The sequence below is a fragment of the Ensifer sp. 2TAB8 genome (assembly GCF_052115125.1).
Classification (GTDB): domain Bacteria; phylum Pseudomonadota; class Alphaproteobacteria; order Rhizobiales; family Rhizobiaceae; genus Ensifer.
This window is the reverse complement of sequence record NZ_JBFRGB010000036.1, coordinates 1-49,334: the sequence shown is the minus strand read 5'-3', so window position 1 is coordinate 49,334 and position 49,334 is coordinate 1. Positions and strand designations below refer to the sequence as shown.

Here is a 49,334-nt window from a genome sequence, read left to right as displayed (position 1 = left end):
AGCGAAACCACCAGCGATCTCGTGGCAAGCACCCACCACCGCAGCCTGCTTGCTGCAAGCCCGGTCGACATCGCCTCGTCCGATCGCCACACGGTAAAGCCTTGGCTCGACAACCGGATCGGTATTTCGCCGCCGGCGCCTGATCTGGCACGCCCGTTCCCGCCCATACCATGCATTCGAGCGCATGCCGGCGCGTCAGCACGAAGACAGCATCGGTCACTTGTTCGTCCTTGCGCATTTCCGTTCTACCTTTCGAACGTCCGTCGCCGGAGTAGGAGACCGAGGAAGCTGCGCGCTTATTCTGGGCAAGCGCTCACTTTATCGCGAGCCGTGGCGCGGAGACAAGTTTGGCCGCCGGGAAGTGTTCATGCGGCTGTCAACCGCCTGGCAAAAAGCTCGCCGGCAAACTTGCATGCTGCTCTATAGTTCGAACTGACTTCTGTCAGATGCGGTTCCGCAGCGGCACAGTCCTTCACCGCAAGGGGACACCGTGTCCTGAATAAGCAACCGTTCGTCGGGCTCGGTATCTCGCCCTTGATCAGGGTGGGCTTCTGTGGCGCTCCACTGCCGGATCAGCTTCGGGAACCGAGGCGACCGCGTCACGCGACGACATCATCGACATACTCCGGTCGCTAGCACGGCCGGGAAGGTGAGTGGCGGTAGGTTGCGTGATCGCGACGGAGCTGGATCATAGACAACTGAAACAGCAGCTCTTATATTTAGCGCTTGGTATTACCTCTAACTAAGGATGGTTGCGATGGCGTCCCCAACCTCGCTCAAGCTCGATGATGAACTGAAAGGTCGCGTTCAACACTTAGCTGAAATCCGCCGCCGATCGTCTCACTGGATCATGCGAGAAGCGATTGCGCAATACGTCGAGCGAGAAGAGAAGCGAGAAACATTGCGACAGGACACGCTGGACGCGTGGGAGGAATATCAATCGACGGGCCTCCATGCCACTGCGGCCGAGGTCGAGAAATGGCTATCCACGTGGGGAACTGACGACGAGAGCGCTGCGCCTGAATGCCACAAATAGTCTTCTCTCCAGCGGCTGTTCGTGACCTAGAGCGTCTCCGAAAATACTTGCAGCCCAAAAGCCCTTTGGTAGCCAAGCGAGCGGCTGAAGCCATCCTGAAGGGTGTGCAGGCCCTTGGCGCACATCCAAAAATGGGGCGCCTTATTGATGATCTGCCGGATCCGTATCGAGAGTGGCTCATTGATTTTGGAGATAGCGGATACATCACGCGTTACCGCATTGATGAGGACGTTTTGACAATCCTCGCCGTGCGGCACCAGAAAGAAAGCGGATTCTGAGAGTAAACCGACGGTTGGACTGCTCATCAGGGAATACCAACAGACTCAGTTGTTCACCTTATGGCGATCTCGGATCGCGTAATGTATCGACCGGAACGCCTATCAGGTCGCCGATGATTGAGGTCATTCCTTGATGCGGGTGAGTTGATCCAGTGCTTCGTAGTGATTGAAGCACAAGCAGCGCGAATGTTTAACGTGTGCTTTGCGGGTGCTGATTAATCTATTCGAGTTGCGCGGCAGCCCCGGACAAATATTTGGACCTGTGCTTCTGAACCACAGGGCGCTCTACCCCACCGTCACAGCGGCCGCCCTAAGCGTTCATGAACCTATCTACTCTTTTTCGGCTTCGACGGGAGCAGGCCTTCGCGTTGCATTTGTTTGCGAGCATTCTTGCGCTGGCGGCTCACCGCCTCGGATTTCTCGCGCGCCCTCTTAACCGAGGGCTTTTCAAAAGCTTCGCGCATCCGCATTTCACGAAAAATGCCCTCGCGCTGGAGCTTCTTTTTCAGGACGCGGAGCGCCTGATCGACATTATTATCGCGTACTAGAACCTGCATTGGCCGCTCGTAGTTGGAAAGGTCGCTCAACTTACAAGTTTTCGCGCTGATTCCAAGTTCACAGTTTGCAGAAACTCGAGCCTTCTAAAATGAAAAGCAAGGCGACGCTGAAACCGGGTCCTCGAACCATGCCTCGAGTGGAATTCATGCGACCACAATCGGGACTTTGCTCGGTGACGCCTTCACCCGGTTGTAAAGGTCGATGACGTCCTGGTTGATCATGCGCACGCATCCGGAAGATGCCTGGGTGCCAATGGTCCACCACTCCGGTGAGCCGTGTACGCGATAGCCAGTATCGTGGCCGTCCTTGTAGATATAGTGCGCTCGGGCGCCGAGCGGGTTGTCGAGTCCGCCCGGCTGACCGCCCGTCCATTTCACAAGCTCTGGCTTGCGCGCGATCATCTCTTTGGGCGGCGTCCAAGTCGGCCACTGCTTTGTGTACTGGATCTCGGCGCGACCGCTCCATTCAAAGCCGGTCTTGCCGATGCCTACGCCGTAACGGATCGCTTCACCGCCTTCCTGCACCCAATAGAGATGCCGCTCGCTGAGCCGCACCACGATGGTGCCCGGCGCCTCTCCGGTTGGATCGATAACGATTTGCCGCCGGAATTCCGGCTTGACCTTCTGGTATGGGATTGCCGGGATCACCAAACCATTGTCGATCGTCGAGGCATACATCGTGCCGTTGTCGGTGATGTTGCTGTCGACACTGATCGGTGGGATAGCCCCGGTCGACATGTTGTCAACGCCCGCAGGCGACAAACGAGCGGACGGCTCGAGCGGTTCCAGCGATGGGAGTTCAAGCGCCTGCGAGCAGCCGGAGGCACCAAGTAACGTCATGACACCGAGGCCTGAAAGCACGCTGCGACGGGAGACGATATAACCGGGCTCTAAAATGGTGTCGCCGGAGGACAGCTTCTGATCTTGCGGCTTACGCATGCACTCTTCACCCCAAAAGAACGGTCGGCATCATGCCCTCCGGCTGGGCGCATTTTCACAATTCATGGTTAAGAAGGCGTGAAACGGGCCTGCATGCTGCTTTCCACTTGCAAGTGTAGGGTGGCAGACGCGATGCCATGCATAAGCCAGTTCCTCGTCGGAAGGACTGCATTTCTGGTTCTGGGCAGCAATTATGCACTCCATTGAACCCAGGGCGAGCTGCTTGTCCGCGGTTCGAATCCCTTCAAGGCGAGGGAGTTAGACGCCTCATCGCTTCAAAAGGGCGGGCGTGGCGTTTGGATTTCCCTCGCGCCAGCGCCGGTAGCAATTGGTCGTCCTTGTGGACCATTGTCGTTCCGACGATCATTCGGCACGTTTGCGGCCTGTGATCATCGCGCGGACCAGATTTTCCTTGTGCTCGATGCTGGCGAGCACAACGCCAGCGACGTGCAAGCCAATAAGACCAAGGGTCAGGTTCGCCAACAGTTCATGCGTCTCCTCCACCCACGCGACACCCCAATAGGCGTTAGTCGTCATCATGTATCCGGTTGCGGCGATGCCGGAGATCGAGATGAGAAGAGCTATCACCATCGCGCCTCCGGCCGGGTTGTGGCCAATATAGCGTTTGGCTTTCAGTGCTATGCTGTCCAGAAGAAATCTAACGGTTGTGACCGGGCTGTATATGAAGTTCGAAAATCGCGCGTGGCGAGTACCGATAAAGCCCCAGATGACGCGAATGACCAGAAGCCCGATGATTACGTATCCCGCCAGGATATGGGCCTTTTTCCACTCGTCGCCTGTCAGGTAGGAGAAGGCAAACAGTCCGACGAGACCCCAGTGGAACACGCGCACGAGCGGGTCCCAGACATTGACCGTCGGCGGCGAGCCCGTGCTCGCCGCATCTAGATCCATCGTGCCCATGATCATTCGCTTTCGTTGCCGACCGCAGCGCCGGTCTCGGGGTTGAACACGGTCTCAACCTTGTTGCCCTTGGCGTCGATAGCGTAAACTTCGTAGCAGCTGCCCTCGACTTTCACCCGGCGCACATCGAGGCCCGTGGCTTTGGCTTTTTCCTTGATGCTGTTCTCGCTAAGCCACTTGTCCTTGGCCGCGCTTGTGCAATTCTGCCCTTCTTCGGCGCGGGCGACGCCTCCAGAGGCGGTGGCGAGCAGGAGGGTCGCGAGGATGATCATCTTCATTTGTCTTCTCCATCAGATACCCAGGAGCGGTTCTGCTCTTCTGGTCGACGTCGAACCTATGGCAGGCAACATGACGACGACCTGATGGAGATTGTCAGGTTCTTGTCATCTGCGATGGGCTATCGGTGTGCGATGTGTTCGTTTCGCATCCTCAGCGTCTTTGCGCTTCTCCTTCTCGGCCTGCCCCTGCTGCCGGGACCTGCCCGTGCTGACGATGACCGCTCACATGCTGCCGGAGACGACGACGTCCCGTCGCACGATGATCTCAGCGAGCTTGTCCGGGAGGGCAGAATTCACCCACTGGCCGTTCTGAAGGCGCAAGTCCTGACCAAACTGCCGGGCGAATTGATCGATGTCAGGGTGGAGCGCGACGACGGCGTTATCATCTATGAATTCCGGATCCTGAGGGAAAGTGGCCGGGTCACCGAAGTGGAGGTGGAAGCCGCCTCGGGCAGGATCGTCGAAATCGAGAACGAATGATGCGTCTGCTGCTTGCCGAAGACGATCCGCTTATCGCCCGTGACGTGGGTGCTCATCTTGCGAAGGCGGGCTTTAATGTCGTGCACGAGAAGAATGGAGAGGCGGTGTTGTTCGCGGGCGAACATGAGGACTTCGCGGCCGTCATACTCGACCTGGGTTTACCCACGATCGACGGCCTCACCATCCTGAAGAGGTGGCGTTCTGCTGGCCGAGGCATGCCCGTGATCATCCTGACGGCACGAGGCAACTGGGAGGAGCGCGTGGAGGGCATCAACGCAGGTGCTGATGACTATCTCGGCAAGCCCTTCCGTATCGCCGAATTGCTTGCCCGACTGCACGCCGTGCTGCGCAGATATTCCGGCCAAGCGAGCGCAGTCCTGTCCTCTGGGCCCGTTTCAATCGACACCCGCCATCGTACGGTTGCGATCGACGGGGTGCCCGTGGACGTAACACCCCTGGAATACAAATGTCTCACTGTCCTCATGCAGAACCGCAGTCGCGCCGTTTCGCAGATGGAGTTGACCGAACAGCTCTACACTCAGGACTTCGAACGGGAGAGCAATTCCGTTGAAGTCCTTATCGGACGATTGCGAAAGAAACTCGGGCGGGACGCAATCGTCACGCGCCGGGGCTTCGGCTATCAGATCGCGGCGGACGAGTGATGAGGTCGCTCCATGGCCGCTTCATTCTTACATCCGTGGTCGTCGTCTCGATCTGCCTCGCAGCGGCGTTTTTTGCTCTCGTTCAGATTTTTGCGGAAAGCTACAGTACGCGCCTCCAGAACGAATTGACCGGGCACATAAACCGACTGGCTGCCGTCATCCGCTTCTCTGCTGACGGGAAGGTCCAGGTGCCTGAGAATCCTCCGGACAATCGTTTCCTGCTGCCTTATGGCGGTCTGTATTGGCAGATCGACGATCCAGTCGGGAAAGTTGAGCTGCGGTCGGCCTCGCTATTCGACTACGCCCTGCCGCTGCCGCGGGAGGCGCACCCGGTCGGCGTCATGCACCAGTATCGCCTCGCTGGTCCGGAGGGAAAGGATGTCCTGGTCCAGGAGCGCGTTCTGTTGTTGGCCGCACCCGAAGGGAAAAGGCCTGTCCGGATTGCGGCTGCGGTGAATGCGGATGAGGTCGACAACGCACGCGCGGCCTTCGCTCTCGACATCCTGCCCTATGTGGGCGTGCTGGCCGTGCTGCTGGTCCTCATGTCGATCATCCAGCTCTGGATCGGCCTGAGACCCCTCGACCACATCGGCCGCGACCTCGAGGCGGTGCGTGACCGCAGCGTTAGGCGCTTGGCAGGTCCATACCCCCGTGAGGTCCAGCCGCTCGTCGATCGGTTGAACAGACTGCTGGAAACCCAGGCCACGGCCATGGACAACGCAAGGGGCCGGGCCAGCGACCTGGCGCATGGACTGAAGACGCCGCTGACTGTCCTCACCAACAATGCCTTGACCCTCCGCGAGAAGGGTGAGATCGAAATCGCTGGCGAACTCGACCATCTGGCCGATACCATGCTCTCCCATGTCGAGCACGAGCTGGCCCGTGCGCGGCTCACACCGAGCGCGGACCAGCGGAGCGGCGATGCCGACGTCGCCAGGATCGTCGGCGAGACGATCCGGATGCTTCAGCACACCGAGGCAGGCGAGCGCCTTTCATGGGAGGCCGGCTTGCAGGAGGGCCTGACGGCGCCGATTGACCCGCATGATTTTCGCGAATTGGTCGGCAACCTTCTCGAAAACGCATCGAAATGGGCCACGAGCCGTGTGGCTGTCACGGCCGTCCGGCGCGATGGTTTTATCCGGCTTGTGGTCGAGGACGACGGCCCGGGGGTGTCACCCGAGAGACTGCCGGACCTGCTGCGCCGGGGTGTGCGCCTGGATCGCCTGAAGCCCGGCTCGGGTCTTGGTCTGGCGATCGTATCGGAGATCGCCAATGTCTATAATCTGGCCCTAACCTTGGAGAATAGCGCCGAAGGCGGCTTGCGCGCGGAAGTCGCCGGTTCCGACCCGCGCCCTTCGCCGGAGACCTGATGTCGCGGAACATCAAAGCGAAGCTGAACTGAAACTTGGCCTTCTGCTTGTTGCGTCGGCGGATTGCTGCTTGGCTCGGCTCGCACTTCGCAGGCCGAACGGATGCCGCGCGATTTATATGGACAATCGCCATCGCTCCGGCTCTGGGGGGCCTACTTGTCGAGATAATCCGAAGCCTATGGCATCGGGAATGGGCCTGGACCTCGTCACTGCGCTGTCGATGTCGGCTGCACTCATCTTTGGAGAAGCCTTGGCGGCAACGGTTGTCGCGCTGATGTACACGGGCGGCACATTCCTCGAAAGCTTCGCGGAGGGGCGCGCGCCGCGAAAATGCGTGACTTACTCTCCCGCGTGCCGCGGACCGCGACGCGCATTGACGGCGGCCTGCGCGGGGTTCCTATCGACGACATCCGGTCTGGCGATCGGCTGCCGGTCCGACAGGGTGATGTCGTCCCTATGGACGGGAAGGTCGCGAGCGCCCGGGCCTTCCTCCGCACAGACGGCCCCGGCCGATGCAGATTATTTCACCGGGTTGCGCGATCGGGCTCGTGGTCGGCAGAGCAAGTGAAAACCAAGCCGGTTATTCCACGTAAGCTGGGCGCTGCTCGGCTCGACGTCGCATGACCAGCGATCCACTTCCGTCAGAACTGCCTTCCCGCCCTCACTTTGCCGCCGGCGGCTTTCTCGCCATCGCCTTCGATGTCGAAGAGCAGATCGGCTGAAAGCATCCAGAGGTCGGCCGTTTGAAGCGAGAAGCCGGCGGTGATCGACCCGAAAAGGCCGGATCCATCCTGGCCTGAATAGCCCGCGGTGACGCCGAGCTTGGGCGTGAGCGCCGATCCGTTGTCCAGCGTGAAGGAGCGGGCGATTTCAGCGCCGAGGCTGACGCGGAACTGCTGGGCGTCAAAGCCGTCGATCGCTATCTCGTCGCCTGCGTCGTTGCGCACCGAATAGTCATCCACCTTTTCGTTGAAGTAGACGGCCCTCAGCTTCGGCGTCAGCACCGTGGCGTCGTCGAGTTGCCACTCTCCCGTGATCGCGGTATCGATTATCCAGCGCGTCGTGTCGAAATCGCCGTTCCAGAACTCGGTATCGATATCGTTGGCCGAACCGCCGTAAAGAAGGCTGGTATCCCAGAAGACACCCTGGCCGATTTCGAGCGAGGCATAGGGACCGGCAAACCAGCCATTGCCCGTCAGTTCCGCATCCGCGTCACTCGGATCGGTCATGCGATCGAAGTGGAACGACAGGCCGACAAGCGCTCGCTCCGACAGCAGATAGTCGGCGCCAAGATTGAGCATCGCGAAGCTGCCCCACTTGCCGTCGTTCTGGTCCCGCTTGTGTGCGAGGAAGGTGCCATCGATCCAGATGTTGAAGGGCGGCAAGGCTGTTGCCTCGATGCCGTCCGCGGCGTCCCGCGCGGCATCCAACTGCGCAAGGCTGGTCGAGAAACTGGCTGTCATGCCCTCCTCGGACGGTGTCATGCGCGCGGTGACCGAATCTGTTGCGTGTTGCATCTGCCGACGCTCGAGAAGGCCGGGAACGTATATGCCGTTGGCGATCAGGCCCTGCCGCGTCTCGACAAAGCCGCTGACGAGCGCGTTGATATCCTCCGCCACGTCGGTCGCGGCATAGGCGAGATTATAGGTCACGGTGCCGATGTTCGAAGAGCCAAGCGAACTCGTCAGGCGGAAACCGACCCTGGCCGCGCCGGAAAATGCCGGATTGGGGGTAAACTGCAAGTACCAGCCGACCGGCCCGGTGACCGGACCTGCCTGGGCAAGCCGCCCCTGGATGATCGTGGCGGTGCCGGCGTTCGGAGGCTCCACGAAGGCCACGTCGGCGGACGTAAACGGTCCCCCGGTCGCGCCGCGATTGAGATAGATGTCAGGTGGGCTCGTGCCGGCGGGCACATTCACCACCTGGTCGGTGACGGTCGTTCCGCGTGAGTTGACCGTCATGCTGTAGGTCGCAGAACCGGACGCGCCGTTGTTGTCCTCGACCACCACGGTAAAGGTGTAGTTGCCTTGGCTTGCGGCATCGAGCGGGCCGGTCAGCTCGCCGGTCGAAACGTTGAGCACCATGCCGGCGGGCAAGGCGCCGGATCCGATCCGATAGAGGAGCGGTGCCGCCCCGCCGGTCGCCGTGATCTGCTGGCGATAGTCCTCGCCGGCCATCGCATCGCCGAGGGTTCCGGGCTGAGGCGTGAAGGTGAAGGCGGCGATCGGCGCCCTGACGGCAAGCGAATAGGTGGCCGAGCCCGTGGCGCCATAGGCGTCGGTGGCGGTAACGGTGAAGCCGAAGTTGCCCGTTGCCGTGGGCGTGCCGCCGACATGGCCGGTTGTGCCGTCGAGCGCAAGTCCGGCCGGAAGTGCACCTGCCGTCACGGTGTAGGCATAGGGCGCGGTGCCGCCGGAAACGGCAAGGGTCTGGGCGTAAACAGTTCCCTTGGTGCCGTCGGCAAGCGCGCCTGCGCCAGGCGAGAGTACCAGCGTCGGTGCCGTCACCGCGAGGGTAACCGTTGCGGCCGATGAGGTTCCGGCAGCATTGGTGGCAGTATAGGTGAAGCTGTCCGTCCCGGAATAGCCGGGCGCCGGTGTGTAGGTGATGGTCGTGCCAGACGCCGTCGCCGTGCCGTGGGCTGCAGGGTTTGCAACCGCAACGCTGTCGGCAGCACCCCCGGTGATCGCAAGTGTGATCCCGTTGGCCGTGGAGTTGGCCGCAACCGTGGCCGTGACGGCGTTGGCGACGGGCAGGACCTGGTCGACGACAAGGGCATAGCTTTGCGTGCCCGTGAAGGGGCCGGTACCGCTCGCCGCGTCGGTGGCGCTGATCGTGATGTTGAAGGTTCCAACCGCCGACGGCGTGCCCGAGAGGACGCCAGCGGCGCTGAGGTTGAGGCCGAGTGGAAGCGGGCCGGATGTGACAGAGTAGCTGTAGGGGGCAATGCCGCCGGATGCAGTCACCGTCTGGCTATAGGCCGCGCCGAAGGTCGCATTCGGCAGGGTGGACGGTGCAACCGCGATTGCTGGAGCTGCAATCGTCACGGAATAGCTCTGCGAGGCTGTGAAGGGTCCTGTCCCGGTTGAGCTGTCGGTCGTGCTGACCGTGAAGGTGAACGTGCCGCCCGCGGTCGGCGAGCCGGAAAGAACGCCGGCCGAACTCATGCTCAGGCCGGCCGGAAGCGTGCCCGTGACGGAGTAGGTATAGGGGCCGGTTCCGCCCGAGGCGCCAAAGGACTGGCTATAGGCAAGGCCGGTCGTGCCGCCGGGTAGAGCGCCCGCTGACGGCGACAGAACCATCGTCGGCGTGCCGACGGTCAACGCATAGGCACGCGCGCCCGTATAGGGTCCGGTCCCTGCGCTGTCGGTGGCGGTGACCGTGAAGTGGTAGGTTCCCCCACCGGTCGGCGTGCCTGAGATGGTGCCATCGGCGGCCAGCGCGAGGCCGTCCGGGAGTGCGCCTGCGGTGATCCCAAATGTAAACGGCGCAATGCCGCCCGTAGTGCTCACCGTCGCGCTGTACGAAATGCCGTTCGCCGCGTTCGGCAACGTCGCGGGATTGATGGTGATGCTCGGCGCGGCAATGCTGATGCTGGCTGCGGCCGTGCCGGTAAAGCTGCCATTCCCTCCCGAACTGTCGGTCGCGGTGACCACGACCGTGGCATTGCCTGCCGAAGTGGGCGTGCCGGAGATGACGCCTGCGCTGCTGATGGATAGGCCGGCCGGCAGTCCCGTTGCCGAGAAGTTGGAATAGGGAGCGTGGCCGCCGCTGACGCTGACGGCGATCCCGCCGCTGTTATAGGCATCGCCCACCGTGCCGGTGGAGGCCGGGAGCGTGACCGAGAAGACGGGATCGTTCACCGTCACGAAGACCTGGCCGACATTGGAGGTGCCGCCCGGGTTGGTCGCGACGTAGTTGAAGGTGTCGGTGCCACGGAAGCCGACTGGCGGCGTGTAGCTGACGAGGCCTGCGCTATCGATGCTGATCGTGGCTCCATAGGACGAAGCCCCAACCTGATAGCCGGTCGGGTTGTTGGTTGCATGTGGGGCAGCACTGAAGGTCGTGGCCGAGGCCGAGCCGGCGTTATAGGTCAAACCGGAGATGGCGAAGGACGAGACAATCGGCGCCGGCGGCAAGACGACCGTCAGCGTCGCCGTCGCATTGGTGTTGTAGGGACCTGCCCCCAACGAGCTGTCAGTGATGTTGACGCTCACCGTGAAGGTGCCGCTGGCCGTCGGCGTCCCGGTCACCACACCGCTGCCGCTATCGACCAGACCCGCGGGCAGCCCGCTGACGCTGTTGACCGTGTAGAGTGCTTTGCCGCCCGAGATCGTCACCGCTGTATTGCCGGTGTTGTAGGCCGTGCCGACGGTGGCCGCGGCCGACGGCAGCGTGACCGTAAGGGTCGGATTGCCGATCGTCACGGTGACGGTGGCGGGGCTCGATGTGCCGCCGATGTTGGTCGCCGTGAAGGTGAAGCTGTCATTGGCATTGCGGTAGCCCACAGGCGGGATGTAGGTCACCTGTCCGCTGCTGTCGACGCTGACCGACCCGCCTTGCGCAGTGGTTGAGGAGCCGACCGCGTAGCTCGTTGGATTGTTGCTCACGTGTGTGGACAGGTCGAGCGACTGGCTGAAACTGGAGCCGTCATTGTAGGGAACGATCGAACCGTAGGTGAAGCTGGTCGCTACGGGTGGCGCTACGTACGTATACTGGTCGGACGCGATGGTGGCGCTGGTGCCGCCGGGCGTGGTCACGGTGATGTCATACGTGCCTGCCGAACTGGCCGGCGCCGTCGCCGTGATCTGGGTGTTGCTGTTGATCGTATAGGTCGCCGTTGTCGCCCCGAACTTCACCGCGCCTGTCGGATTGGCTGCCGCAAACCCGGTGCCGGTGATGGTCACCGTCGTACCGCCGCTCGTCGGGCCTGCCGTTGGCGACGTCGAGGTCACGGTCGGTGCGGCAACATAGGTGTATTGGTCAGACGCGCTGGTGGCACTCGTGCCGCCGGGCGTGGTCACGGTGATGTCATAGGTGCCCGCCGAATTGGCTGGCGCCGTCGCGGTGATCTGCGTGGCGCTGTTGATCGTATAGACCGCCGTCGCCGCTCCGAACTTCACCGCGCCCGTCGGACTAGCCGCGTTGAACCCGCTGCCGGTGATGGTCACCGTCGTCCCACCGCCCGTCGGACCCGAGGTCGGTGACGTCGAGGTCACGGTCGGCGCCGCCACATAGGTGTACAGGTCGGACGCGCTGGTGGCGCTCGTGCCGCCGGGCGTGGTCACGGTGATGTCATAGGTGCCCGCCGAATTGGCCGGCGCCGTCGCCGTGATCTGCGTGTTGCTGTTGATCGTATAGGTCGCGTTCGCCGCCCCGAACTTCACCGCGCCCGTCGGATTGGCTGCCGCAAACCCGGTGCCGGTGATGGTCACCGTCATGCCGCCGCCCGTTGGGCCTGCCGTCGGCGACGTCGAGGTGACGGTTGGAGGCAGGACATAGGTGAACTGGTCGGACACGCTGGTGGCGCTTGTCCCGCCGGGCGTGGTGACACGGATGTCCACCGTGCCCGTGCCTGCCGGCGCGGTCGCGGTAATCTGGGTGCCGCTGTTGACGGTGTAGCTGGTCGCCGCCGTGCCACCGAATGTCACCGCCGTTGCACCAGTAAAGCCGGTGCCGGTGATGACCACGCTTGTTCCACCGCCTGTCGGGCCTGCTATCGGCGACGTCGAGGTTACGGTCGGAGCCGGGACATAGGTGTACTGGTCGGATACGCTGGTGGCGCTGGTCCCGCCGGTATTGGTGACGCGGATATCGACCGTGCCCGTGCCTGCCGGTGCGGTCGCGGTGATCTGCGTGTTGCTGTTCACGGTGAAACCGGTTGCCGCCGTCCCGCCGAATGTAACCGCCGTTGCGCCAGTAAGGCCGGTGCCCGTGATGGTCACTGTGGTTCCACCAGCCGTTGGACCTGAGGTCGGCGACCTCGAGGCAACTGTGGGTGCCGCGACATAGGTATACTGATCAGACGAGCTGGTGGCGCTGGTTCCGCCGGGGCTGGTGACTGTGATGTCCACCGTTCCCGCTGTGCCTGCCGGTGCGGTCGCGGTGATCTGGGTGTTGCTGTTGATGGTGTAGCCGGTGGCTGCCGTACCACCGAAGGCGACCGACGTGGCGTTGAGCAGGTTGTTGCCGGTGATGACCACCGTCGTTCCGCCGGCCGTCGGGCCCGACGTCGGCGAGACCGCGGTAACGGCGGGCTGGGGCAAATAGTTGATGTTGAGAGACGCGGGGGTGTTCGCGATCGGAGTTGGGTTGCCGTCGGGACCGTTGTACATGTACCCGGAATATACATCCGGGCCCGGTGGGGGCGCGCTCAGCAACTTTATTTGCAGTTGGGCGTTGGTGATATTGAACCGAAATTCATAGAGGCCACCATTGCTGCCGTTTGCGGTTTCTGCAAGTTCCGCTCCAGTATCGTCTTTTGCGCCAAGGCCGAAGACGTTCGTGATGTCCATCTGCGTGTTATAGAAACTGCTGAAGCTCCCCAGCCACGTCGTCTCGCACGTGTTGGTATAGATCGTTTGGGTCTGGCCAACCGCGGTAAATGTGAGGTTCCATGTGCATGCAGCCTCCGCCGCCAGAGCGCTTGCAAGCCAGAGGGATAGCGCGAGCGCGCTTGCGCGAACGACCCCGCAAAAGGCTGACAGCAAAACGCCCGACAACGTTTCGAAGGTCTCAAACCACGCCTTGCAAGCCTCTTGGCCGAGCCTCAACTTAAAGCCAAGGCCATTCCACGTTCCAACACCCCATGCCCGCACTTATGTAGTCCCCAACCACATCACCGAAGACGACAGCTCAGATCACACAAATCGGAAGCTGAAAATATCCAGTTTAAATTGCATTCATCGCACAAAACACGCAGCATCAACTTGTAACTGCAGCTTGAAGCCATAAATTGTTTCGGGTCGGGATGCTATGGGTTGCGTCGCATTTTTGCCCCAATTTCACAACCTAACGTTTGCGGCGGTGAGCCCCTTGGCACCGATGATCACTGCAGCTTTCAACGGCTCTTGGTGGATACTGAAAGCGTTGCAAATTAATCCGTGAATCGCGGGCCGTTCTGAAGACTGAAGCGCCTGTCTGTCATGCATATGGATTTTGCGGTTGGAGAGCATGTCGCCCGCGGCGCATTGGTCGGCATGCTCGGGCTTTGGTGTCCAGGTTGCGAAGGATTCGACGTCTTGCCGACACGGGACCAAATGGCCGCTAAAGTCCGGGCGAGGGCAGAGTGCGTGCTGCATCTGCAAGTCGAAAGTTTGGAAGCCTGTGTGAAATTGTGAGGGCGAGCCTCTTGTTAAGCCTCATCCATAGGAACCGGTCACCGAAAGCGAACATCCAGTTCTAGAACACCGACAATCCGGCATCACCATCCACCACTTCCCCAATTACGGCGGCGTCGGAGGCGTGCTTGTGGAATATCGCGAGTATGTCTGGCGCGGACGATCGGGAACAGGCGACGAGCAAGCCGCCACTCGTTTGCGGATCGCAAAGCAGCGCCTTGTCTATTGCACCCATCTCGCGTGCAAAGGCCACGTCCTGCCCATAGCTTGCCCAGTTCCTCCCGGAGGCGCCGGTGACAATACCGGCGGCCGCGAGATCGAAAGCGCCTTCCAGAAGGGGAACGGCGGACCAGTCGATCCGGACCTGGCAGTTCGACCCGCGCGCCATTTCGAGCGCGTGGCCGGCAAGGCCAAAGCCTGTCACGTCGGTCATGGCATGCACGCCGGAAAGCCGCGCGAGTTCGGGCCCGGCCGTGTTGAGGCGGGTGGTGCTTTCGACCATGCGGGCATAGCCGGCCTCATCGAGCGCGCCCTTTTTCAATGCCGCGGAAAAGATGCCGACGCCGAGCGGTTTGCCGAGGATGAGCACGTCGCCCGGAAGGGCGCCGCTGTTGCGCTTCAGATGCGCGGGATCGACGAGGCCGATGGCGACGAGACCGTAGATCGGCTCGACGGAATCGATCGTGTGACCGCCGGCGATCGGAATGCCGGCTGCCCGGCAGGCCGCCGCTCCGCCATCAAGGATGGCGCCGATGGTTTCGGTCGACAGCACGTTGACCGGCATGCCGACGAGCGCCAGCGCAAAGATCGGCGTGCCGCCCATGGCGTAGACGTCGCTGATGGCATTGGTCGCGGCGATCCGGCCGAAATCGCGGGGATCGTCGACAACAGGCATGAAGAAGTCTGTGGTGGCGACGACCGCCTGGTGATCGTTGAGGCGATAGACCGCCGCATCGTCGGACGTTTCGATGCCGACCAGCAGCTCCGGCGGCACAGGCAGTTGGACGCGTCCCCGCAAGATTTCCTGAAGCACGCCCGGCGCGATCTTGCAGCCGCAGCCGCCGCCATGGGCAAGTGAGGTCAGGCGAGGCTCGGAGGAGGCGGGCAGGCTGCTCACGATTAGAACTCCCTCGATGCAATGGTATCGATGGCGGGCTTGCCGGCCACGGACGCGATCATGACCCATCATTTCCGGCAAGGCCATGACTTTTCGTGACAAAAGCCGATCAAATCGGCCTTGACACGCCGGCTCCAAGGTTCGACCATTCGTCTCAAGACCGATACGCATGGAAGAGGACCTCCAATGAACATCGATCTTTCCCGCCGCAGTTTCCTGAAGCTTGCTGGCGCAGGAGCCGCGGCCACCACGATCGGGGCCATGGGCTTCGGAGCGGCCGAGGCCGCAACAGCCGCCCATGTGCGTGCCTTCAAACTCGCAAGCACCACCGAGACCCGCAACGTCTGCACCTACTGTTCGGTCGCCTGCGGCATCCTGTTGTATTCGAAGGGTGACCTTTCCGCCGGCGAGAAGGCGGAACTCATCCATATCGAGGGTGATGCCGATCATCCGACCAACCGCGGGACGCTCTGTCCCAAGGGTGCGGCGCTCAAGGACTTCGTGAAGTCCGAGACCCGCGCCACGAAGCCACGTCACCGCGCTCCGGGCGCCGACACCTGGCAGGATATCTCCTGGGAAGATGCCTTCGACAAGATCGCCCGGGCGATCAAGGACGACCGCGACAAGAACTTCATCGAGAAGAACGCGGCCGGCGTCACCGTCAACCGTTGGACGACGATGGGCTTTCTTGCCGCGTCGGGCGGCACCAACGAGACGGGATGGCTGACCTACAAGACCGTCCGGTCTATGGGAGTCGTCGGCTTCGACAACCAGGCACGCGTCTGACACGGCCCCACGGTAGCCAGTTTGGCTCCAACATTTGGCCGCGGCGCAATGACGAACGCCTGGACCGACATCAAGAACACCGACCTCGTCATCGTCATGGGTGGCAACGCGGCGGAAGCACATCCCTGCGGCTTCAAATGGGTGACGGAAGCCAAGCATCATCGCGGCGCCCGGCTGATCGTCGTCGATCCGCGCTTCAACCGCACGGCATCGGTTGCCGATGTCTACGCCCCGATCCGTCCCGGCTCCGATATCGCCTTCCTGATGGGCGCGATCCGCTACTGCATCGAAAACGACAAGGTCCAGTGGGACTATGTGAAGAACTACACCAACGCGACCTATCTGGTGAACGACGCCTTTGGCTGGTCTGATGGTCTCTTTACCGGCTACGACGAGGAAAAACGCGACTACGACCGCAGCGCCTGGGAATACCAGCTGAACGAGGACGGGACGGTGAAAACCGATCCGACGCTCACTGACCCGCGCTGCGTCTGGAATCTTTTAAAGCAGCATGTCGCGGCCTACACTCCGGAGTTCGTGGAAAACATCTGCGGAACGCCGAAAGATCGCTACCTGAAGATCTGCGAAATGATCGGCGCGACGTCGGCCCGCGACAAGGTGATGACCTCGCTCTACGCGCTCGGCTGGACGCAGCATTCGAAAGGCGCCCAGAACATTCGCGGCATGGCGATGCTTCAGCTGATCCTCGGCAATGTCGGCTTGCCCGGTGGCGGGGTCAACGCGCTTCGCGGCCATTCCAACATCCAGGGGCTGACCGACATCGGTCTGCTTTCCAACTCCCTGCCGGGTTACATGAACCTCGCGACGGAAAAGGAGACGGATTACACGACCTACATGTCGACGCGCGGCAACAAGCCGCTCGTACCTGGCCAGACGAGCTACTGGCAGAACACACCCAAATTCATGGTCAGCTTCCTGAAGGCCATGTGGGGCAGCGCCGCGACACGCGAAAACGACTGGGGCTTCGACTGGCTGCCGAAGCTTGATGTCCCCTACTACGACATCCTCAGGATGTTCGACATGATGAGCCGCGGCGAAGTGAACCTCTACTTCTGCCAGGGCTTCAACCCGCTTTTGTCCTTCCCGAACCGGGCAAAGCTGACCGAGGGTCTTTCGAAGCTGAAACTGCTCGTGACCATCGACCCGCTGCAGACCGAGACGGCGCATTTCTGGGAGAACCACGGTATCTACAACCAGGTGGATCCCGCCAAGATCATGACGGAGGTCTTGCAACTCCCGGCGACGTGCTTTGCCGAGGACGAGGGCGCCACCGTCAATTCGGGCCGGTGGCTGCAATGGCACTGGCCCGGCGCGACACCCCCCGGTGATGCCAAGCACGACACCTGGATCATGGCCAACATCTTCCTGCGCGTGCGTGAACTCTACCGCAAGGAAGGCGGGGTCTGTCCCGAGCCTATCCTGAACCTTGCCTGGGATTACAAGGACCCTTACGAGCCGGAACCGGCCGAGCTTGCCCAGGAGATGAACGGACGGGCGCTGCAGACGCTCTATGACCCGACCGATCCGACGAAGGTGCTGGTCGAGGCCGGCAAGCTCTTGCCCAACTTCGGCGTGATGCGTGACGACGGCTCCACCATGTCGGGCTGCTGGATCTATACCGGCTCCTGGACGGAGGACGGCAACATGATGGCCCGGCGCGACAATAGCGATCCGGGCGATGTCGGCACCTTCCTCAAATGGACCTTCGCCTGGCCGGCCAATCGACGCATCCTCTACAATCGTGCCTCCTGCGACCTTGAGGGCAAGCCCTGGGATCCGGCGCGCAAACTCATCGAATGGAACGGCGAACGTTGGGCGGGCTTCGATGTGCCCGACATCGCGGTGACGGCAAAGCCCGAGGCAGTGATGCCGTTCATCATGACGGCCGAGGGAACCGCCCGTCTCTTTGCCCGCAAGCTGATGCGGGACGGACCCTTCCCCACACACATGGAGCCATTCGAAAGCCCGGTCGAAAATCCGTTCAACGCCAAGCTTCGCGGCAATCCCGTCGCGCGCATCTTCCCCGGCGACCTGCAACAGCTGGGCACGAGCACCGACTTCCCCTTCGTTGCCACGTCCTATCGCCTCACCGAGCATTTCCACTTCTGGACCAAGCACAGCCGTGTCAACGCCGTGCTGCAGCCGGAATTCTTCGTGGAAATCAGCGAGGAACTGGCGGCCGAGCGAGGCATCACCAAGGGCGGGCGGGTACGCGTGTGGAGCGCGCGCGGCGAGGTCTGGGCAAAGGCAGTGGTAACGAAGCGTATTCGCCCGCTGATCTGCAACGGCAAACCGGTCCATGTGGTCGGCATTCCCTTGCACTGGGGCTTCATGGGAGCGGCCCGCAAGGGCTTCGGTCCCAACAGCCTCACGCCTTTCGTCGGCGACGCCAATATCGACACGCCGGAGTTCAAGGCCTTCCTGGTCAACATCGAACCGGCGGCGGAAGAAGGAGCTTCGGCATGAGCGAACGCGCACCGGAACCGGTAACGGCTGCCGCCAACCCGCCGCTGCAGCCGCTCGCTTCGAACCTTTTGCCGAGCGACGTCATCAAGGTGTCGGCAACGAGCGACGTGCCGACACCCGAACGACAGCTCACCCCAGTCGCCAAGCTGATCGACGTTTCGAAATGCATCGGCTGCAAGGCCTGCCAGTCCGCCTGCATCGAATGGAACGACACCCATCCGGACCTGGAGGAAAATGTCGGCGTCTACGAGAACCCGCACGACCTGACGGCTGATATGTTCACGCTGATGCGGTTCACCGAATACGAGAACCCCGTTACCAACGAGTTCGAATGGTTGATCCGCAAGGACGGCTGCATGCACTGCGCCGATCCCGGTTGTCTCAAGGCCTGCCCGGCGCCAGGCGCCATCGTGCAATATTCCAACGGCATCGTCGATTTCATCTCCGATAATTGCATCGGCTGCGGCTATTGCATCGCCGGTTGTCCCTTCAACATTCCGCGCATCTCCAAGACCGCGCATGTGTCGAAGAAATGCACCCTTTGCTCGGACCGCGTCGCTGTTGGCCAGGGGCCGGCCTGCGCCAAGGCCTGCCCGACCAAGGCGATCACTTTCGGGACGAAGGAAGACATGGTCACGCTTGCCAACGAGCGCGTCGAGGACCTGAAGTCGCGCGGCTACGACCATGCCGGCCTCTACGACCCGCAAGGCGTCGGCGGCACGCATGTGATGTATGTGCTGCACCATGCCGATCAGCCAACGCTCTATTCCGGGCTGCCGGAGGATCCGCAGATTTCGCCGGTGGTGCGCGGCTGGAAGGGTCCGGCCAAAACCGTCGGTCTCGCCGTTGCCGGGCTTGCCGCCGCCGGCGCCGTGCTGCACGGCATCTTCGCCCGGCCGAACGAGGTGACCGCCCATGAGGAAGGGGAGGCTGAGGAACTCGTCGAGGATCGCAACCGCCCGCAAGGCGGCAGGGAGGCGTGATGGCTGACAAACGCATCTATTCGGCCCCCGGCGACAGGATCGAGACCAAGCACCCGGTCACCGTCAATCGCTATCGCGGCTATACCCGTCTCAACCATTGGGTCACCGCCGCCTGCATGATCGTGCTTCTGACTTCGGGCCTTTCCTTCTTTCATCCCTCGCTGTTTTTCCTGACCGGCCTTTTCGGCGGCGGCCAGATGACGCGGTGGCTGCATCCGATCGTCGGGCTTATCCTAGTCGCAAGCTTCCTCCTCCTGTTTGCGCAGATGTGGAAGCTCAATCTGCCGCGGCGCGAGGACGTGGAATGGAGCCGCAAGTTCGGCGATCTCCTCCAGGGCAAGGAGGAGAGCCTGCCCGAACTCGGCAAGTACAATGCCGGGCAGAAGATGGTTTTCTGGGGCATGTCCGGTCTGATCGTCGTGCTCGTGACGACCGGTATCATGATCTGGGAGCAGTACTTCCCCGATCTCGTTTCCATTCCCGTTCGCCGCATCGCGGTCGCCGTGCATTCGCTCGCAGCACTTTTCACGATCCTGATCTTCATCGTCCATGTATATGCGGCGATCTGGACGCGCGGCACGATCCGGGCGATGACCCGCGGCACCGTCACTGGCGGCTGGGCGTTTCGCCATCATCGCAAATGGCTGCGCGAACTGGCTGGACGCCAGGGTTCGGACCCGTCAAAATGAACGTCTCCTACAGCGCCGCGCGTCCTGTCAGGCGCGCAACGGTCGCTGTAGCACCGTGAATGCTGCAAGATCCGGCGTCTCTGCCGGACTGCCGGAGATGCGATGGCTGAAGACGTACAACCCGATCCCTCCCTCATCGGCGGCGTGCCGACACCGCCGCTGGCTTTCCTGCCAGAGCCGGTCAAACTGTTCCAGACGCGCGCGCGCCGCTTCGCGTTTCTTGCCGAAAGCAATGCGCTTGCGCCTTATCTCACCTTCCTTGCGGCGCTCTCCAAACTCCAGGCGCGCTTGGCAGTAACCCTTCCGCCCGTGACAGCGCCGACATCGGCGCGCATTGCCGAGGCGGCACGCGTTGCGATGCCACCGATCGACCGGCTGGCGCTTGTCGATGACCCCGGCCTTTCGGCCACGCTTGTCGCGCTCCTCGAAGGCGCTGTCGAGATTTCCATGCCCGACCCTGCCCGGCTGGCGCTCGATGCGGTGCGAACTGCCGAAGACGGCGACCGACGCTGGCTGCTTGCCAACATCCTTTCCGATCAGGTTCCCGAAGACAGCGCCGCTCCCCATCTCTTCGTCGCAGCAGCGGTGCAGGTGCACATGGCGCGGCTCGCCGCGAAAATCGATGCGGAAGCGCTTGTCCCTGTGGCCCTTGGCGTCTGTCCCGCCTGCGGCGGCCGGCCGGCAACGTCGTCGGTCGTCGGCACGCAGGGCGCCGAGAACGTGCGCTATGCCGCCTGCGCCTGCTGCGCCACGCAATGGAACGAGGTGCGGGTAAAGTGCCTCTGTTGCGGTTCGACCAAAGGCATCAGCTATCGTTCGGTCGAGACGTCGGAAGCGACCGTGAAGGCCGAGACCTGCCGGGAATGCCATTCCTGGGTCAAGATCTTCTACCAGGTGAAAAACCCGAGCCTGGACCCGATCGCAGACGACGTCGGCAGCCTCGGCCTCGATATCCTGATGAAGGACACCGAGTTTCGCCGCGGCGGTTTCAACCCCTATCTTGCGGGGTATTGATGCCGGATTATCGCGTGCTTCCCTCGGTCGACCAGATGCTGACCTCGCCAGAGGGACTGGCGCTAACGGAAGAACATGGCCGCCTTGCCGTCGTCACCGCCGTCCGCGCCGGGCTTGAGATCGCACGGGAGAAAATCCGTGCTGGCGAGGATGGGGCAACGCTTGCAGCCGACCTGCCGCGCCGGATTGCCGAGGAGCTGGCGGCTGCCGCCCGCTCCGCCCTTCGCCCGCTCATCAACCTCACGGGCACCGTGCTGCACACCAATCTCGGCCGTGCCATCCTGGCCGAGGAAGCCGTGCGCGCCGCAAGCGCCGCGATGGCCAACCCGCTGGCGCTGGAGTTCGACCTTGACGGTGGTGGACGCGGTCAGCGCGATGATCATCTGCGTAGTCTGCTCTGGGAACTGACCGGCGCCGAGGACGCCACCATCGTCAACAACAACGCCGCTGCCGTGCTGATCGCGCTCAATACGCTCGCCGACGGCCGCGAGGCGATCGTCTCGCGCGGCGAACTGATCGAAATCGGCGGCGCCTTCCGCATGCCCGACATCATGGCCCGCGCCGGCGCCAGGCTGGTGGAGGTAGGGACCACCAACCGCACCCACCCGCGTGACTACGAAGGAGCCATCAGGCCCGAGACCGGCGTCATCCTAAAGGTCCACACATCCAATTATCGGATCGAGGGGTTTACCGCCGAGGTGCCGGCGCCAAGGCTGGCCGAGATTGCCGCTAAGGCCGGTGTGCCGCTCTTGAACGACCTCGGCTCGGGCTCGCTCGTCGATCTCTCCACTTTCGGATTGCGGCGCGAGCCGACCGTCGCCGAAGCGGTTGCCGAGGGCGCGGATCTCGTCACGTTTTCGGGCGACAAGTTGCTGGGCGGTCCCCAGGCGGGCCTCATCGTCGGCCGCCGTGATCTCATCGCCGCCATCAACCGCAATCCGCTGAAACGCGCCGTTCGCCTCGACAAGATCCGCATCGCCGCGCTTGAAGCGACGCTGAAGCTCTACCGCGATCCCGACCGGCTGAAGGAGCGGCTGCCGACGCTGCGCTTTCTTTCCCGGCCGCGGGCCGATATCGCCGCACAGGCGGAGCGTCTCGCTCCGGCAATCGATGCGCTGCTCAAGCCGCTCGGCTATTCGGCAGGCACCTGCACGTGCCAGAGCCAGGTCGGCTCCGGCGCCCTGCCGGTCGATACGATCCCGAGTGCTGGCCTGCGGCTGACAGGCAGCGGCGGCGACGCACCGCAACGGCTTTCCGCGCGACTTCGCGCCCTGCCGGTCCCGGTCGTTGGCCATATCCGCGATGGCGCGCTGGTCCTCGATTTGCGCTGTCTGGAAAGCGACGAGATACTCATCGCGGCCCTGGTGGCACTATGATCGTCGGAACGGCAGGGCATATCGACCACGGCAAGACGGCGCTGGTGAAGGCTCTGACCGGCACGGATGCCGACCGCCTTGCCGAGGAGAAAGCCCGCGGCATCACCATCGACCTTGGTTTTGCCTATGCCGATCTCGGCGGCGGTACGGTCACCGGCTTCGTCGACGTGCCGGGTCACGAACGGCTGATCCACACCATGCTTGCCGGCGCCGGCGGCATCGATTTCGCGTTGCTGGTGGTCGCCGCCGACGATGGAATGATGCCGCAGACGCGCGAACACCTCGCGATCCTCGACCTGCTCGATATTACCAGAGGTATCGTCGCGCTCACCAAGGCGGATCTCGCCGGGCCTGAGCGGCGCGCGGAAGTGACAGCCGAAATCCAAGCAACGCTCGCAGGCACTGGTCTGGCAAAGGCACCGATCCTTGCCGTCTCCGCCCTTACCGGCGAGGGTATCGAGGCCCTGCGCGCCGGCCTCGCGGCCGCCGAGGCAGAAACCGCCGCCCGCAACGATGCCGGCCTGTTGCGCTTTGCCGTCGATCGCAGTTTCACGCTTGCAGGCGCCGGCACGGTGGTGACCGGCATGGTGCTCGGCGGCCGTGCGAAGCTCGACGATACGATCATCGTCAGCCCGTCCGGGCTGACCGCCCGCATACGCGGCATCCATGCGCAGAACCGCAGGGCCGCAGAGGGGCTTGCCGGCCAACGCTGCGCTCTGAACCTTGCCGGCGAACGGGTGACGAAGGACGGGATCCGGCGCGGCGACGTGGTTCTCGCGCCGCCACTGCACGCCCCGACGGACCGGATCGACGCGGAGATTCGCGTGCTTGCCTCGGAGGCGAAGTCGATCGGCACCTGGTTTCCCGTTCGCTTGCACAGCCACGCGACAGAAGTCGGCGCGCGGATCGTACCCCTTGCCGGCCCGCTCGGTCCCGGAACGCAAGGCCTGGTGCAGCTGGTCCTCGACCGCCCCATCGCCGCGACCATCGCCGACCGCTTCGTCCTGCGCGACACCTCGGCCAGCCGGACGATCGGCGGCGGCCGCTTTCTCGACCTGCGCCCGCCGACGCGAAAGCGAGGCACCCCGGGGCGCCTGGCCTTTCTTGCCGCCTCTGGCAACGAAGACCCGGCGGTGGCGCTTTCCGCCCTGTCCGACCTCGCGCCGATCGATCTTGCGGTTTTCCTTCGCGACCGTGGCCTGGGCGAGGACGCACTTTCCGGTCTCCTGAGTGCCGCCGGGGCGAATACCATCGGCGACCATGCACTCTCGTGCGAAGCGGTGGACGGATTGCGGGCAAGCCTGACCGACACGCTCGCAGCCTTCCACGCAGAAAACCCGGAGCTTGCCGGCATCGGTCGCGAGCGGCTACGGCTCCTGCTCAAACCGCGCCTGCCGACGACAAGCTTCCTCGCATTCCTCAAAGACGAAGCGGCTGCAGGTCAAATCGTGCTCGACGGCGCCTTCCTGCGTCTGCCGGGCCACGAGGTCCGACTGTCGCCGGCGGACGAAGACCTGTGGCAGCGGATCCATCCGCATCTCCTCGACGACAGCCGCTTCCGGCCACCGCGCGTGCGCGATTTCACAGTCCTTCTCAATGCAGAGGAGCGCGACATAAGGCGCGTGATGAAACTCGCCCAGCGGCTCGGGCAGACCCACGAGATCGCGCACGACCATTTCTTCGCCCGCGCGGTCGTGGAGGAGATGGCAACCATCGTGCTCGAGGTGGCAGCGAAGGCGGACGACGGCTGGTTCACCGCGCCCGACTTTCGCGACCGGGTGCACAACGGCCGCAAGGTCGCCATCGAAATCCTCGATTTCTACGACCGGCTCGGCCTGACCTTGCGCAGGGGAGACATGCGTCGCATAAATCCCCATCGCAGCGACCTATTTGCGCGCTGAGGAAGGGAATCGTCTCCGGTGGGACGGCCGGACTTCAAATCCGGTTGGGGCAGCGAGCCTGTCCCGGGTGGGTTCGACCCCCACTCCCCTCCGCCATCGACTGGTGTGTGCGGAACGGTCCAAGCTAAGATCGGTTTCTTTCGAACTAGGCTAAATGTAAGCGCGTAGGTCACCCCATCGGCGGCCGAACGCGCATCTCGCATGAGTCATGCGCAGAAGCCTATGGGCGACAGTGTGAATCATCATCGAACATTCAAGTTGGTGACAGCGGAGCGAGGCAAGCCACGCCATCGTTCCTGATCTCCCTCTGACCACAATTTCGGCCACCGGCTCTTCACGTGTTAACGATCGTCGAGTTTCGGGGAGAGGGCTTCGATCCACATCGCGACGCTAATGCCGTGATCATTGGCGATCGTCCCGCGATGGTTGTGCGGGCCGAGCCAGAGCGGTTGTTGGCGATGGCGGCCGAGGCCGCCCGTTCCAGCGAGATTCGCGTTACAGTTGGCGTGGATAGCGAGGTCGGCCCGCCGTTCGAATTCCACCCAAGAACATCTTTCGCGCGCAAAACTCGACGTGAGGGGACGATGGGCGTTTAATCGCGATCGCTCCCCCATTCGAGCGGAGCGGCTTGCCGGGGGTAGTTCTCTAATTGCGGCGTCCCGGTCAACTGCTTTTCCGTTAGCTGTCTCGCAACATGTTTCTCTGAGTAGCCAAGGCGAGCATTTGCACTTCATGGCATCCAATACTGCGGCTCCCAATGTCGGTCGCGCGATCCCGTCTCAAACGGGTGGCAACTGGCCCCGCGGGATGACCACTGCTTCGGCCCGCAAAGGAAACGAACGTCGGTTTCCTGGAGCAGCCGAAGGCAACCCGCGCCCGCCAGGTAGTGCCGTAGGGTTGCCGGAGGCTCGAGTGGAACGTTCAACTGCTTGTCTCCGCCTGCTCTTGCCGGATTCACTGTTCTCTCCGTGGTCGAGACGGGTGCTCGCCACATCATGGCATCGGATGCTGCGGCTCCCAATGTCGGTCGCGCGGTCCCGTTTCCACAGGCTCGCAACTGCCCCCGCGGGATGACCACTGCTTCGTCCCGGCAAGGGACAGGGCTGCCGTCAGGCGACGGAACTGGTGATCGATCGAGGCGCCCCTATGCGGTGTCGATCGATGCGGTTGACGACCACCGGAAGGTTTCGCCCGTTGCCCACACACGGTGCATGATAACGGCCATCTTTCGGGCAACGGCGACGGCTGCTTTTTTCATGCCACTGCGTTTGGCGATCCGCAGACCCCAGGCCTTGAGCGCCGACCATCTCTCGACGCGCGTCAGCAAGGTGGTGGCGGCCTCGAACAGGTAGGCCCGGACGAGCGGATCACCGCATTTGGAGATCTTGCCGTTGTAGTCGGCTTCGCCCGACTGGTAGCGCCTTGGCGTCAGGCCCAGATAAGCACCGACGCTGCTTGACTTCGCGAACCGCACCGGATCATCGATCGCGGTGATGAAGGCGATCGCCGTCAACAGCCCAATTCCCGGAATGGTCATCAGCCGCCGGCAAATCACGCTTCCCCTGGCATAGCGCGCCAGCTCTCGGTCGAGGCAGAGAATTTGCTGTTTCAAGCCGCCGTAGACCGTCAGCAAGGCCCGGACGGTTTGGCCTACGCGACCAGCATCTGGCGCGCACGCCTCGTTGACCAGTGTTTCGAACGACAGTCCGTCGCGTCGCCTAAGGACAACGCCGAAGGTCTTCAGCATTCCTCTGATCTGGTTGCTCACTTCAACGCGCATGGCGACGAGTTGGGCCCGCGCTCCCAGCATCGATCGGACCGTATGACTGTCGAGGCTCTTGACGCCAACTTCGCGGTACCAGCCAGCCTTGACGATTTGTGCCAGGCCATGAGCATCGTTCTTGTCGGTCTTGTTCATTTGCATGTTCAAGGCCGCCTTGGCGTGGCGAGCGTCGAGACAGACGATCGGCAATCCTTCCGCTTTGAGCGCATGCCAATGCCAGGTCGATAGCGGTCCGCTCTCCAGTCCTATTCGGATCGCGCTCGGCGCCTTGGCTTTGACGGCACCCGAAATGCCCTCAGGGGTCGAAAGGCAGGTGCCCTGCCAAACGATCTTACCGTCGCTGCCGATGACGCACACGTGTGTGATGTCCTGCGAGACGTCCAGTCCGACGAACTGTTCCATGGCCTGCTCCCGGGTTGGGTTAAAACAGCGGCAGGATAGCACCGACCGCAATTATCCCATGTCGGTCCCGGTTCCCGATTAGTCGCCGGCGCTATGCTGAACCTCCTGCGGCGACACTTTTAACCGGCCAAGCCGCGCGCGAACGGGCGCTGGTCGCTTTTTGCGACCGTCGCCTGGTACGCTCATTTCTTGGCCGCTGCTCATGTTCAGGGCTCTTCATTGGAAGATCGGCACTGACCTCTGGTCGTTCGGTTGCGGCAAAGGAAATGTCGGCTGCCCGGCGGATTGAGGCGCTCGTCACGGGGCTGGCGGCTCACGGTGGAACGTGAGGTGGACAGTCCCGCTCTCGGCCGTTTCAGACTTGACTGTGTAGCCGGCTTCCAACCCGCGTAGGTCGTCCCAGAGGCGTATACCCCGCCCCAGCAGGATTGGGGTAATTGCGATATGCAGGCGATCCACAAGCCCAGCCTTCAGATAGGCGCGAACCGTCGTCGGCCCGCCACCTATCCGTACATCCTTGCCGTTCGCGGCAGTGACGGCCTGCTGCAGTACATCAACCGGGTCTGCAGCGAGGAAGTGGAACGTGGTACCTCCAGCCATCTCGATGGAAGGCCGCGGTGTGTGCGTCAGGACAAAGACCGGGCAGTGGAACGGCGGCTCGTCGCCCCACCAACCTTTCCAGCTCGGATCATCGGGAAAGTTGTGTAGCCCGAACATGCCGGCCCCGATGATTTCGGCGCCTATGTTCGCGAAGTAGTCCTCGGCATACGCATCATCCACGCCGGTGGTGCCTTGGCCACTGATGTCCTTGAGCACACGCTCCCGGAACGTTTTTGTGGCGACATAGGCACTGACAAGGCGCGACCAGTCGGAGCCGAAGGGGTTCTCCGGCGTCTGGTCCGTCGTTGTTGCGAAACCATCGAGCGAGAGGAGAAGATCAACGCGAACCGCCACTGGAGTGCTCCCAAAAACTAAGGTAGATACCTTCATAATTGCGGAGAAACACTAAGGCAAGTACCTTTTTATTCTTGACCGACACGCGCGGCCGCGTTACCGAGCTATATGCCCTACCACACCACACCACTTGACCTCGCCTTTTACGCCCTCAGCGATCCGACCCGCCGCGCAGTGGTGTCTCGGTTGGTCGAGGGCGAGCTGCCGGTGACGGCCCTGGCTGAGCCTTTCGACATGGCGCTGCCCTCCTTCGCCCAGCATCTCAAGGTGCTAGAGGAGTGCGGATTGATCGCCAGCGAGAAGCGCGGGCGCAGCCGTTGGTGCCGACTGGAGCGGGCGCGCTTCGCCGAGGCGGCAAACTGGATGGAAGCGGAACGCCGACGCTGGGGCGAGCGGCTTGATCGATTGGAAACGTATTTGGACAGGGCGGAAGAGAACGATGATGGAAAAGCTGTTTGAAACTTGGGCGCACGACCGAGAGATCGTGCTGGTCAAGGTGCTGAAGCACCCGCGGCACAAGGTCTTCGCCGCCTGGATGGACCCTGACGCGCTGGCACAGTGGTATGGCCCGGATGGCCTTAGCATTGAGAACCACGAGGTCGATATCCGCGAGGGCGGGAAATGGCGCTTCGACATGGTGGGCGTATTCGAAGGCAAGAAGCAGCGCTTCCCCAATCTCATGCGCTTCTTGAAGATCGTGCCGAACGAACTGATCGTGGTGGACCATGGTACCCCGGACCCCAATGACCCGGAGCGCTTCTATATGACGATCACCTTCGATGAACAGACCGACGGCAAGACCGTGCTGACCATGCGCCAGCTTCACCCAAGCCGCGAACGTCGCCAAGTGGTTGTCGGTTTTGGCGCGGTTGAGTATGGATTGCAGACGCTGGACGGCCTCGCCAGGTGGCTCGATGGCTGAACGCGAGACGACGCATCGGGATGCTCGGTAAACTTCCTGCGAAAACTCGCATCGTCGATTGTGATGTTGATCGCCGCATACAGTGATCCAAGCGCTTCTTCGACGACTTCCCGGGATTTGCCAAGCCGGGGAAGAATGGCGGCGCAGGGCTAGCATGCGCCGCAAGCTTATAGGGACGGGGCCGCAGCGATCTCTTGCCGCGAACATTTTCAAACCAGGAAATCGCCTGCGGTCAGGCCACGGACTGGCAGTCACGCTTCGAAAGCCCATTGAAATGGGATCAAGATGAATATCGCACGCTCTATCAAGAACTGGCGCAAGTATCGTCAGACGGTCGCCGAGTTGGGCTGCACGTCGAACCGGGAACTGCGTGACCTCGGCATCGAATGTGGTGATATCGACCGCGGCGCACGCACGGCCTCCGCTTGCTAAGGCGATGAAGTCATGGCTTTTGTTGGGGGGAGGGAACAGCGCGTACGTTCTGGGCGCACCATGAGCCCCCTAAAAAACCGTTCAAAAGAAAACCCCGCCGGGGAAGGCGAGGGCACGGCTCGCACCCAGTTAGCTGCCTGGGGCGCGGGGAAGAAACTCCGTCAGAAGACTGACATGCGCACGTAGCGAAGAATGTAGATACGGCGAGTGCTGTTTCCGGGGGGGAGTCATCGGATATCGGCAGGCACTCGCGACGAGATGTAATTGAGCCTTCAGTGCGACTTAGTTCCCATCAATAGGGGCAAATCGAGTCTCAGGCGCGGCCGACAAGAAGGTCCTTGCCGATGCCGCGCCGTCTCGTTCGGCTCGCTATTTCCCGAGCGATCGTGGGCTTCTCTGTTGCCGCAGAGCAATCCGGTTGTCATCAGGATCCAGGGCCGTCACCCGCACGCCATAGGCGTAGTCCTCGGGCTCAGGCTCGACGAACCTGATGCCGCGCGCCTTGAGCTCGGCAAAGTCTTTCCGAAGGTCGTCTGTTTCAACAAAGATCGCGCCCATCTTGTCCTCCTCGGAAGCGGCGCGGCCTCCCGTGCCGGGCCAAAGCAGGATCGGCCATCCCTGACCTTTGTAGCTCATCACCAGGAAACGGCCCTCCGGCCCGGCGTTATCCGCCACCTTCTCGAAGCCGAAGTTGCTCGTGTAGAAGTCGAGCGACCTTTCTTGATCTGTCACAAACAAGGCGGCGAACATGATTTTGCTGAACATAGTCATACCTCTCTGCTCCGTGCGAGCACCGGCGTTTGAATGAGACGACGCCACCGCCGGAAACGACCGCTGTCACATCCGCGAGGTTTCGTTCGTCATGCTCATGACGGAGCCGACGAAGGAAATGTGACCGATGGAAGCAAAAAAGATCTCACTCGAACAGTTCGAGACCAATCGCGCCCACCTGCGCGCGGTGGCCTGCCGTATGCTCGGTTCGTTGAACGAGGCGGAGGACGCGGTGCAAGAAACGTGGCTGCGCTTGTCCCAGACGGAAGCAGGGGACATCTCGAACCCGGGCGGTTGGCTAACCACGGTCACAGCTCGAATCTGCCTCGATATTCTGCGATCACGCAAGGCGCGGCGTGAGGAACCGCTCGACAAGATCGATGCCGATCCTAACGGCACACGCGACGCTCGCAGAAGTCCGGAGGATCACATATCCGCAGCGGATTCGGTTGGCCTCGCTCTGTTCGTGGTTCTCGAGAAGCTCACCCCGGCTGAGCGGGTGGCGTTTGTGCTGCACGATGTATTTGCCGTACCGTACGGTGAGATTGCTCCCATTGTCGGCCGTTCCACGGAGGCAACGCGCCAGCTCGCAAGCCGAGCCCGTCGCTGCGTACAGGGTTCACCCATAGCGTCCAACGCCAATCGCGCCAAGCAACGGCGTCTCGTCGAAGCCTTTCTCGCCGCCGCGCAAAACGGCGACTTCGATGCACTTGTTGCGGTGCTCGATCCGGACGTAGCTTTCCGGGCTGACACTGAAGCTATGCGCCAAGGTTCAGTTCCTGAGATCCGCGGCGCAATGGCGGTGGCAGAGGCTTTCAAAGGTCGCGCGCACAGTGCATTGCCGGTGTTTGTGGATAGAGGTTTTGGCCTCGTCATAGCTCCCAACGAACGCCAGCGCATCGTCCTCCGCCTCTCCTGCAAGAACGAAAGGATCACTGCGATTTGGGCGATCGCGGATCCGGAGAGCCTCGCACGGCTCGACCTGGCACTGCTGCCGGATTGAAGCGGCTGCACGCGTTCACGCCCTTCGTCCAGGGCAGGCCGCGCCATGCCGTGTGCTAGGCGCTGCTCCAAGGACCGCTATCGATGAACCAAGCGAGGCAGCTGTGATTTGCAGTGAGGATGCCGTCTCCCGGCGCAGGCATGGTGACCAGTTGGTTGAGGGGAATGATGAGGTGAGCTGAGATCGAAGTAAAGTGTGGGATCATCTGGAAGTACAGGCAGCAGCGCAGCGATTTGCGGATCCAGCCCAGTTTCCGAGATCGCGCCATCAGGCCGCAGTGTCAGATACTTGCGTGACATTTCCTCCATCTTTCATGCTGCGATTTATAGGTATTTTAGAAGGATCTGTAATTAAATCCACGCGCGGATTCATTATGCAATCCTGGCCGCACAGAAGCCAAGAAACCTCGGTGGCGGTCAGGTGAAAAGCCAGGCACCTTTCGCCGACGTTGCCAGCTTGACCATGGACCAGCTTTATGAGCACGAAACTGTGGTAGAGCGGCGGGCTTGAGGGGCTTTGTCCGCGCTGTCTCGGGGGTCGCTTGGTTGCCGTCGCTACCGAAGCATCCCGCCGGGAAAACTGCCGCTCGCTCAATGCGGCCAGCGTCCGCACCGCAAACAATGCCGCCATAAGGCGGAGCGCGCCGACTGACCGGAACGCCCGACGCGTATCCCGCAGCGGCGCTCTGTTGGGTCAGGTCTACGGCCTCAGCAGTCCCGCCAGAACCTCCAGTGATCGGGTCAGATCTTCAAACGGCAGGCCGCCGAGGCAAAGCCGAATGCCGCTCGTTCGATCTTCTGGGTGCACCATCATGGCTTCCGGTGGGGTCAGCTTGATGCGTATCGCCGCAGCGACGGATACGAAGCGATCTGCGGCATGGCGTTCCATCGGTAGCCAGACGTTGTATGCGTCGGGATGGGAGACAAGCTCGCCTGTGCCGAGGAGGGAAACGGCCAGATTGGAACGACGCCGAGCCTCATGGCGCAGGTTCTGCTGGATCGAAGAAATGACGCCGGTTGCCAGCCATTCCTCAACCACCGCGCACGACAGTGCCGACGGGGCCATCGGCAGATCATGCAGGAGGTCTTCCGCTGCGTCTTTTAGTCCGGTCGGCAGCGCGAGCATGCCGATCTGCAATCCGGGGCCAAGCGACTTGGAAAGCCCGTTCACATGGAACGAGATTTCAGGAACCAATGCCGCCAACGGAGGCAGGGTAGGGTCAGATGCCGCATAAACGCCATCTTCGATTATCCATGCGCCCGCCCGGCGGCAGATATCCGCAATGGCCTGCCTACGCTCCGCACCCATCGTGGCGGTTGTCGGATTGTGCAGCGTCGGCGTGAGATAGACAGCCTTGCTGGCGGTCGATGCAGTACTACCGAGCGCGCCCGCGAGCGCGTCGGGCACCATCCCCTCCGCATCGATCTCGACGCCTTGCATCTGGTACCCTTTGCGCCGGGCCAGTGCGATGGCACCGGAATATGTGATCCGCTCGCTCAGGATCAACCCTTTCCGGCCGCAGGCGAGATCGAAGGCCAATGATAGAGCCTGGCGCGCGCCGCTTGTCAGCACCAGATGTGTAGGATCGATCGTCAGACCTAGCGTTTCGAGCCAGCGGGCCAAAACACGTCGGTGCTCCAGATGGCCGGCGGGAGGGGCGTACAGGTTGAAATGATCCGCGTCGATCTTCCGCGCGATCCCCGTCAGTGTACGGGCCAGAATACGTGCGTTGAGCGAGGCTGGCGGCGCATTCGACGAAAGGTCAATCTGGCGGTCACTATGCGCCTGACGGATCGCCACGAATGTTCCCCGACCTTTGACGCTGCGGGTCAGGCCACGCCGTTCGAGAACGGCATAGGCTTTCGTCACTGTGCCGAGGCCTATTTTGAGTTTCCACGCGAGATCACGATGTGCAGGCAGGCGATCGCCTCCCGATAGCCGACCCTCGATGATGTCGTCGGCGAGAGCAAGCACCAGCCGATCGGCGGCATTTGCATCGATGTTTGCAAGGCGTGGAGCCCAGGGGGATTGCAGGAGCACGATTGTAATCTCGGTAAAAGTGTCACGTTACACTATTTCCATAAACAACAAGTGTAACACAAGGTATGACCACGCTAAATGAGTTGCAATAAGCGCCCGGCTATTGTTGCGGGGAGCATTGAGGGTCAAATGTTCAGCCATGTAACAGTCGGAACGCGTGATCTCGATCGGGCAGGACGCTTTTATGACGCCGTGCTTGCGCCCCTCGGCCTAAAGCGCCGGGCAATAACGCCTGATGGTGGGCCTGCGGCGCGTTGTTGGGTGGCGGCTCAATCCCCGCTGCCGCGCTTTTATGTCTACACCCCTTATGATGGTGAGCAGGCGACGGCGGGCAATGGCTGCATGGCTGCCTTTCTGTCGCCCTCGGAGGAAGCTGTGCGGGTGGCATACACGGCGGGTCTTGCGCATGGTGGGACGGACGAAGGTGCCCCGGGACCGCGTTCTCATTACGGCCACGGCTACTTCGGGGCCTATCTGCGTGACCCCGATGGGAACAAGGTCCATATCGTTCACCGCGGCGACCTCCAGCAATAACGCCGCGCAAGCCTTTTGCTTTACGGAGAAGTCCGAATGATCGCGAGCCAGATCGCCCTCGTCTACGGCACCTATCTCATCGCCACCGCCAGTCCGGGTCCGAGCAACATGGCAATCATGGCAACGGCAATGAGCGACGGTCGTCTGCCTGCCCTCGCTTTGGCGGCCGGCGTCATTACTGGCTCGCTCTTCTGGGCGATCCTTGCGGCGACCGGTCTGTCTGCAGTGCTTACCGCCTATGCGCAGGCACTTTTCATCATCAAAATCTTTGGCGGGGCGTACCTGCTGTATCTGGCTTTTCGTGCGGGAAGGTCTGCCTTGAAGGCAGGCTCTGACCTTGCAAGGGCCGATTCTGTGCGTTCGACGCCGCGCTATCGAGCGCTCTATCGGCAGGGCCTACTGATGCACATCGGAAACCCGAAGGCCATTATGGCCTGGATAGCGATCATGTCGCTGGGGTTTCGTGAAGACGCACCTGCCGGCATGCTGCCAGCGATCGTTGGCGGTTGCGCCTTCCTTGGGATCATCGTGTTCGGCGGTTATGCCGTGCTCTTCTCTACCGCCTCAATGATTGGGCTCTACACCAAATTGAGGCGCTGGATCGAATCCGTGCTCTCGGTGGTTTTTGCGGTTGCTGGACTGAAGCTGCTTGCCTCGCAGAGTTGAGCTATCGGCGCCCCACTTCCCCCGACAATTGACCCGAATTGAAAGGGTGATGCTATGACGTTTGCCATTCATATGATTGATGTTTTCGGCGCCGGGCCGCTTTTTGGCAATCCGCTGGCGGTCGTCATCAAGGGCGACGCCTTGACGACGGATGAAATGCAGCGACTAACTCGGTGGTTCAACCTTTCCGAGACAGCCTTCCTGCTGTCGCTCACGCATCGGGAGGCTGACTATCGGGTCAGGATATTCACGCTCGACAGGGAAATGCCTTTCGCCGGGCATCCCACACTCGGCAGTTGCCATGCCTGGCTGTCTGCCGGTGGCATTCCGAAAAAGGAAGGGGAAGTCATCCAGGAGTGTGGAGCAGGGCTGGTTCCGATCAGACGTGATCATGGACGGTTTTCCTTCGCCGCTCCGCCATTGCTGCGCTCCGGTGCGCCGACGCCGGATGAGCTGGACGCCGTGCGGCGACTACTGCGGATCAAAGCTCACGATGTTCTCGACGCTGCCTGGATCGATAACGGGCCCGGCTGGCTGGGTCTCAGACTGGCATCGGCAGAGAAGGTGCTCTCCCTCGATCCGATCCGCAACTGGCCCGGACGGATCGATGTCGGTGTGGTTGGCCCTCATGCGAGAGGGGCCGATGCCGCCTTCGAGGTACGCGCCTTCTTTAGCAACCACCTGGGCGCAATCGTCGAAGACCCCGTCACTGGGAGCCTCAAGCCTCGCTGGCGCAGTGGCTTTTTGCGACCGGCGCGGTTGAGGATGACTATATCGCGGCCCAGGGAACCCAGCTCGGACGTCAAGGACGGATCCATGTGAGCCGGGATAGTGCCGGACAAATATGGGTCGGTGGTGAAACGCGAACGCATGTCGAAGGCCGGTTCCAAGGCCTTTGAAAAGATAGATGAAAACGAGGTAACTTGATGGACAGTGTTTTCCGCCTGATCTCAGAACGTTTACTGGCAGATGATTGGGGACGGCTGACCAAGTATGAGTATGAACTTAGGCTTAGGGATGGAAGCTGGCAACGGCAGACCCGAGAGACCTATGATCGCGGCAATGGCGCGACATGCCTGTTGTACAATCCCGGAAGTGGCCGTGTTTTGCTGACCCGTCAATTCCGGTTGCCGGTTCTATTGAACGGAGGCGGGGCATCGCTGATCGAGGCACCGGCGGGGCTGCTTGAAGGCGCTGACCCGGCGACGCGAATGCGTTCGGAATTGATTGAGGAAACGGGTTATGAGGTTTCTGAACTCACACATCTCTTCGATGTCTATATGAGTCCCGGGTCGGTCACGGAATATCTGGCATTTTTCTATGGCGAGTATGCTGAGACTCACAAAGTGGGGCCCGGTGGCGGCTCATCTGTCGAGGGCGAGGACATAGAGGTACTGGAAATCGCCTTGCCTGAGGCGATGCAGATGGTCAACCGTGGCGACATTCGCGACGCCAAAACGATTATCCTGCTCCAGCATCTAGCCATTCGGCTTTTGCAGGAAAAGGACGCGAGAGGCTGATCCTGGCCTTTGGACATTGTCGATCCGGAATAGGTGACGTTCGCGCTCCAGTCGTCGGCGCGCAAAGCGGCTTGTCCGCCTTGTGCGAGAGCGCTGCATAATTCAAAATTTCAACTTAAAGTTTAAGACTCGGTGCACGCATACGGCACCCAGAAGGCAAACAAATAGGAGTGCCCTGTTCGTGCATGAAACCGAATATATTGAACGTTCTGACGCCGCCATCTGCGTTTGGACCAACATGCTGACACGCTTCGTACATCTCCCTCGTTGCGCGCCACATGGAACAACTCCAGCAGCATTGAGATGCGCCGGGCAGCTATCGACCTTGCAGACATTGCGCTAAGTGCGTGGCACGCGATGTCGCTCGATGAGCAACAAGTCTGCATCCCCTATGATTGGGGTTTCATCGCCACCTTTGTGCGTAGAGTGGAATGGAACCCAGAGGGCAACCCGGTTGCCACTATCCCTCACGCCACGCCACGTGCGCTCGCTGATGCAATCCTGTCGGATATGAGTAGAGACAAATCCCAGCTCGGCCAGGCCGCCCACAGCTTTGCGCGATTTGGTCAGTGGCTCGATGACTTAAGCAGCTCAAATTTGCCCCCTGAGATCGCTGCGCTTCTCCCTGACAAAAGGGAAGACTGAAGCGCGCTATTGCTGCCGCCGGCAAGCGTGCATTTGCTTGCCGGCAAATTGCGCCGTACCGATTTGGGTGCCAACGCTCACCGCAAGTGGCGCGTGGATCGCACCCTGAAGCAAAGGTTCACTGTATCGGAAGGTGCTTCCGCCGCCAGGGCGTACTTGATCAACAAACAAATGGCCCCGGAATGTGAGGGGCCAACTGCGGGCCTTGACCTTTCCATCGTTGGAAACCGCACCTTCGTCAAGAATCGATAGCCGCACCTCCTGCGGGCCGGGAGCGTGCGCAAATGAAGGTGAACGAGAATGAGTAAAAAAGCCGCCATCCTGTTTTTAACCGGTGTCGCCGTCACCGGGGGTACTCTTGGTTTTGTCCACAGCGACGAAGCGGGAACCTATGCCAATCGTCTGTTTGAGCTTGCCTCGTCGGCCAGTGTGCCCGAGGCAGTCGCGGCCGGAGCCGAGGGAGCGCCCACACCCCAGGTTCCGGTCGCCGAGGTTGTCACGCGCGAGGTCGCGCCTTCGGTGGAGTTCACGGGTCATCTCGAAGCGGCCAAGACCATTGACCTGCGCCCGCGCGTCGGCGGGGCCATCGACTTCGTCAGCGTTCCTGAAGGCGGTCTCGTGCGCTCAGGTCAGCTCCTGTTCCAGATCGACCCCAGGCCGTTTCAGGTCGCGCTGGATGCCGCCAAGGCCCAGCTGAAGCAGGCGACCGTCCTGCTCGACCACGCCGAGATCGCTTTTGGGCGAGCCGAATCTCTGGCTCCGAACGGTACCGTGTCGCGCAAGACCTATGACGATGCCGAGGCGACACGCCGTCAGCGTCAGGCACAGGTCGAAATCGCAAAGGCAGCAGTGGCCGCAGCCGAGCTTGATCTCTCCTTCACGCGCGTCACGGCGCCGATTGGCGGGCGGGTCGATCGAGTGCTTGTCACCGAGGGTAACCTGGTTGCCGGCGGCTACGAGGGAACGTCCACGCTTCTCACCACGATCGTCTCCACGGACCCGGTCTACGTCTATTTCGATATAGATGAGGCCACCTTTCTCGATTTCGTTGCGCGCGCCCGCCCGGACGAGAGTGACAATGCAACCGGGAAGCTGCCCGTGCAGGTCGGCCTCATGACCGATTCCGGCTTTCCCCATGCCGGCGTCCTCGATTTTATAGGCAATCGGGTCGACCGTGGTACCGGCACAGTCCGGGCCCGGGCCATCGTCCAGAACCCGGACGGCCGGCTCGCTCCTGGTCTCTTTGCACGGGTAAAACTGGTGACCTCGGCGCCGGCCAACACGGTGCTGATCGATGATCAGGCGATCGGGATTGATCAGGGCCGCCGCTACGTTTTGGCGCTTGGCGTAGAGAACAAGGCCGAGTATCGCCCGGTGGAACTCGGACCGACAATTGACGGCCTGCGCGTTGTTACGAGCGGCATCAAGCCGGGCGAAAGGATCATTATCAAGGGTCTTGTTCGGCCCGGCATGCAAGTGGATCCGCAGATGGTGTCGATGCTCCCCGGCCAATCCACCGAAGCCGACCGGGTGGCGGCTGAAGCACAGGAAGCGCATCGATGAACATTCCACGCTTTTTTGTCGACCGTCCCATCTTCGCGGTTGTTCTGTCGGTCTTGTTGCTGATCGGGGGCGGTCTGACACTCCTGAAGCTGCCGCTCAGCGAATACCCACAGGTGACCCCGCCAACGGTACAGGTCACCGCAAGCTATCCGGGCGCCAATCCCGAGGTGATCGCCGAAACGGTTGCCGCACCGCTTGAGCAGGTGATCAACGGCGTCGAGAACATGCTCTATATGAGCTCGCAGGCGGCGACCGACGGGCGCATGACGCTGACGGTGACTTTTCAGCAGGGCACCGATCCCGATATGGCGCAAATCCAGGTACAGAACCGCGTTTCCCGCGCGCTTCCGCGTCTACCGCAGGAAGTGCAGCGCATCGGCGTTGTGACGCAGAAGACCTCGCCCGACATCCTGATGGTCGTGCATCTCGTCTCGCCCGACGATCGCTACGATCCTCTATACCTGTCGAATTTCGCAACCTTGCAGGTGCGCGACCAGCTCGCGCGCCTGGCTGGTGTGGGAGACGTGCTCGTCTGGGGTGCTGGCGAATATTCGATGCGGATCTGGCTCGACCCCGCCAAGGTAGCGGCGCGCGGCCTGACTGCCTCCGACGTGGTGGCGGCCATCCAGGAGCAGAACGCTCAGGTGGCCGCCGGAGCGGTCGGCCAGCAGCCGGACGCCTCGGCCGCACTTCAGGTTACCGTCAACACCCTCGGCAGGCTTTCCTCCGAAGAGCAGTTCGGCGACATCGTCGTCAAGACAGGCACAGATGGTCAGATCACACGGCTTCGGGATGTTTCCCGCGTCGAACTTGGTGCAGATTCCTACGCCTTGCGCAGTCTTCTTGACGGCAAGCCGGCGCTGGCGCTGCAGATCGTCCAGAGCCCTGGCGCCAACGCGCTCGACGTAGCAAGTGCCATTCGCGGGACGATGGAAGAACTGCAGAAAGGTTTTCCAGAGGGCATAGAGTATCGCATCGCCTACGACCCCACTGTCTTTGTGAAGGCCTCTCTGGAGGCCGTGGTGGTGACGCTGCTCGAAGCGATCGCCCTGGTCGTGATCGTTGTCGTGCTCTTCCTTCAGACCTGGCGCGCTTCGATCATCCCGCTGGTTGCCGTGCCGGTATCGTTGGTCGGCACATTCGCCTTCATGTACATGTTCGGTTTCTCGCTGAACACGTTGTCTCTGTTCGGCCTTGTCCTATCGATCGGGATTGTGGTCGATGACGCCATCGTTGTCGTCGAGAACGTGGAGCGTCATATCGCACTTGGCGAAACGCCGAAGGAGGCCGCGCGCAAGGCCATGGACGAAGTGACCGGGCCGATCATTGCCATTACCTCGGTGCTGTCGGCCGTGTTTATTCCCTCCGCATTCCTCTCCGGGCTGCAAGGGGAATTCTACCGGCAGTTCGCGCTCACCATCGCAATCTCGACCATCCTGTCGGCCGTCAATTCCCTCACGCTTTCTCCGGCGCTCGCAGCCGTGCTCCTCAAGCCGCACCATGGCGATGTGAAGCGTGATCTCCTGACCCGTGCAATCGACCGCCTGTTCGGCTGGTTCTTCCAGCTGTTCAACCGCTTCTTTGACAGGGCCTCGAATGCCTATGTCTGGTCGGTCCGCCGCGCGGTTCGGTTCAGCGTGGTCGTCTTGTTCGTCTATGCCGGCCTGGTCGGCATGACATGGGTGGGGTTCCAGACCGTGCCCAACGGGTTCGTGCCGGCGCAGGACAAGTACTACCTGGTCGGCATCGCCCAACTGCCGACCGGAGCCTCGCTCGACCGGACCGAGGCGGTGGTCAAGACAATGTCGGAGATAGCGCTTGCTGAACCGGGCGTGGAAAGTGTTGTCGCTTTCCCGGGGCTTTCGGTCAACGGCATGGTCAATATTCCCAATGCCGCCGTGATCTTCACGATGCTGAAACCCTTCGATGAGCGCAAGGATCCTTCTTTGTCTGCTTTCGCGATCGCAGGTCGCCTCATGGGCAAGTTCAGCCAGATACCCGATGGGTTTGCCGGCATTTTCCCGCCACCGCCCGTTCCGGGCCTGGGTGCTACCGGCGGGTTCAAATTCCAGATCGAGGATCGAGCGGGGCTTGGCTTCGAGGCGTTGGCGCAAGCGCAGGGAGCGATCATGGGCAAGGCGATGCAAACGCCTGAGCTGGCCGGCATGCTCGCGAGCTTCCAAGTGAATGCCCCAAAGGTGCAGGTGGACATCGACCGGGTGAAGGCGAAGTCGCAGGGGGTGCCGCTCAACACGATCTTCGAGACGCTACAGGTCAACCTTGGCTCACTCTATGCTAACGATTTCAATCGCTTTGGCCGCACCTACCGCGTGATGGTCCAGGCGGACGCGCCATTCCGTATGCAGCCGGAGGACATCGGTCGACTGAAGGTGCGCAACGCGGCGGGCGAAATGATTCCGTTATCGGCCTTGCTGACTATCAAACACAGTTCGGGACCGGATCGCGTCATGCATTATAATAGCTTCCCGTCGGCCGATATCAGTGGCAGCCCGGCGTCCGGATACTCCTTCGGGCAAGCGACTGCAGCCATAGAACGGATCGCATCGGAAGCGTTGCCACCCGGTATGGCCTTTGAATGGACGGACCTCGCCTATCAGGAGAAACAAGCCGGGAACACGGCTATGTACGTCTTTCCACTGTCTGTTCTGCTGGCGTTTCTCATCCTCGCGGCGCAGTACAACAGTTGGTCGTTGCCCTTCGCTGTGTTGCTGATCGCGCCGATGGCGTTGCTGTCCGTGATCGCAGGCGTCTGGTTCACGGGCGGCGACAACAACATCTTCACGCAGATAGGCTTCGTCGTTCTGGTGGGTCTCGCTGCCAAAAATGCGATCCTGATCGTCGAGTTCGCCAGGGGGAAGGAAGATGAAGGCGTTGATCCGCTAAGCGCAGTTCTTGAGGCTGCCCGGCTTCGCCTGCGGCCGATCCTGATGACGTCGCTCGCCTTCATCGCCGGTGTCGTGCCGCTTGTGATCGCAACGGGGGCAGGGGCCGAGATGCGGCATGTCATGGGTATTGCGGTTTTCGCGGGCATGCTCGGCGTTACATTGTTCGGGCTTGTGCTGACACCGGTGTTTTATGTCATCGTCCGCCGCCTGGCGATCAGCCGCGAGCAACGAAGAAGGTCCGACAATGCCCTGGAAACGCCGGCCTAGGTTCGGTGAGCCGAGACCGCGAAGGAAGGGGCAGCGGCCGCCCCTTGCGACTCGACATGCTTGAGATGCGCTCGGTCTAAGCGAGCGCGAGGCGATAGAACGGAAGCCTTTGCGCCGGAATGGATGAAGGATCTGCCGAACCGCAGCTTCGAGCTCAGACCCGTGCGCGGCGTCGATCTCAAGATCGGGCTCAAGGGTTGCCTGGAACACCCGGCCGCTGGCGCGGCCGGGCCGGTGGATTGAGGTTCGTCAACCTGTGTTCTGCTGATGCGGCAGGCCGCCCGCAGGCGCGCATGGTCGTGCTCCGGCGTTTAACGGTCGCCTATTGCGAGCCGCCGAGCGTGACGACAACTGCAAAGAAGCGGTTCCGGAGCGATGAACAATGACCACGATTTCGACCATCGGTTCTTCACGTGTTGCAGGATGTTGTCGAACGTCGGTTCACTGTTCCGGCGGCGTTGATCCCCGGTAGAAGGGTCGAGTACCGAAGTACCGCGCCCAGAGCCAAGCTTCTCGGTCTATCATTCAGGTATCCAGCCCAACCAAGACCGCCGCTTCGCGGTATTGGCCGATGACCTCGGGCGTGAAGTGGAAGGCGTCGAGGAAATTGTCCGTTCGGTAGTCCGGGTTTTGAAGCCGGATCTTGGCTGCAAAGCTACGAGCCTCACTGATGCGCCCGGCGAGTGCGAGGCAATGGGCGGCGATCGCGAGGATGTGGACATGCGCGTTCGGGCGGGCTGCGGCCTTGACCGCCCAAGTTGCCGCCTCCTCAAAAGCGCCCAGCCGGATGAGGGCAATAGCCCGGGTTCCGAGCATACCAAAGAGTAGGGGATCGTAGGGGCTCAAGAGCCGCGAATGATCGGACGCAGCGATCGCCGCGTTGGGATCGCCGGACTGGGAGTGCACGAAGGCGAGCGCGTAGTGGCCGAGGGCGAAGTTGGGGCTGAGATGGACCGAATGCTCCAGTTCGCGCACCGCCTGGTCGTGGTCTCCGGTCAGCCAGAGGGCACGCCCCATCGACCAGTGCGCGGCGGGGTTCTGGTCGTCGACCAACAGGCTCTGCCCGGCGGCCTTGAGCGCGTGCCGGATCTCGCCGTCGCGGTCGCCCCAGCGCTGGAAGGCCCTTTGCCAGTGTGTGAAGGAGAGGCCCGCATGGGCGCGTGAGAAGGTCGGATCGAGGCGGGTCGACAGCCGAAAGAACTCGGCGGCGCGCTCGTTTTCCTCGGCGGTGAAGCGAAACATATGCCAGAGGCCGCGGTGATAGGCCTCCCAGGCATCAAGCGAATCCGGATGTTTCAGGATCGCGCGGTTGCGTTCTTCGTTCTCGATTTCAGCCGCGATCGACGACACGATGCTGTTGCTGATCTCGTCGACGAGGGCAAAGCGCTCGGCCGAGCGCGCCTCGAACTGCTCGGTCCACACGATACGGGCAGTGGCTGCCTCGGCGACCTCCACGGTCACTCCGATCCCGAGTTCGTGCTGTTCCAGGAAGCCGGTGGCGACATAGTCGACGCCGAGCCGACGGCCGATTTCCGGCAGTTCGAGCTTCGCGCCGGCAATGGCAAAGACGGAGCCTCGGGCAATCACGAAGAGGCTGCGCAAGCGTGCCAGCTTGCTGATGACGTCATGCGCGACCGCGCTTCCGAGATCGTGCCGGCCCGCCGGGCCCGCGACAAGTTCGCGGAACGGCATGACGGCGATCGAGGCGCGGCGCGAGACCGTCATGTGGGTGGGTTCGGGAGGTTTGCCAACACCGTCAGAAACGGTGACGACCGCCGGTTGCCGGGGCAGGGGCCGGAGGCGTTCCCATGCCTCTTGGATCGGTGCGAAGTCCTCGCCCTCATCGGCAAAGAGGCGTGCTGCCGCATCGAGATGCCGGGCGCAGGCGTCGCTCATCCGCCTGTGGGACAGTTCCGCCAGGAAGCGGATATTTGCGTCTGCGTCGAGCGGGGCGAGGTCGAGCCATTGCCGGGCTGCCGGCAAGCCGTCCTCACCCCCGATGGGTGTTCTTTTGCCGATTTCTGCTGCGATCTCCAGCGCGTACAGGCGAAATTCGCTCCTCACGGATGTCAGCCAATGCTCGAAGGCAGGGCTGTTGTCGATCTCGACGCCTTCGAGCAGATCGCCTCCGCATCGCCCCGCAATCGTTCGTAATACCTCCAGATCGAGGTTTCGGACACCGCGCCGCCTTGCTTCCAGGAGGTAGCGCACGTCGACGTCACAGCCTTCGAGATCAAGTGAAATCCGGTCGTCGGCGGTGATCACGCGCTTGCGGCCATCCGTCTCCATGAGCGAGCGGATCTTGCTGAGGCTCCAGCGCAATTCACCGCGCGGATCGCTCGGCACTTGCCAGAGCAGATCACAGAGCCGCTGACGGGGAACCGAACCGGGCGTTACGGCCAGATAGGCGAGCAGCGCGCGCACCTTGCGCGACGGCGGTAGTGGCACGGCCACCCCGCGGCGCACGAGTTTCAGCGGTCCGAGGAGCCGCAGTTCCAGCCCCTTTGCCGAAAAAACCACGTCCGGGCCATCCGTTCCCATGCGCACTCCCACGCTGGCTCCCACGCAGGCACTTTAGCATCCCTCGCCGAACCTAGCATCCGGAAGAGTGAGAGGACGCAATGGCTACCAATTCAGGACTGAGAACCACGAGCGGCCGCGGGCGGCTTTTCGACAGCGTGCTGGAGACGATCGGCGATACACCGGCGATCCGTGTCAACAATCTCGGCGTCGGCAACGCGACGATCTATGTCAAGGCGGAGTACTTCAATCCGGCCTCGTCGGTGAAGGACAGGCTCGCGGTTGCGATCATCGAGGAGGCCGAGCGCAGCGGCAAGCTGAAGCCCGGACAAACCGTGGTCGAGGCCACCAGCGGTAACACCGGCATCGGACTGGCGATGGTCTGTGCACAAAAAGGCTATCGGCTCGTCGTCACCATGGCCGATAGCTTCTCCGTCGAGCGCCGCCGGCTGATGCGCATGCTCGGCGCCAAGGTCGTGCTAACGCCGCGCGCCGAAAAGGGCCTGGGCATGTATCGCAAGGCGGTGGAGCTCGCCGAGAAGAACGGATGGTTCCTCGCCCGGCAGTTCGAGACCACAGCCAACGCTGCGATCCACGAGGCGACGACCGGACGGGAGATTGTCAACGACTTCGCCGGCTCCCGCTTGGATTACTTCGTCACAGGCTACGGTACCGGCGGCACGGTCGTCGGCGTATCCCGCGTGCTACGCCGCGAACGGCCCGAGACGAAGATCGTGCTTGCCGAGCCCGCCAACGCGCAATTGCTCGGCAGCGGCCATGTGCAGCAGCGGGGAGCAGGCGGTGCGCCGGCGGCCAGCCATCCAGCCTTCGAGCCGCATCCAATCCAGGGATGGACACCGGACTTCATACCCGACGTCCTGCAGGAGGCGGTCGACAACCGCTACTATGACGAACTTGTCCCGATTGCCGGTCCGAAAGCGATGGAATGGGCCAAGGCGCTTGCTCAGAAAGAGGGCATCTTCACGGGCGTTTCGGGCGGGGCAACCTTCGGCGTTGCGCGCCAGATCGCGGAGCATGCGCCGGCCGGCTCGGTGATCCTCTGCATGCTGCCCGACACTGGGGAGCGCTATCTGTCGACGCCGCTCTTCGAAACGATCCCGGCTGACATGGATGACGAGGAGATGGAGTTGTCGCGATCCACGCCCGGCTTCCAGCTGGCGGCAGAATAGAGGAAAAGGCGATGGAAGCGCAATTGTTTGATGCGAGTGAGGGGTCGCTTGAGCAGCCGGACGTTCTCGCAACTCCGGAAACTCTCGACCCCGCGGACTGGTCGTCCGTCGCGGCACTCGCCCACCGGATTGTCGACGATGCCGTCGACCATCTCGGCCGCGTGCGCGAGCGTCCGCTCTGGCGACCGCTGCCCGACGAGATCGAAGCGCTGTACCGGGCGCCGGTCCCGGATCGGCCGATGCCGCTCGAAGACGTCTACAGGCAGGTGAAGGACACGGTACTCGCCTATCCGATGGGCAACATCCATCCACGGTTCTGGTCCTGGTACATGGGTTCCGGCAACTTCACCGGAGCACTCGGTGATTTCGTGGCCGCGATCCAGGGTTCCAATCTCGGGGGCGGCCGCCATGCCGCCGCCCTCGTTGACCAGCAGGTCGTCGGCTGGCTCCGCGACATGATCGGCTTGCCCGAGACGGCGAGCGGTACCCTGGTGAGCGGCGGTTCTGTGGCCAATCTGGTTGGGCTGACGGTTGCCCGCAACGTCATGGCAGGGATTGACCTGCGCGAAGAGGGTGTCGCAGCCCTGAAGCAGCCAATGCGTTTCTACGCCTCGGACCAGGTTCATTCCTGCCATCGCAAGGCGGTCGAGACGCTCGGCCTCGGCAACAAGGCACTCAGACGGATCCCCACTGATTCCCATTACCGCATCGACCTTGAGGCGCTTCGCGCGGCAATCGCCGAGGATCGCGCGCTGGGCTTCAGGCCTGCCTGCGTCATTGGCACTGCCGGTACGGTCAATTCCGGCGCGGTCGACGATCTCGCCGCCTTGGCCGCGATCGCCGCAGAGGAGGAGCTCTGGTTTCATGTCGACGGGTGCATCGGTGCGCTCGTGGCAATCGCGCCTGGGAACGCCTGGCGCGTCAAGGGCATCGAGCGGGCGGATTCCGTCGCGCTCGACCCGCACAAGTGGCTGCATGCCCCGTTCGAAGTCGGTTGCGCGCTTGTGCGGGACCGGACGAAGCACCGGGAGACATTCGCCGTTTCGCCCGAATATCTCCAAGGCATGTCACGCGGCATCGCTTCCGGCCAATGGCTCTACGAATTCGGACTGCAGACCAGCCGCGGCTTTGCAGCGCTGAAGGTGTGGATGGCACTGATGGAGCATGGTGTTGCCAAGTTTGGCCGGCTGATTGACCAAAACATTGCGCAGGCTGCGTGGCTTTCAGGTCTCGTGCGCTCACACCCGCCCTTGGAACTTGTCACAGAGCCCGAGATCAACATCGTCTGCTTTCGCTATGCGCCCGATGGGCACAGTGAAGAGCGACTAAAGGAGATCAACCTGGAAGTGATGCTGCGCCTGCAGGAGGCAGGTATCGCGGCGCTTTCTGACACAACGATCCGGGGGAAGCACTGCTTGCGGGCAGCGATCTGCAATCACCGCACCTGCCCGGAAGATCTCGACCTGCTGGTTTGGGAGGTACTGCGGCTTGGGCGGGAAGTGGACCAATCATTGGCTTGATAGCGTTTTGATAAGAAACGATCGCCTGGTGCAGGGGCCATCCGATTTCGCCATGCGATGATGCCACATCGCCGGTTCGACCCCGGTCAAGGGGCAGGAGGCATCCGTGCTGCCGCTTCCGCTCGTCGGGTGATCTGAACGTTGAAGGAGCGTCTGGAGCGGATACCGGGCAAGCGCGGCCCGAGCGTCTCAATTGGGCAGGAAGGAGACTGGCCGCACCTGGAGAGTTGGCCAGGGATGCAGACTTGGCGCAGTTGCAGTTCGGGTCTTCCCCGGAATGCCGTTTCGCGAACAGAACTGGCCACTTCTGCCGAAAGCCCCGCTCGCCGCCCATTACCAGGCGTTCAAGAACCGTCCGCTTTGCAGCGGACACTCATTTCCGTGTCGTCCACTTCGACGCCGTCGGTCACAACGAAGGTTGACGGCTCGATGGAGGTGGAGGTCGCCGGGCATTACTTCTTGCCACTTGTGACTGACCCGCGGCTGAACAATAATTTGCGAACTCGGTCGTTAGGCTTGCCCTCACATGACGGATCAATCTCTTCAGCGTCGCCTTGCCGCCATCGTCGTTGTCGATGTGGTGGGATATTCGCGCCTGATGGAGGCTGATGAAGCCGCAACGCTGGCGGACCTCAGGGAACTCCGTTCTGGTGTTATCGAGCCGGCTGTGATGCGCAACAACGGTCGCCTCTTCAAGGTCATGGGCGACGGATTCTTAATCGAATTCGGTAGCGCGGTGGACGCGGTCGTAGCAGCGTTGGAAATGCAACGGGGCACCACTGCTGTTGAGGCTTCCGGAGACCGGCGCCTGCTTTTGCGTGTAGGCGTCAATCTGGGAGATGTCATTGACGACGGTTCAGACGTCCTCGGCGACGGCGTCAATGTCGCGGCGCGCCTCGAGACGCAGGCCGCACCGGGAGGTATCTGCATTTCGGCCAAGGTTCACGGCGAGATCGTTGGCAAGATTGGCGACCGGTTCTTTGATGCAGGCGAACGCCACCTGAAGAACCTGACTCGTCCGGTCCACGTGTGGCATTGGCCGGATGCGCTGCAGAGCATATTGCCGCTGCCCGAATATCCCTCGATCGCTGTATTGCCGTTCACGAATATGAGTGGGGATGAAGCGGACGCGCCTTTTGTCGACGGCTTGACCGAGGACCTGATCACCGACCTTTCCCGCAACGCCGGCCTGTTCGTGATCGCGCGCAATTCCGTCTACGGCTACAAGGGCAAGCCGGTCGACGTACGGCTGGTCGCCCAGGAACTCGGCGTCCGCTACGTCCTCGAGGGGAGCGCCAGACGCGCAAATGGCCGTATCCGCATCAATGCCCAATTGATCGACGCGCTTGCCGGCCAGCACTTGTGGGCTGACCGGTTTGACCGGACGGTGGAAGATGTTTTCGAATTGCAGGATGAAGTTAACGCCAAGATTGTTGAAGCCCTCGTCGGCCGGCTGACCATCCCGACGCAGCGCAATCGGCCGAAGAACTTTGAGGCCTACGATCTGTGTGTGCGCGCCCGCCTCCTGACGGAAGAGTCGCCGCAAACTGAGCGTGAGGCCTATATGCTTCTCCAGCGCGCGGTTGAGCTCGAGCCATCATACGCCGAGGCGCTCGGTCTGCTGGCGTATAACCGTTGGCTTGCCTGGACTCATTTCGGCGAGCCCGAAAATCCTAACCGTCGGATGGCGGCGACGTTCGCGCAGAAGGCGGTCGATCTGGATCCCAACGATGCCGGCTGCCGTTACGTTCTGGGGACCATTTTGGCCTATGAGTGGCGATGGGAGGAATCGGAGGCGGCCTTCGCCAAGGCTCTGGAGCTGGACCCCAACCACGCCGACACCTGGGCCGCCATGTCGGACATGTCCGTGCTGGACGGCAGGGTTGCCGACGGACTAGCGCAGATCGAAAAAGCGCTGCGGCTCAATCCCTATCCGACCTGCTGGTATCTTTGTCATCTTGGTCAGGCGCAATACGCCGCGCGCGACTATGTGGCGGCAGCCGCTACACTCCGCAGGAAGGACACGTATCGCACCAACTCACGCAAATTCCTGGCTGCTACGCTTGCGCAGTTGGGCCACCGTGAGGAGGCGCGGCGAGAAGCAGAATTGTTCCTGATCGCCCACCCACATTTCACGATCGGCCATTGGCTCAGCTCCCAGCCGCTACGCGATGCATCTGTTCGCGACCACTTTGTCGACGGCTTCCGAAAGGCTGGCCTGCCGGAAATGTGACAGCTGGTGGGGACCTCTTGGCCTCAGGCTTCGAAAGCTGATCGATCTGTCATTCGTCATTCACACAACATAGACGCTTTATTCGAGCATTCGCTGTCGTTTCTCGGGGGGCCAACGACCATCGTTTCCGGGCGACCATGCGGCAGGCACATCTTGGACGTGTCGCACAAAAATTCATCAAATGCCGCATCGACATTCGCCCGCTTTGCGTTCATGCAATATCGGGGTTTTATGGACGTCCGCGCGCTGTCGCCTATACGGCCGCCAAGGCAGGCGTGACCAATCTGTCGCGTTCGCTGGCGATACAGCTCGCCAAGCATCGTATCCGTATCAATTGCGTGGTGCCGAACAAGATCGGCTCACCGGTGGGCAAGGACGTGTTCGACCCGACCCGTCCTGTCGTCAACCTGCGCGACCGGCCAGGCGTTCCGGACGATCTCGCCCGCGCGATCCTGTTCCTAGTCTCCTCCGATTCAGATTTCATCGACGGAACCACGCTTTTCGTGGATGGTGGCGTCTCTGCGCTTATGCCCGGCAGCGAAGGTTAGCCATCGGTGCTTGACCGGCGCGAGAAGATGACGGAAGACCGCGGCGGTAACGATGGAGGCACGTAGTGAGCGAGAAACAAGCGACTGTCCTGATGATCATGGATGGCTGGGGCTGGCGTGAAGAGCCGCATGGCAATGCCGTGCTGCAGGCAAACACGCCGAATTTCGATCGTCTATGGTCGCAATGCCCGCATGCTCTGTTGACGACGCACGGTCCTGCCGTGGGTCTGCCCGAGGGGCAGATGGGCAATTCCGAGGTCGGTCACCTCAATATCGGCGCCGGCCGCATCGTCATGCAGGAGCTGCCGCGTATCGACGCGGCGGTCGCCGATGGCAGTCTGCGCCAACGTCTTGCCGAGAGCGGCTTGCCCGATGTGCTCGGCCGGACGGGCGGCGTTTGCCACCTTCTTGGTCTCGTATCGCCGGGTGGGGTGCATGCCCATCTGCTTCATATCGCAGCCCTTGCGCGGGCGCTTCGCGATCTTGGCATCCGCTCGGTCGTCCATGCCTTTACCGACGGACGCGACACGCCGCCCGGATTGGCCGGAGAGTATCTGAAGCAACTTGCCGACGGGCTTCCCGAGGACACGGCGGTCGTCACGGTCAGCGGCCGTTTCTATGCCATGGATCGCGACAATCGCTGGGATCGCGTTGCGGCAGCCTATGCCGCGATCGTCGAGGGCAAGGGTATCCCTGCCGCT

Annotated in this window: 37 protein-coding genes, 1 tRNA gene and 2 pseudogenes; 29 read left to right on the top strand and 11 right to left on the bottom strand. The window is 62.0% G+C overall.

The genetic code is table 11. From position 1 onward, the window contains the following. Positions 1–757 precede the first annotated feature (757 nt). Positions 758–1,036 carry a CopG family ribbon-helix-helix protein gene (locus tag AB4Z53_RS32710; RefSeq protein ID WP_291162456.1) on the top strand — a complete coding sequence of 93 codons (279 nt, stop codon included), beginning with the start codon at positions 758–760 and terminating at the stop codon, positions 1,034–1,036. Then, positions 1,024–1,314 carry a type II toxin-antitoxin system RelE/ParE family toxin gene (locus AB4Z53_RS32705; protein WP_291162459.1) on the top strand — a complete coding sequence of 97 codons (291 nt, stop codon included), beginning with the start codon at positions 1,024–1,026 and terminating at the stop codon, positions 1,312–1,314. The genes AB4Z53_RS32710 and AB4Z53_RS32705 overlap by 13 nt, the downstream gene beginning before the upstream one ends. A gap of 326 nt (positions 1,315–1,640) precedes the next feature. On the opposite strand, the gene rpsU is transcribed toward AB4Z53_RS32705, so the two are convergent. From rpsU to AB4Z53_RS32685, 4 genes are all read right to left on the bottom strand, one after another. After that, positions 1,641–1,871, bottom strand: a complete 231-nt coding sequence (gene rpsU, locus AB4Z53_RS32700) for a 30S ribosomal protein S21 (RefSeq protein WP_291162462.1) — start codon at positions 1,869–1,871, stop codon at positions 1,641–1,643. Between the two features lie 144 nt (positions 1,872–2,015). Next, positions 2,016–2,810, bottom strand: a complete 795-nt coding sequence (locus AB4Z53_RS32695; RefSeq protein ID WP_441599473.1) for a L,D-transpeptidase — start codon at positions 2,808–2,810, stop codon at positions 2,016–2,018. A 363-nt stretch (positions 2,811–3,173) separates the two neighbouring features. Beyond that, complete coding sequence (locus tag AB4Z53_RS32690) at positions 3,174–3,737, bottom strand: cytochrome b/b6 domain-containing protein (protein ID WP_441599472.1); 564 nt, start codon at positions 3,735–3,737, stop codon at positions 3,174–3,176. Next, complete coding sequence (locus tag AB4Z53_RS32685) at positions 3,734–4,009, bottom strand: PepSY domain-containing protein (RefSeq protein WP_291162471.1); 276 nt, start codon at positions 4,007–4,009, stop codon at positions 3,734–3,736. Before AB4Z53_RS32685 ends, AB4Z53_RS32690 begins: the two co-directional genes overlap by 4 nt. Between AB4Z53_RS32685 and AB4Z53_RS32680 the strand changes: the two genes are divergently transcribed. Genes AB4Z53_RS32680 through AB4Z53_RS32670 form a run of 3 tightly spaced genes read left to right on the top strand, consistent with a single transcriptional unit; the run spans position 4,010 to position 6,521 of the window. Next, the gene (locus tag AB4Z53_RS32680) at positions 4,010–4,489 is read left to right on the top strand and encodes a PepSY domain-containing protein (protein WP_441599470.1); all 480 of its coding nucleotides are present in this window, start codon (positions 4,010–4,012) and stop codon (positions 4,487–4,489) included. Next, the gene (locus AB4Z53_RS32675; RefSeq protein WP_223730969.1) at positions 4,486–5,151 is read left to right on the top strand and encodes a response regulator transcription factor; all 666 of its coding nucleotides are present in this window, start codon (positions 4,486–4,488) and stop codon (positions 5,149–5,151) included. Before AB4Z53_RS32680 ends, AB4Z53_RS32675 begins: the two co-directional genes overlap by 4 nt. A 35-nt stretch (positions 5,152–5,186) precedes the next feature. Beyond that, positions 5,187–6,521: a sensor histidine kinase gene (locus AB4Z53_RS32670; protein ID WP_291162479.1), complete on the top strand. Its 1,335-nt coding sequence runs from the start codon at positions 5,187–5,189 to the stop codon at positions 6,519–6,521. Positions 6,522–7,162: 641 nt separating this feature from the next. Here the strand turns inward: AB4Z53_RS32670 and AB4Z53_RS32665 are convergent. Further along, a complete protein-coding gene (locus AB4Z53_RS32665; RefSeq protein WP_441599467.1) occupies positions 7,163–12,856 on the bottom strand; it encodes an IPT/TIG domain-containing protein in 5,694 nt (1,897 codons plus the stop codon). A gap of 1,066 nt (positions 12,857–13,922) precedes the next feature. Then, positions 13,923–14,969, bottom strand: a complete 1,047-nt coding sequence (gene selD, locus AB4Z53_RS32660; protein ID WP_441599477.1) for a selenide, water dikinase SelD — start codon at positions 14,967–14,969, stop codon at positions 13,923–13,925. Between the two features lie 195 nt (positions 14,970–15,164). On the opposite strand from selD, the gene fdnG reads away from it, so the two are divergent. From fdnG to AB4Z53_RS32620, 8 genes are all read left to right on the top strand, one after another. After that, complete coding sequence (fdnG, locus tag AB4Z53_RS32655; protein ID WP_441599465.1) at positions 15,165–18,251, top strand: formate dehydrogenase-N subunit alpha; 3,087 nt, start codon at positions 15,165–15,167, stop codon at positions 18,249–18,251. Continuing rightward, entirely contained in the window at positions 18,248–19,234 is a 987-nt protein-coding gene (gene fdxH, locus AB4Z53_RS32650; RefSeq protein ID WP_441599463.1) for a formate dehydrogenase subunit beta, read from the top strand. The genes fdnG and fdxH overlap by 4 nt, the downstream gene beginning before the upstream one ends. Further along, entirely contained in the window at positions 19,234–19,923 is a 690-nt protein-coding gene (locus tag AB4Z53_RS32645; protein ID WP_441599461.1) for a formate dehydrogenase subunit gamma, read from the top strand. Before fdxH ends, AB4Z53_RS32645 begins: the two co-directional genes overlap by 1 nt. A gap of 102 nt (positions 19,924–20,025) precedes the next feature. Beyond that, positions 20,026–20,937 (top strand): formate dehydrogenase accessory protein FdhE, encoded by a 912-nt coding sequence (fdhE, locus tag AB4Z53_RS32640; RefSeq protein WP_441599459.1) that lies wholly within the window; start codon positions 20,026–20,028, stop codon positions 20,935–20,937. Continuing rightward, the gene (gene selA / locus AB4Z53_RS32635; RefSeq protein ID WP_441599458.1) at positions 20,937–22,313 is read left to right on the top strand and encodes an L-seryl-tRNA(Sec) selenium transferase; all 1,377 of its coding nucleotides are present in this window, start codon (positions 20,937–20,939) and stop codon (positions 22,311–22,313) included. Before fdhE ends, selA begins: the two co-directional genes overlap by 1 nt. Then, positions 22,310–24,214, top strand: a complete 1,905-nt coding sequence (selB, locus tag AB4Z53_RS32630; protein ID WP_441599456.1) for a selenocysteine-specific translation elongation factor — start codon at positions 22,310–22,312, stop codon at positions 24,212–24,214. Before selA ends, selB begins: the two co-directional genes overlap by 4 nt. Further along, positions 24,215–24,310: transfer RNA gene (locus AB4Z53_RS32625), tRNA-Sec, on the top strand. 242 nt (positions 24,311–24,552) lie between these two features. Next, on the top strand, positions 24,553–24,810 hold the full coding sequence (locus tag AB4Z53_RS32620) for a hypothetical protein (protein WP_441599454.1): 258 nt from the start codon (positions 24,553–24,555) through the stop codon (positions 24,808–24,810). A gap of 548 nt (positions 24,811–25,358) precedes the next feature. On the opposite strand, the gene AB4Z53_RS32615 is transcribed toward AB4Z53_RS32620, so the two are convergent. Both AB4Z53_RS32615 and AB4Z53_RS32610 read right to left on the bottom strand, forming a co-directional pair. After that, positions 25,359–26,399, bottom strand: a complete 1,041-nt coding sequence (locus AB4Z53_RS32615) for an IS110 family transposase (protein WP_441599452.1) — start codon at positions 26,397–26,399, stop codon at positions 25,359–25,361. A 297-nt stretch (positions 26,400–26,696) separates the two neighbouring features. Then, positions 26,697–27,353 (bottom strand): dihydrofolate reductase family protein, encoded by a 657-nt coding sequence (locus tag AB4Z53_RS32610; RefSeq protein ID WP_441599450.1) that lies wholly within the window; start codon positions 27,351–27,353, stop codon positions 26,697–26,699. Positions 27,354–27,461: 108 nt separating this feature from the next. Between AB4Z53_RS32610 and AB4Z53_RS32605 the strand changes: the two genes are divergently transcribed. The 3 genes from AB4Z53_RS32605 to AB4Z53_RS32595 all read left to right on the top strand — a co-directional run bounded on the left by AB4Z53_RS32605 (position 27,462) and on the right by AB4Z53_RS32595 (position 28,707). Next, positions 27,462–27,812, top strand: coding sequence for an ArsR/SmtB family transcription factor (locus tag AB4Z53_RS32605; RefSeq protein WP_441599448.1), 351 nt, complete (start codon positions 27,462–27,464; stop codon positions 27,810–27,812). Further along, positions 27,796–28,275, top strand: a complete 480-nt coding sequence (locus AB4Z53_RS32600) for an SRPBCC family protein (RefSeq protein WP_441599475.1) — start codon at positions 27,796–27,798, stop codon at positions 28,273–28,275. Before AB4Z53_RS32605 ends, AB4Z53_RS32600 begins: the two co-directional genes overlap by 17 nt. A 285-nt stretch (positions 28,276–28,560) precedes the next feature. Further along, positions 28,561–28,707 carry a DUF1127 domain-containing protein gene (locus AB4Z53_RS32595; protein ID WP_441599446.1) on the top strand — a complete coding sequence of 49 codons (147 nt, stop codon included), beginning with the start codon at positions 28,561–28,563 and terminating at the stop codon, positions 28,705–28,707. 369 nt (positions 28,708–29,076) lie between these two features. Here AB4Z53_RS32595 and AB4Z53_RS32590 read toward each other — a convergent pair whose 3' ends face one another. Further along, the gene (locus tag AB4Z53_RS32590; protein WP_441599444.1) at positions 29,077–29,472 is read right to left on the bottom strand and encodes a VOC family protein; all 396 of its coding nucleotides are present in this window, start codon (positions 29,470–29,472) and stop codon (positions 29,077–29,079) included. A 133-nt stretch (positions 29,473–29,605) separates the two neighbouring features. On the opposite strand from AB4Z53_RS32590, the gene AB4Z53_RS32585 reads away from it, so the two are divergent. Then, positions 29,606–30,481, top strand: coding sequence for a sigma-70 family RNA polymerase sigma factor (locus AB4Z53_RS32585; RefSeq protein ID WP_441599442.1), 876 nt, complete (start codon positions 29,606–29,608; stop codon positions 30,479–30,481). A gap of 699 nt (positions 30,482–31,180) precedes the next feature. Here AB4Z53_RS32585 and AB4Z53_RS32580 read toward each other — a convergent pair. Continuing rightward, entirely contained in the window at positions 31,181–32,521 is a 1,341-nt protein-coding gene (locus tag AB4Z53_RS32580) for an aminotransferase-like domain-containing protein (protein WP_441599440.1), read from the bottom strand. A 129-nt stretch (positions 32,522–32,650) separates the two neighbouring features. Here AB4Z53_RS32580 and AB4Z53_RS32575 point away from each other — a divergent pair, with 129 nt between their 5' ends. The 7 genes and pseudogenes from AB4Z53_RS32575 to AB4Z53_RS32545 all read left to right on the top strand — a co-directional run bounded on the left by AB4Z53_RS32575 (position 32,651) and on the right by AB4Z53_RS32545 (position 40,622). Beyond that, on the top strand, positions 32,651–33,055 hold the full coding sequence (locus AB4Z53_RS32575; protein ID WP_441599438.1) for a VOC family protein: 405 nt from the start codon (positions 32,651–32,653) through the stop codon (positions 33,053–33,055). A 36-nt stretch (positions 33,056–33,091) separates the two neighbouring features. Next, complete coding sequence (locus tag AB4Z53_RS32570) at positions 33,092–33,721, top strand: LysE family translocator (RefSeq protein ID WP_441599436.1); 630 nt, start codon at positions 33,092–33,094, stop codon at positions 33,719–33,721. Between the two features lie 54 nt (positions 33,722–33,775). Further along, a pseudogene (locus AB4Z53_RS32565) lies at positions 33,776–34,620 on the top strand (PhzF family phenazine biosynthesis protein). A 27-nt stretch (positions 34,621–34,647) separates the two neighbouring features. Then, complete coding sequence (locus AB4Z53_RS32560) at positions 34,648–35,241, top strand: NUDIX domain-containing protein (RefSeq protein WP_441599435.1); 594 nt, start codon at positions 34,648–34,650, stop codon at positions 35,239–35,241. A 303-nt stretch (positions 35,242–35,544) separates the two neighbouring features. Further along, positions 35,545–35,886: a hypothetical protein gene (locus AB4Z53_RS32555; protein WP_441599434.1), complete on the top strand. Its 342-nt coding sequence runs from the start codon at positions 35,545–35,547 to the stop codon at positions 35,884–35,886. Positions 35,887–36,186: 300 nt separating this feature from the next. Next, positions 36,187–37,449, top strand: a complete 1,263-nt coding sequence (locus tag AB4Z53_RS32550; protein WP_441599432.1) for an efflux RND transporter periplasmic adaptor subunit — start codon at positions 36,187–36,189, stop codon at positions 37,447–37,449. Then, positions 37,446–40,622 carry an efflux RND transporter permease subunit gene (locus AB4Z53_RS32545; RefSeq protein ID WP_441599430.1) on the top strand — a complete coding sequence of 1,059 codons (3,177 nt, stop codon included), beginning with the start codon at positions 37,446–37,448 and terminating at the stop codon, positions 40,620–40,622. The genes AB4Z53_RS32550 and AB4Z53_RS32545 overlap by 4 nt, the downstream gene beginning before the upstream one ends. 525 nt (positions 40,623–41,147) lie before the next feature. Here AB4Z53_RS32545 and AB4Z53_RS32540 read toward each other — a convergent pair. Continuing rightward, the gene (locus tag AB4Z53_RS32540) at positions 41,148–43,163 is read right to left on the bottom strand and encodes a transcriptional regulator (protein WP_441599428.1); all 2,016 of its coding nucleotides are present in this window, start codon (positions 43,161–43,163) and stop codon (positions 41,148–41,150) included. Between the two features lie 80 nt (positions 43,164–43,243). On the opposite strand from AB4Z53_RS32540, the gene AB4Z53_RS32535 reads away from it, so the two are divergent. From AB4Z53_RS32535 to AB4Z53_RS32515, 5 genes and pseudogenes are all read left to right on the top strand, one after another. Beyond that, positions 43,244–44,332 (top strand): PLP-dependent cysteine synthase family protein, encoded by a 1,089-nt coding sequence (locus tag AB4Z53_RS32535; protein ID WP_441599427.1) that lies wholly within the window; start codon positions 43,244–43,246, stop codon positions 44,330–44,332. Positions 44,333–44,343: 11 nt separating this feature from the next. Then, a complete protein-coding gene (locus tag AB4Z53_RS32530) occupies positions 44,344–45,852 on the top strand; it encodes a pyridoxal phosphate-dependent decarboxylase family protein (RefSeq protein WP_441599425.1) in 1,509 nt (502 codons plus the stop codon). Positions 45,853–46,378: 526 nt separating this feature from the next. Beyond that, the gene (locus AB4Z53_RS32525; RefSeq protein WP_441599424.1) at positions 46,379–48,085 is read left to right on the top strand and encodes an adenylate/guanylate cyclase domain-containing protein; all 1,707 of its coding nucleotides are present in this window, start codon (positions 46,379–46,381) and stop codon (positions 48,083–48,085) included. A 137-nt stretch (positions 48,086–48,222) separates the two neighbouring features. After that, positions 48,223–48,633, top strand: coding sequence for an SDR family NAD(P)-dependent oxidoreductase (locus AB4Z53_RS32520; RefSeq protein ID WP_441599423.1), 411 nt, complete (start codon positions 48,223–48,225; stop codon positions 48,631–48,633). Positions 48,634–48,698: 65 nt separating this feature from the next. Then, positions 48,699–49,334: pseudogene (locus tag AB4Z53_RS32515) on the top strand (2,3-bisphosphoglycerate-independent phosphoglycerate mutase); the annotation flags it as partial.

Bases quoted from the DNA above. Each gene is read 5' to 3' on its own strand.
- AB4Z53_RS32710 (WP_291162456.1), top strand. From the start codon at position 758: ATGGCGTCCCCAACCTCGCTCAAGCTCGATGATGAACTGAAAGGTCGC.
- AB4Z53_RS32705 (WP_291162459.1), top strand. From the start codon at position 1,024: ATGCCACAAATAGTCTTCTCTCCAGCGGCTGTTCGTGACCTAGAGCGT.
- rpsU (WP_291162462.1), bottom strand. From the start codon at position 1,871: ATGCAGGTTCTAGTACGCGATAATAATGTCGATCAGGCGCTCCGCGTC.
- AB4Z53_RS32695 (WP_441599473.1), bottom strand. From the start codon at position 2,810: ATGCGTAAGCCGCAAGATCAGAAGCTGTCCTCCGGCGACACCATTTTA.
- AB4Z53_RS32690 (WP_441599472.1), bottom strand. From the start codon at position 3,737: ATGATCATGGGCACGATGGATCTAGATGCGGCGAGCACGGGCTCGCCG.
- AB4Z53_RS32685 (WP_291162471.1), bottom strand. From the start codon at position 4,009: ATGAAGATGATCATCCTCGCGACCCTCCTGCTCGCCACCGCCTCTGGA.
- AB4Z53_RS32675 (WP_223730969.1), top strand. From the start codon at position 4,486: ATGATGCGTCTGCTGCTTGCCGAAGACGATCCGCTTATCGCCCGTGAC.
- AB4Z53_RS32665 (WP_441599467.1), bottom strand. From the start codon at position 12,856: ATGTACAACGGTCCCGACGGCAACCCAACTCCGATCGCGAACACCCCC.
- fdxH (WP_441599463.1), top strand. From the start codon at position 18,248: ATGAGCGAACGCGCACCGGAACCGGTAACGGCTGCCGCCAACCCGCCG.
- AB4Z53_RS32645 (WP_441599461.1), top strand. From the start codon at position 19,234: ATGGCTGACAAACGCATCTATTCGGCCCCCGGCGACAGGATCGAGACC.
- fdhE (WP_441599459.1), top strand. From the start codon at position 20,026: ATGGCTGAAGACGTACAACCCGATCCCTCCCTCATCGGCGGCGTGCCG.
- selA (WP_441599458.1), top strand. From the start codon at position 20,937: ATGCCGGATTATCGCGTGCTTCCCTCGGTCGACCAGATGCTGACCTCG.
- selB (WP_441599456.1), top strand. From the start codon at position 22,310: ATGATCGTCGGAACGGCAGGGCATATCGACCACGGCAAGACGGCGCTG.
- AB4Z53_RS32615 (WP_441599452.1), bottom strand. From the start codon at position 26,399: ATGGAACAGTTCGTCGGACTGGACGTCTCGCAGGACATCACACACGTG.
- AB4Z53_RS32605 (WP_441599448.1), top strand. From the start codon at position 27,462: ATGCCCTACCACACCACACCACTTGACCTCGCCTTTTACGCCCTCAGC.
- AB4Z53_RS32600 (WP_441599475.1), top strand. From the start codon at position 27,796: ATGGAAAAGCTGTTTGAAACTTGGGCGCACGACCGAGAGATCGTGCTG.
- AB4Z53_RS32595 (WP_441599446.1), top strand. From the start codon at position 28,561: ATGAATATCGCACGCTCTATCAAGAACTGGCGCAAGTATCGTCAGACG.
- AB4Z53_RS32590 (WP_441599444.1), bottom strand. From the start codon at position 29,472: ATGTTCAGCAAAATCATGTTCGCCGCCTTGTTTGTGACAGATCAAGAA.
- AB4Z53_RS32585 (WP_441599442.1), top strand. From the start codon at position 29,606: ATGGAAGCAAAAAAGATCTCACTCGAACAGTTCGAGACCAATCGCGCC.
- AB4Z53_RS32575 (WP_441599438.1), top strand. From the start codon at position 32,651: ATGTTCAGCCATGTAACAGTCGGAACGCGTGATCTCGATCGGGCAGGA.
- AB4Z53_RS32570 (WP_441599436.1), top strand. From the start codon at position 33,092: ATGATCGCGAGCCAGATCGCCCTCGTCTACGGCACCTATCTCATCGCC.
- AB4Z53_RS32560 (WP_441599435.1), top strand. From the start codon at position 34,648: ATGGACAGTGTTTTCCGCCTGATCTCAGAACGTTTACTGGCAGATGAT.
- AB4Z53_RS32555 (WP_441599434.1), top strand. From the start codon at position 35,545: ATGCGCCGGGCAGCTATCGACCTTGCAGACATTGCGCTAAGTGCGTGG.
- AB4Z53_RS32550 (WP_441599432.1), top strand. From the start codon at position 36,187: ATGAGTAAAAAAGCCGCCATCCTGTTTTTAACCGGTGTCGCCGTCACC.
- AB4Z53_RS32545 (WP_441599430.1), top strand. From the start codon at position 37,446: ATGAACATTCCACGCTTTTTTGTCGACCGTCCCATCTTCGCGGTTGTT.
- AB4Z53_RS32540 (WP_441599428.1), bottom strand. From the start codon at position 43,163: ATGGGAACGGATGGCCCGGACGTGGTTTTTTCGGCAAAGGGGCTGGAA.
- AB4Z53_RS32535 (WP_441599427.1), top strand. From the start codon at position 43,244: ATGGCTACCAATTCAGGACTGAGAACCACGAGCGGCCGCGGGCGGCTT.
- AB4Z53_RS32530 (WP_441599425.1), top strand. From the start codon at position 44,344: ATGGAAGCGCAATTGTTTGATGCGAGTGAGGGGTCGCTTGAGCAGCCG.
- AB4Z53_RS32525 (WP_441599424.1), top strand. From the start codon at position 46,379: ATGACGGATCAATCTCTTCAGCGTCGCCTTGCCGCCATCGTCGTTGTC.
- AB4Z53_RS32520 (WP_441599423.1), top strand. From the start codon at position 48,223: ATGCGGCAGGCACATCTTGGACGTGTCGCACAAAAATTCATCAAATGC.